Below are 51,980 nucleotides of genomic sequence, written 5' to 3' on the forward strand. Positions count from 1 at the left end.
CGGATCGCCACGGCGAGCCTCTGGCGGTCAGCACGCCGGTTACGACACTGTGGGGTAATCCGCGCGAATTGCAGGCTGCACGAGCACGATGGCCGGAACTGGCCGAAGCGCTCGGTCAGGATGCTGGAGTGCTGCAGCAGCGCTTGAACGACCAGTCTGAGCGCGAGTTCATCTATCTGGTTCGCGGTTTAACTCCTGAGCAAGGCCAGCGGGTGCTGGATCTGAGCATCCCTGGCGTGTACTCGCAGGAAGAGTTTCGTCGTTTCTATCCGGCAGGGGAAGTCGCGGCGCAGATCGTCGGTTTTACTGATATCGACGATCGCGGACGAGAAGGGCTCGAGCTGGCTTATGACGAGTGGCTGGCAGGTGTGCCAGGCAAGCGGCAGGTGCTCAAGGATCGCCGCGGGCGCCTTATCAAAGATGTGCAAGTGACAAAAAACGCCAAAGCCGGCAAGGCGCTAGCGCTATCGATCGACCTGCGCCTGCAATATCTGGCGCATAGCGAACTCCGCAAGGTCGTCCAGGAGTACGGCGCGAAAGCTGCCAGTCTGGTGATGGTGGACGTCAACACCGGCGAAGTTCTCGCCATGGCAAACCAGCCGACCTATAACCCCAACAACCGCCGTAATCTGCAGCCTTCAGCCATGCGCAATCGCGCATTGATCGACGTTTTCGAGCCTGGCTCGACGGTCAAGCCATTCAGCATTGCCGCCGCGCTCGGGACGGGCAAGTACCAGCCCGAATCGGTCATCAACACCTTGCCTGGTTGGATGCGTATAGGTCGCTACACCATTCGCGACGTTTCGCGAGGTGGCATGCTCAACCTGACCGGCATCCTCATGAAGTCGAGCAACGTCGGTATCAGCAAGATTGCGCTCGATATTGGCCCGGAGCCGGTGCATCAGATCATGCATCAAGCGGGATTCGGTCAGCCTACTGGGCTTGGTTTCCCCGGCGAGCGAGTTGGGTCACTGCCTAACCATAGGAAGTGGAGGGACGCCGAAACAGCCTCGCTCGCTTATGGCTACGGTTTGTCAGTTACGGCAGCACAGCTCGCTCATGCATACGCAGTGCTGGGAAACGAGGGCACCAACATTCCAATGTCGTTGCTGCGGCTGGATCGGCCGCAGGAAGGCGTGCAGGTTATGGATAAGGAGATTTCCAAGACCGTCTTGCGAATGTTGCAGTCCGTTGTCGAGGAAGAGGGTGGCGGTGGCGCCCGGGCCAAGGTTCCCGGCTATCACGTTGGCGGTAAGAGCGGAACTGCCAAGAAAACCTCAGGAACCGGCGGCTATACCCAGAGCGCCTACCGCGCGTTTTTTGCTGGGGTTGCGCCCGTTTCCAACCCACGTATCGCGATTGTCGTGGTTGTTGACGAACCCAGCGAGGGCGGTTATTTCGGCGGGCTGGTCGCTGCGCCAGTATTTGGCAAGGTAGCGGCTCGCGCGTTGCGGCTGATGAACGTCGCTCCCGACAATCTGCCACCGCCCGCCGAGGTGCAAACCGCCGAGGCGGTCAAGACCAAGGGAGGGCGTATCTGATGCCGATGCCGTTGAATCAGCTTCTGCCTCAGGCTGGCAGCGATACCTTGATTCGTGAACTGACACTCGACAGCCGCAAGGTTCGTCCTGGTGATCTGTTCCTGGCGGTGCCGGGTTATCAGCAGGATGGACGCGTGCATATTGCTGACGCCATTGCTCACGGCGCCGCAGCTATCGCCTATGAGGCAGAGGGTGCGCCAGAAATGACCGCTGCCAGTGCCGAGCTGGTACCTGTCCGTAATCTGGCCGGTCAGCTGTCCGCGATTGCCGGCCGTTTCTACGGCGAACCTAGCCGCAGCGTTCATCTGGTTGGCGTTACTGGAACCAACGGCAAGACCAGCGTTAGCTATCTGATTGCACAGGCCCTCGACTTGATGGGGGAGCGGTGTGGAATTATCGGTACCCTGGGCACCGGCTTTCATGGAGAGCTGGTACTCGGTCAGCACACCACGCCGGATGCCATTGGCGTGCAAGCCAACCTGGCAAGTCTGCGCAAGCAGGGCGCGCGTGCTGTAGCGATGGAAGTTTCGTCCCATGGCCTGGCACAGGGCCGGGTCGCCGCTTTGGCGTTTGATGTCGCGGTATTTACCAACCTCTCTCGCGACCATCTTGATTACCACGGCTCCATGGAAGCCTACGGTGAAGTGAAGAGCCGGCTGTTCGAGATGCCCGGACTTTGCTGCCGCGTGGTGAATCTGGACGACAGCCTGGGCCGCGTTCTAGCGGTAGAGCGCCCCGAATCTCGCCTGATCGCTTATAGCCAAAGTGACCGATCGGCCTATCTCTACTGCCCTGAAGCGCGGCTTGAAGACGATGGCATCCACGCGCGCCTGATTACCCCGCAGGGCGAAAGGTCCCTGCGCAGCCCGTTGCTCGGCCGCTTCAACGTCAGCAACGTGTTGGCCGCTGTAGGTGCTCTTTTAGGCATGAACTATCCGCTGGACGAAATACTCTCGGTCCTTCCGAAAATAGCGGGGCCTGCTGGGCGAATGCAGCGGCTGGGTGGCGGCGACCGTCCGTTAGTTGTCGTCGACTATGCCCACACGCCGGATGCGCTTGAAAAAGTACTTGCTGCCCTGCGTCCACACACTCGAGGCAAGCTTGTTTGCCTGTTCGGATGTGGAGGTGATCGTGATCGTGGTAAGCGCGCCTTGATGGCACAAGTGGCTGAGCGGTTGGCGGACTATGTTGTAGTTACTGACGACAATCCGCGAAATGAAGATCCCTTGCAGATCCTAAATGAGATCCGAGCGGGTTTCGTCGCGCCGGATCGTGCGGCCTTCATCTCGGGCCGCGCCGTTGCCATCGCGGCCTGCATCGCGAGCAGTGACATTGACGATGTAGTTTTGCTGGCAGGTAAAGGTCACGAGGACTATCAGGAAATCAAAGGTGAACGCCTGCCGTTTTCCGATCTTGAACAGTCATCAATTGCCCTGACAGCCTGGAGGGGTACTGATGCTTGAAACCATGCGCTTAAGCGAACTCGTCGCACCGTTATCCGCTGAGTTGATCAATAACGATGCAACGTTCGATTCCGTCAGCACCGACAGTCGAGCGATCGAGCCAGGACAATTGTTTGTCGCTCTTACGGGGCCTCGTTTCGATGGTCACGCTTACCTGGCCGACGTAGCCTCGAAAGGCGCAGTGGCAGCACTGGTCGAGCGACATGTGCCCGATGTCCAAATGCCGCAATTGGTCGTCGCCGATAGCCGTATCGCCCTTGGTCAGTTGGCCGCATTGAATCGCGCGGCGTTCAACGGCCCGGTTGCAGCGATTACCGGTTCAAGCGGCAAGACCAGCGTCAAAGAGCTGCTCGCCAGCATCTTGCGCGCTGCTTATGGTGACGACGCTGTACTCGCTACTCGCGGTAATCTGAATAACGATCTCGGCGCTCCTTTGACTCTTCTGGAGCTGTCACCTAAGCATCAGGCCGCAGTGATCGAGCTAGGCGCTTCACGTGTCGGCGACATTGCCTACACAGTCAATCTGACCAAACCAGATGTCAGCTTGATTACCAACGCGGGCTCGGCTCATGTCGGTGAGTTCGGCGGACCGGAAAAGATCGTCGAGGCTAAAGGCGAGATCCTCGATGGTTTGGGTGCAAATGGCGTTGCAGTGCTCAATCGGGATGACCGGGCCTATGCGACCTGGGAGCGACGTGCGGCTGACAAGCGCGTCGTGAGTTTTGCGATACAAAGCCCGCTGGCGGACTTTCTGCCTGCCTCGATCGCCTACGATCTGCGCGGTTGCCCCAATTTTGTGCTGACCGATCCGTCCGGATCCGTGCGCGTCCAGCTCAACCTTCTCGGCCGGCACAGCGTTGCCAATGCCTTAGCTGCCGCAGCTGCGGCAAGCGCGTTGGGCGTCGCGCGTGAACATATCGTTGCTGGGCTTGAGAGTCTGCAGCCTGTCAAGGGTCGAGGGGTCGCGCAGATGCTTAGCAATGGCGTTCGCCTGATCGATGACACCTATAACGCCAACCCCGCTTCCATATGCGCTGCCATTGATGTTCTGGCGGGATTCGCCGGTCGCACAGTGTTGGCATTGGGTGATATGGGCGAGCTGGGCGAATGGGCTGAGCAAGGCCATCGAGAAGTAGGTAGTTACGCCAAAGGCAAGGTCGACACGTTGTTTGCCGTCGGGCCGCTGATGAAGCATGCCGTCGACGCCTTTGGCGTGGGCGGGCGCCATTTCGCAGATCAACAGAGCTTAATCGATGCGCTAAGCCTGGAGCAGGGCAACGCGACAACCATTTTGATCAAGGGATCACGGAGCGCAGCGATGGACAAAATCGTCGCAGCGCTTTCCGCATCCGGCATGGAGAAATATTGATGCTGCTGCTGCTCGCCGAGTATCTGCAACAGTTCCACACGGGCTTCGCGGTCTTCCAGTACCTGTCCCTGCGCGGAATTCTCGGCGTCCTCACAGCGCTGGTACTTTCGCTCTGGATGGGCCCCTGGCTGATCCGGACGCTGCAGCTGCGGCAAATAGGCCAATCGGTTCGTACCGATGGTCCGCAGACTCACCTGGCGAAATCAGGCACGCCAACGATGGGCGGCGCCCTTATTCTCAGCGCCATTACCATCAGCACCTTGCTCTGGGCCGACCTGGGCAACCGCTATGTGTGGGTCGTGCTGGCGGTCACCTTGTTGTTTGGTGCGATTGGCTGGGTCGATGACTACCGCAAGGTCATCGAGAAGAACTCCCGCGGCCTGCCTAGTCGCTGGAAGTATTTCTGGCAGTCCGTATTCGGCCTCGGTGCTGCGATCTTCCTTTATATGACTGCGCAAACGCCGGTCGAGACCACCTTGATTCTGCCGCTGCTGAAGAACGTCGAGATTCCATTGGGTATCGGTTTCGTCGTGTTGACTTACTTTGTGATCGTCGGCTCAAGCAACGCGGTAAACCTGACCGACGGCCTGGACGGTCTGGCAATCATGCCAACGGTGATGGTAGGCGGGGCGCTAGGCATCTTCTGCTACTTGTCAGGCAACGTTAATTTCGCTGACTACCTGCTGATCCCTTACATCCCTGGCGCCGGCGAGCTGATCGTGTTCTGTGGCGCTCTGATCGGGGCAGGGCTCGGCTTTCTCTGGTTCAACACTTATCCAGCACAAGTATTCATGGGCGACGTAGGTGCTTTGGCCCTCGGCGCGGCGCTGGGAACAATCGCCGTGATCGTCAGGCAGGAAGTGGTGCTGTTCATCATGGGTGGCGTTTTCGTAATGGAAACCCTGTCGGTGATGATTCAGGTCGCCTCTTTCAAGCTCACTGGCAAGCGCGTTTTCCGCATGGCACCGATCCATCACCATTTTGAGTTAAAGGGCTGGCCCGAACCGCGGGTCATTGTGCGCTTCTGGATCATCACGGTGATCCTGGTGCTGGTAGGTCTCGCAACATTGAAGTTGAGGTAACGAAGAGTGCTCATCGCATCCGATCAGTTCCGCATTGTCGTAGGTCTCGGCAAAAGCGGCATGTCCCTGGTTCGCCACCTGGCGAGTCGTGGATTGCCGTTTGCCGTGGCCGATACGCGTGCGAACCCACCGGAGCTAGCCACTCTGCAAGCGCTTTATCCAGACGTCGAAGTGCGGTGCGGTGAGCTTGACGTCGAGTTTCTCTGCCGCGCCAGCGAGTTGCTGGTCAGCCCTGGATTACCAATTAGCACGCCCGCGCTACAAGTGGCGGCAGCACGGGGCGTGAAGCTGTCGGGCGATATCGAATTGTTCGCCCGTGAAGCCAAGGCTCCGATCATCGCCATCACCGGTTCCAATGCGAAAAGCACGGTCACCAGCCTGGTCGGTGAAATGGCCAAAGCAGCCGGCCGCAAGGTTGCCGTCGGCGGCAACCTTGGGACACCAGCGCTGGACCTCCTTGATGACGGCGCTGAGCTCTACGTAATCGAACTGTCTAGCTTTCAGCTTGAAACGACCGATCGGCTGAATGCTGAGGTCGCCACCTGTCTGAACATCAGCGAAGATCATATGGATCGCTACGACGGGTTGCCGGCTTATCACCAGGCTAAACATCGGATATTCCGCGGCGCCCGCCAGGTTGTAGTGAATCGCGATGACCGTCTGAGTCGTCCTCTGGTAGCGGACGAACTTCCGACCTGGTCGTTCGGCCTGGGCAAGCCTGACTTCAAGGGCTTCGGCCTGTTCGAAGAGAACGGCGAAAAGTATCTCGCATTCCAGTTCGATGCGTTGATGCCAGCAAGCCAGCTGAAAATCCGCGGCGCTCACAACCAGTCCAATGCGCTTGCAGCGCTGGCACTCGGGCACGCGGTAGGGCTGCCGTTCGATTCGATGCTCGACACCCTGCGGCGTTTTACTGGCCTCGATCATCGCTGCCAGTGGGTTGGTGAGCGTAAGGGCGTCAGTTATTACGACGATTCGAAAGCAACCAACGTGGGCGCCGCGCTTGCTGCGATCGATGGATTGGGTAGCGATATAGAAGGTGAGTTGATACTGATCGCCGGTGGCGAAGGTAAGGGCGCAGATTTTTCGGCGCTGCACGGCCCTGTGGCACATCAGTGCCGGGAGGTCATTCTCATCGGGCACGATGCAGAGCTGCTCGCAGCCGCATTGGAGGGTGCAGCGCCCATTCATCGTGCCGAGACCTTACAAGCCGCGGTGCAGCTGGCCGCCACGCTTGCCAAACCTGGTGATGCGGTGTTGCTGTCGCCAGCATGTGCCAGCTTCGATATGTTCGAGAACTTTGAAGATCGCGGCCGACAATTCGCTGCGGCAGTCAGGGGGCTTAGCTGATGCTCGCCTTCCTGCGCAGTGCACCGTCCCCTTTATTCGGCCGTCGGCGCGGACTGGACCTCGACTTTCCGATGCTCGCCGGATGCCTGGGCCTGCTCGGGCTCGGTTTGGTCATGATCACCTCAGCGTCCTCGGAAGTCGCTGCCGTGAACGCCGGTAACGCGATGTACCACATGATCCGTCATCTGGTTTACGTGCTATTGGGGCTTGGCGCAGCGGCGGCGGTGTTACTTGTGCCGTTATCGGCTTGGCAGCGGCTTGACTGGATGCTGCTGCTGGGTGCGTTTGCGCTTTTGATCCTGGTCCTGATCCCTGGTATCGGCCGCGAGGTAAACGGGTCCATGCGCTGGATCGGCTTCGGCGCATTCAATATTCAGCCGTCCGAATTGGCAAAACTGTTCGTTGTCGTTTATCTCGCAGGCTACCTGGTACGCCGTCAGCAGGAAGTGCGCGAAAGCCTGTGGGGCTTTCTCAAGCCGTTTCTCGTGTTGCTGCCCATGGCCATGCTGCTCCTGCTCGAGCCCGACTTCGGCGCGACGGTGGTCATGATGGGCGCGGCAGTGGCGATGCTGTTTCTAGGCGGCGTTGGGTTGATCCGTTTCAGTCTGTTGGTTCTGCTCGCGGTCGGTGCCGTGTTCATTCTGGTTCAGACGCAGGAATACCGACTGCAGCGGTTGATCACATTCACCGACCCGTGGGCTGACCAGTACGGAGCCGGCTACCAGCTGACTCAGGCGTTGATCGCCTTTGGCCGTGGCGAATGGGTGGGTGTCGGGCTTGGAAATAGCGTACAGAAACAGTTCTACCTTCCCGAGGCGCACACAGACTTCGTGTTTTCCGTTCTTGCTGAAGAACTGGGCATGGTCGGTGCGCTGCTGACCATTCTGCTGTTTGCCTTTGTCGGAGTACGCGCGCTGTATATCGGCCTTGCTGCCGAGCGAGCTCGCCAGTTCTTTGCTGCATACATTGCCTGGGGCGTGGCTTTTCTCTGGCTCGGACAGTTCCTGATCAACGTTGGTGTAAATGTCGGGTTGCTACCCACAAAAGGTCTGACCCTGCCGTTCTTGAGCTATGGCGGCAGCTCTCTGGTGGTGACCTGCGCGAGCATGGCGCTATTGCTGCGCATCGAATGGGAAAGCCGGACGGTGCTTGGTAGCGAAGATGCCGAGTTCAGCGAGGATGACTTCGCTGAAGGCGCTGAGGCGAAGCCCAAGGAGGTCATCCATGGGCGCTAATGTTTTGATCATGGCGGGTGGAACCGGCGGGCACGTATTTCCGGCGCTGGCCTGCGCGCATGAATTCCAGAGCCGTGGCTACAGCGTCCACTGGTTGGGGACGCCTCGCGGTATCGAGAATGAAGTGGTACCGGCAGCCGGACTGCCGCTTCATCTCATTCAGGTCTCCGGTCTGCGCGGCAAAGGTGTGATGTCGCTGCTCAAGGCGCCATTTCAGCTGCTGCGCTCGCTCGGTCAGGCGCGTCGCGTCATGCGCGAGGTTCAACCGGTGTGCGTACTTGGGTTGGGGGGCTACGTCACGGGGCCAGGCGGTCTGGCTGCAAAGCTGGCAGGCGTTCCATTGATCATTCATGAGCAAAATGCCGTCGCGGGTACGGCTAACCGTAGTCTGGTTCCCTTTGCCCGGCGGGTTTGCGAAGCATTCCCCAATACATTCCCAAACAGTGACAAGCGCCGCACTACCGGCAATCCAGTGCGCCATGAATTGTTCCTGGAAACCCCGCGCCAGACATTGCAAGGTCGACGGGTCCGTTTGCTTGTGCTGGGTGGCAGCCTGGGTGCTGAGCCGCTGAACAAGCTATTGCCGCAAGCGCTTGGGCAACTTGCCCAGGAATTGCGACCTGAAGTTTTTCACCAGGCGGGCAAGCAGCACGCCGACATCACGCAGGAGCGCTATAGCGCCGCGGGTGTAGAGGCTGAGGTGGCTCCCTTCATCAAGGATATGGCGCGTGCCTATGCCTGGGCTGATCTGGTGATCTGCCGTGCTGGTGCCTTGACCGTGTGTGAGCTGGCGGCCGCTGGGTTGCCTTCGTTTCTGGTTCCGCTGCCGCACGCCATCGATGATCACCAGACACGTAATGCCCAATACCTGGCGAAGGAGGGCGCTGCCGTTCTTCTCCCACAAGCCAACACCGATGCTGCCGAGCTCGCCGCGCAGCTGACCGAGGTAATGATGCAGCCGGAAAAACTCAAGGCCATGGGAGCCACGGCACGCCGTCTGGCTCGGCCGGACGCCACCCGTACCGTAGTCGATATCTGCCTGGAGGTGGCGCATGGCTAAATCACCTGCGGCAGTCAAGGCAGAGGTCCGGCGCATGCGGCGGATCCGGCGCATCCATTTCGTCGGTGTTGGTGGTGTCGGAATGTGTGGTATCGCCGAGGTGCTGCTCAACCTCGGCTATGACGTTTCCGGTTCGGATCTCAAGGCATCGGCAAGCACCGAGCGACTGCAGAACTTCGGCGCGCAGATCTTCATTGGACATCAGGCCGGTAACGTCGCCGGGGCTGACGTGCTGGTGGTTTCCAGTGCCGTGAATGCTTCGAATCCCGAGGTGGCCCTGGCGCTCGAGCAGCGCATCCCCGTAGTTCCTCGTGCAGAAATGCTCGCCGAGCTGATGCGCTACCGCCACGGCATTGCCGTGGCCGGCACCCATGGCAAGACAACCACCACCAGCTTGCTGGCGTCGGTTTTCGCGGCGGGCGGGCTTGATCCGACCTTCGTCATTGGCGGGCGGCTTACCGCTGCAGGCACCAACGCCCAGCTCGGGACCAGCCGCTACCTGATAGCCGAAGCTGACGAAAGCGATGCCAGCTTTCTACACCTGCAACCGATGGTCGCGGTCGTGACCAATATCGACGCCGATCACATGAGCACCTACGGCGGGGACTTCGGCAAGCTCAAGCGTACCTTCGTCGAATTCCTGCATAACCTGCCGTTCTATGGGTTGGCCGTGCTTTGCGTCGATGATCCGGTTGTTCGCGAGATCATTCCGCAGGTGGGGCGTCCGATCACGACGTATGGCACAAGCGAAGATGCCGACGTTCGGGCAATCAACATTCGCCAAGAAGGTATGCGCACCTATTTCACAGTGCTGCGTGATGGCTGCGACGCGCTTGATGTATCCGTCAACATGCCGGGCAACCACAACGTTCTGAATGCGTTGGCCACAATCGCCATCGCGACAGATGAGGGCATAGACGATGATGCCATCCTGCAGGGATTGTCGCAGTTTGGCGGTGTAGGCAGGCGCTTTCAGGTGTATGGCGAGCTGCCCGTTGAGGGCGGTAGCGTGATGCTGGTCGACGATTACGGCCATCATCCTCGAGAAGTCGCTGCAGTGATTCAAGCGGTACGGGGAGGCTGGCCTGATCGCCGTCTGGTCATGGTTTACCAGCCTCATCGATTCAGCCGAACCCGCGACCTGTACGACGATTTCGTCCAGGTGCTGAATGACGCGAACGTACTGCTCCTGATGGAGGTGTATCCGGCAGGCGAAGAGCCTGTGCCTGGTGCGGACAGCCGGCATCTGTGTCACAGCATCCGTCAGCGTGGCCAGCTCGACCCTATATATATCGAGCGCGGTATCGAGCTGGCACCCCTGGTGAAGCCGCTGCTGCGCCCTGGCGACATCCTGCTCTGCCAAGGTGCTGGCGATATTGGTGGCCTGGCCCCCCAACTCCTGAGAAGTCCACTGTTTGCTGGCGATGCAAGCGCCGCGAGGAAGAGCGAATGACTGCCCTGCAATCGACTCGTGATCCCCTGGCGTTCGGCCGGGTAGCCGTGCTGTTTGGTGGGAAGAGCGCTGAGCGCGAAGTGTCGCTGAAGTCCGGCGCGGCTGTGCTGGAGGCGTTGCAGGCGGCGGGCGTCGATGCGTTTGGCATCGATGTCGGCGATGACCTGCTGGCTCGTCTGAGCAGTGAGCCTATCGATCGCGCGTTTATCGTTCTGCATGGTCGTGGCGGTGAGGATGGCAGCATGCAAGGCCTGCTCGAATGCGCCGGGATTCCCTATACCGGTAGCGGGATTCTTGCGTCGGCGTTGGCAATGGACAAGTTGCGCACCAAGCAGGTGTGGCAAAGCCTCGGTCTACCGACGCCGCGGCATGCCGTGCTGGCAAGCGAAGCGGACTGCCATGCCGCTGCAGAGCAGCTTGGTTTTCCATTGATCGTCAAGCCCGCGCATGAGGGGTCCAGCATCGGCATGGCCAAGGTGGCAGGTATCACCGAGTTGATCGCAGCGTGGCGCGCAGCGAGCGCCTACGACTCTCAAGTGCTGGTCGAGCAATGGATTCAGGGCCCGGAGTTCACCGTCGCTACGTTGCGCGGCGCGGTACTACCCCCGATCGGCCTTGGCACTCCTCACTCCTTTTATGACTACGACGCCAAGTACGTGGCCAACGATACCCAGTACCGCATTCCCTGTGGCCTCGAAGCCCCGAAGGAGCAAGAGCTCAAAGACCTTTGCGCACGAGCTTGCGAGGCCGTGGGCATCCAGGGCTGGGCACGGGTCGACGTGATGCAGGACAGCGCTGGCGCGTTCTGGCTGCTAGAGGTGAATACCGTGCCAGGAATGACCGATCACAGTCTGGTGCCGATGGCGGCCCGTGCCGCAGGTCTGGATTTCCAGCAGCTGGTGCTTGCCATTCTCGATGCCAGCCTGGCGACAGGGAACTGAGCCATGATCACTACGCTTCGTCACACTCAGCCCGGTACTGGGCGTACTTCACGCAAGCCGGTGCAGCGGGGCGCAAGCCGTTTGGTCCAGCGCGAGCCGCTTGCTGCTCGTTTGCCGCGACCCAGTCTAAGTTCGCTCAAACGTGCTCTCTGGCCGGTGATGCTGGTGGGGCTGGTAGTTGGGCTTTACGAGCTGGGTAATCACCTGATGCCCTATGCGGACCGGCCAATCTCGAAAGTGAGTGTTCGAGGCGATCTGACCTATGTGAACCAGCAGGCAGTGCAGGCACGGATGGCACCGTTCGTCGAAGCCAGCTTCTTCAAGGTTGATCTCGATGCCCTTCGTCGCGACCTTGAACAGATGCCGTGGATTGCACATGTAGAGGCGCGCCGTATCTGGCCTGACGAGGTCATGGTGCGACTCGATGAACAGCTTCCCATAGCTCGCTGGGGTGATGAATCCCTCCTGAATAACAACGGTCAGGCGTTTGCGCCCGAAGACCTGGCTCGCTATGAACACTTGCCGCAGCTCTATGGTCCGAAACGGGCCCAGCAGCGGGTGATGCAGCAGTATCAGATGCTGAGCCAGATGCTGCGGCCGCTCGGTTTTTCGATTGCTCGCTTGGAATTGCGGGCAAGGGGCAGCTGGTTTGTGACGACCAAGCAGGGCGTCGAGCTGTTACTGGGCAGGGATCAGATAATCGAAAAAATGCGGCGCTTCACTGCCATTTACCAGCAAGAGCTGGCGCAGGAGAGCGAAAGAATTGCGCGGATCGACCTCCGCTACGCCAACGGCTTGTCCGTCGCGTGGCATGAGCCGAGCCCGACCACGACGGACGAACCCGTCGTTGCGAAGAATTGAGGAATGAAACTGATGCCAAGCGTGCAAAGCGGCAAGATGATCGTAGGTCTCGATATCGGAACCTCCAAAGTGGTGGCTCTGGTAGGTGAGGTGACCGCAGACGGCGAACTTGAAATCGTAGGAATTGGTACCCACCCATCTCGCGGGCTGAAGAAAGGGGTAGTGGTCAATATCGAGTCCACCGTCCAGTCGATTCAGCGCGCCGTCGAGGAAGCCCAGCTGATGGCAGGCTGCCGAATCCACTCAGCTTTCGTCGGCCTGGCGGGCAACCACATTCGCAGCCTCAACTCGCACGGAATCGTCGCCATCCGCGACCGAGAAGTCAGCAGTGCAGATCTGGAGCGCGTGCTCGATGCCGCGCAGGCCGTGGCTATCCCTGCAGATCAAAGGGTGTTGCATACTCTTCCGCAGGACTACGTGATCGACAACCAGGAAGGGGTACGCGAGCCTCTGGGCATGTCAGGGGTGCGTCTTGAGGCGAAGGTCCATGTCGTCACTTGCGCGGTCAATGCTGCACAGAATATCGAGAAGTGCGTGCGCCGCTGCGGTCTGGAAGTTGACGACATCATTCTTGAGCAGCTTGCTTCGGCCCACGCAGTGCTGACTGACGACGAGAAAGAGCTTGGCGTCTGTCTGGTGGACATTGGTGGCGGCACTACCGACATCTGTATTTTCACCGAAGGCGCTATTCGGCACACCGCGGTCATTCCCATTGCCGGTGATCAGGTTACTAACGACATTGCCATGGCATTGCGTACACCGACTCAGTACGCCGAAGAAATCAAGATCCGCTACGCCTGCGCACTAGCCAAACTGGCCGGCCCCGGCGAGACCATCAAAGTACCGAGCGTCGGAGATCGTCCGCCGCGGGAACTCTCACGGCAGGCACTGGCCGAAGTCGTGGAGCCCCGATATGACGAGCTCTTTACACTCATCCAGGCCGAGCTGCGTCGCAGCGGCTACGAGGACCTGGTTCCGGCAGGAATCGTCCTTACCGGCGGTACAGCAAAGATGGAAGGCGCCGTTGAGCTGGCCGAGGAAATCTTTCACATGCCGGTGCGCCTTGGCGTACCGCATAGCGTAAACGGACTCGCGGACGTGGTCCGCAATCCTATCTATTCCACGGGTGTGGGCCTGTTGCTGTACGGGATGCGCAAGCAAACCGATGGGACCTCCATGTCCGGCCTCGGCAATTACGCCGAAGAACCCAAGACGTCTGTCGTGGACCGGCTCAAAAGCTGGATCCAGGGCAATTTTTAAGCAGTGCGGCTGTAACTAAAACTAGAAAGCTGGAAGGAGAGAGGGAAATGTTCGAACTCGTAGATCATACCCCGCAAAGTGCAGTGATTAAGGTCATTGGAGTAGGCGGAGGCGGCGGCAATGCCGTCAATCACATGGTGCGCAATAACGTTGAAGGCGTGGAGTTCATCTGCGCCAACACCGATGCTCAGGCGCTGAAGAAGATCGAAGCGCGGACTGTGCTGCAGTTGGGCTCCGCTATTACCAAGGGTCTGGGTGCTGGTACCAATCCCGACATCGGCCGTCAGGCTGCCATGGATGACCGTGAGCGCATCGCCGAAGTGCTTCAAGGCGCCGACATGGTCTTCATCACCACTGGCATGGGCGGCGGTACCGGTACTGGCGCCGCTCCAGTCATCGCCTCGGTGGCAAAGGAAATGGGTATCCTCACTGTTGCTGTCGTGACCCGTCCATTCCCGTTCGAAGGTCGCCGTCGCATGCAGGTTGCGGACGAAGGTATCCGTCAGCTATCTGACTGTGTCGACTCGCTGATCACCATTCCAAACGAAAAGCTGCTGACCATCCTCGGTAAAGATGCGAGTCTGCTGGCTGCATTTGCCAAAGCGGACGACGTGCTGACCGGAGCGGTGCGTGGTATTTCTGACATCATGCAGCGTCCTGGCTTGATGAACGTCGACTTCGCCGACGTTAAGACTGTCATGGGCGAGATGGGCATGGCCATGATGGGTACCGGCTGCGCCACCGGGCCGAACCGGGCGCGTGAGGCCACCGAGGCCGCCATTCGCAATCCGCTGCTCGAAGACGTCAACCTGCAAGGTGCGCGCGGCATTCTGGTCAACATCACCGCCGGTCTGGATCTTTCGCTCGGTGAGTACGCCGCAGTGGGCGAGATCATCGAGGCATTTGCGTCTGATGAAGCAACCGTCAAGGTCGGTGCTGTGATCGATCCGGATATGCTCGATGAATTGCACGTTACTGTCGTCGCTACTGGTCTCGGCCCGCGTAATGAGAAACCGGTCAAGGTTGTCGACAATACCCTGCAGACCGCTGCGGTAGCCACACAAGCTGCGCCGGCGCCTCGTCAGGATCAGGCTGCGGTTAACTACCGCGATCTGGATCGCCCAACAGTCATGCGCAATCAGGCTCATGCAGCTGCCACAGCAGCCAAGATGAATCCTCAGGAGGATCTGGATTACCTCGACATTCCAGCCTTCCTGCGTCGTCAGGCTGATTGATTGAATGTATCAGGACTATTGGGGTGATTGGTGTTCAGCAAAGTGGGGTTCTGCTATGATCGCCACCTTTGTTGGAAACCATTCGCAACAGCGCAATAGCGAAACCAAGCCATGATCAGACAACGCACCTTGAAGAACATCATTCGCGCCACTGGCGTCGGCCTGCACTCTGGGGAAAAGGTATACCTGACCCTCAAGCCGGCACCCGTGGATACAGGAATCGTGTTCTGTCGCACCGATCTCAATCCACCCGTACAGATTGCGGCTCGGGCTGAGAACGTTGGCGAGACAACCATGTCGACTACGCTCATCAGCGGTGACGTCAAAGTCGACACGGTGGAGCATTTGCTTTCAGCGATGGCTGGGCTTGGCATCGACAACGCCTATGTCGAGCTTTCCGCTTCGGAAGTGCCAATCATGGACGGTAGCGCTGGCCCCTTCGTATTCCTGATTCAATCGGCCGGGCTGCAGGAGCAGGATGCTGCAAAGAAGTTCATCCGCATCATCCGCGAGGTTTCGGTGGAGGACGGCGACAAGCGCGCCACATTCCTTCCTTTCGAAGGCTTCAAGGTTAGTTTCGAAATCGACTTCGATCATCCGGTTTTCCGGGGTCGCACTCAGACTGCCAGCGTAGATTTCTCGAGCACGTCTTTCGTAAAGGAAGTCAGCCGTGCGCGCACCTTCGGGTTCATGCGCGACATCGAGTTTCTCCGTTCGCACAATCTCGCCCTTGGCGGTAGTGTCGAAAACGCAATCGTGGTCGATGAGGACCATGTGCTCAACGAGGACGGCCTGCGGTATGAGGACGAGTTCGTAAAGCACAAGATTCTCGATGCGATCGGTGATCTTTACTTGCTGGGTACCAGCTTGATCGGCGAATTCCGCGGCTTTAAATCAGGACATGCATTGAATAATCGCTTGTTGCGCACCTTGATGGATCAAAAGGATGCGTGGGAAGTTGTGACGTTCGATGATTCCCAGACCGCACCGATCTCCTACATGCGTCCGGCAGCAGCCGGCTGAGTAGTGCTCTCTTTCCTATTTAAGGCCACCCTAGGGTGGCCTTTTTTTAGCTGAAGAAAGTGAGGCAGTGAATCCCGCCTTCTGATGAGCCTTAGTTCATGCCATCCAGCAGGCCGGCCATGTCATCAGCATGCTCTTCTTCTTGGGCGAGGATGTCTTCAAAGATTCGCCGGGTAGTTGGGTCCTTGTCTCCGATGTACTGGACGATTTCGCGATAGCTATCGATGGCAATTCGCTCTGCCACCAGGTTCTCGAACACCATGTCGCGCAGCCCATTGCCCTCGGCATATTGCGCATGTGCGCGCTCGGTTAGGCTGTCGGGATTGAAATCCGGCGCGCCACCAAGCTGTACGATACGCTCCGCCAGTCGGTCGGCATGTTCCTGTTCTTCGTTGGCATGCTCAAGAAACTCTTCCGCGGCAACGCTCGACTTCAGGCCGGTTGCCATATAGTAGTGGCGCTTGTAGCGCAGATAGCACACAAGCTCAGTCGCCAATGCTTCGTTGAGCAAGTTGATGACCGTCTCCCGATCCGCTGAATAGCTCTCGGTTACCGCGCCGTTCTCGACATGCTGTCGCGCACGTTCGCGCAGGGTTTTCTTGTCGCTCAATTGTACATAGCTCATCACGGTCTCCTGAATTCTGTATTCGAGATTTTCAGATGCGTAGGAGGTGCCTGCCGACATTCCGCTCCACAGTTATCAGAAAAGCGGCATGAAAGGTTCAAGCCGGCTACTCGTCAACAGGCCGGTTCAGCGTGTTGGGTTCCTCGATGGGAACTTGCTTGCCCGGTTCCTTTCGCTCGGGTTCTGGGATGGGGCTTGGCGTTCCATCATCTCTTGGATCGGGCTCTTCGTGCATGTCATTCTCCAGTCAACTAAGGGCTTTGATTAGTTCGTCCTTGCGCATTGTCGAGCGACCGCGGACGTCACGCTCGCGCGCCCGCTGCATGAGTTCGTCCCGCGTCAGTTCGGTCAGGGAAGTGCTGCCTGAACGAGTAGTGCGTGCCGGTCTCTGATTGGGAGCGTCCCCTGAGCGAGCCTTTGCCGCGCGATACGCTGAATCTTTACGGTCGGCGCGTTTGGCTGTTTCGCTCTTCGCCCGGCCAGAACCACCTTTGCGTTCGCCGCCGCCGGTTTGCTTGTTCACCGTGGCCCAAGCTCGAGCCTCTGCTTCATCTTTGGGTACGCCTTTTTGCTCATAGCTCTGTTCAATATGTTCAGCTTTGTGCTGTTGCTTATCGGTGTACTTGGACTTTTCGCCTCTAGGCATGGCCGTTACTCCCATCGGAAATGTTGATCGAAGCTATGACGTAGGTCTTGCTGCATCCATTTGTAGATTGGTCCACATGGCGTTACGGGAGTTTCACCCTCACAAGGCAGGCGTCTCGCGCCTCATTCAGGCGGACATAATTGCCGCAGGCCAGCCGAAAAGGTTGTAGTGACTTTATAATTTTGTATAAAACGCCAATAATTCTCAGCTCGAGCGAAATTGGCGGAACAAAATACGATTATGCTGGCCTGAACCAGGCACGGAGCGCGCTATATCAGCAATCCGATGCGAGAGGCGTGAATCGAATCTGTTTTCAAATCCATGCTTGCCGGTGGCGGCAAGCCTTGAACGAGGCGTCAACCAGATGCGAATCCTTGTATGCGGAGCCGGTGGCCAGGTCGGTCACGAATTGGTAGACCGTGCTCGACAGCACGGCCTCGAGGCGCTTGGCATGACTCGTGACCAGCTGGACATTACAGACGCGGGTCAGGTTGCAGATCTGATTACCCAGGTGCAGCCCGGCTTGATCATCAATGCCGCGGCCTACACTCATGTCGATAATGCGGAAACGCATAGTGAGCAGGCTTATGCCGTAAACAGGGATGGTGCTGCAAGGCTTGCCGAAGCCGCTCGGCACGCGTCCATCCCGTTACTGCACATCTCCACGGACTATGTTTTTTCCGGTGAAGCTCGCACACCTTATAGCGAAGCGGATGAAGTAGCTCCGACGGGCGCCTATGGTGCAAGCAAATTAGCTGGTGAAAAGGCTATCCAGGACGCAATGGATCAGCATTTGATCCTTCGGACAAGCTGGGTTTACGGCACGCATGGGCACAATTTCGTCAAAACCATGCTGCGGTTAGGGGCTCAGCGCGACGCTTTATCAGTCGTAGCCGACCAGTTTGGATGCCCCACTCAAGCCGGGAGCATCGCCGATGTGTTGTTGCAGCTTGCGCAGCGCTACGACCGGCACGGCACCCTTGCCTGGGGCCTTTACCATTACACCGGACGGTCGCCTTGTACCTGGTTCGATTTCGCCGTGGAGGTTTTCCGTCAGGCCGAAGCCAAAGGCATGCTCGCAAAGCAGCCTCAGGTTTCGCCTATCACCACGGCTCAGTATCCGACGCCTGCCCGCAGGCCTGCATGGTCTGTGCTTGATTGCTCCAAGTTCGAAAATACCTTCGGTATCGCAACTCTTGATTGGCATGATGAGCTTTCGGTCGTGCTTGATGGGCTCGTTGCTTCTGCGACCGCCGCTGGTAGCGAGGCCGCCCATTCCCAGGCCTGAGCAAGCGCAAGCTTCAGGCCTACAACACCTAAAGAGATTGAGCCCCGGCATTCTTGGCGACCCTGATAGCGGGCGACCTGAAGTCACCCTGTTGCTGGAGATCCCGAGTGGTTGTGTTTCAGGCAATTCTGCCGATTTTCGGCCTTATCGTGCTCGGCTACCTGATGGGACGGCGCGGTTGGCTCGCAGGTGAGGCAGCAGCGGGTCTTGCCAATATCACCTTCAAGCTGTTCATGCCGGCGGTGCTGTTTGCGGGAATCGCGCGCGCGCAGCTGAGCGACGGCATGTCGGCCATGCTGTTGCTGGCCTACTTCGGGCCAGTTCTTACCGTTTTCGGTTTGGTAGCACTGATTGCGCACCGCTTGCTTGGGCGCGCATCACCTCTCGGTCTCACTGCGGCTTATTCCAATAACGTGCTCGTGGGTATTCCGCTTGTTACCACGTTGCTTGGGCCCGGCAGTCTTGTGTACGTCTTCGCGATCCTTGTGTTCCATAGCCTTATCCTTTTCTCGCTACAGAGCTTCTATAGCGCGCTTGGCTCCGGACAGAAAGTAAGCGGTGTTGCGCTTCTCAAGAATCTCGCCAACCCTCTCATCGTTGGGCTTGCGCTCGGAGCGTTGTTGAACGTGTCGGGGCTGGACCTGCCGCAACCAATATGGCGTGTCGCTGATTGGCTGGCTGCAGCCGCGTTGCCTTGTGCGTTGATTGTCTTGGGCATCAGTCTGTCGCGGTACCGCCTAAGGCCCAGCGCTTCAGCTCTAGCGCTGACAGTGGTGAAATTGGGCGTATTCCCATTGCTTGTTTGGTACGTCAGTGGTGCGCTGCCGGGGATTGGGCATGAGGCTAGAAGCGTACTGGTCTTGCTGGCCGCTTGCCCAAGCGGGGTAAACGTTCTCGCTTTCGTCATAAACCAGGACGATACCCGGGCAGTCAGCTCCGCTGTTTTCCTCTCGACGCTATTGGCTGTGATCAGCCTGCCTCTGTGGATGCTGCTGATGTCTGCATGACCACTTCAGGACTTCTTGCCTGGCGGATGGTTGGCAATGATGTCCTCCAGGCGCAGCCCCGTGAGGCCGTGTATGGTCCTCCAGAGGTAATAAAAGATCGCCATCATCATAATCATGCTTGGAATCGCGATCATCGGATAGCTGAGCAGAGTCATGCGCCCAAGTTCGGCATTGAATGCCTCGCTGCCTGCTGGACTATTCACTATCCACTTTGCCAGCACATAGTTCATGAATGACGAAAAGAAGAAGGTGCCGCTGAGAAAATAGGTGGCGCGCAGCAGGCGTGTCTCGAAGAGAGCCACCTGACCGTTGCGCTCTAGCTGCTCGTGCACCTTGTCGACATTCAGCACCCTGGGGTTGTAAAGCAGCGTGCGGATCAACGGAAAGCGTGTACGGGTGGAGGCCAGTACAGCAATGCCGATGATTCCCGGAATAGCGGCTTCCTTGATCGCCAGCCACTCCGGGTCAAGTTTCAGCAAGCCAATACCCCCTGTAAGCAGGACGCTGACCAGCCCTAGCAGGGCGATCCAGTTGAATTTGCGGTATACCGCCAGCTCGAACATGCCCCAGCCAAGTGGGAAGGCTAGTGCCAGTAATAGCGCACCATCTGCCCCCAGACGATCTTCGCCGCTGAGTTTCATAAGAATCAGCGATGGAATGACAATGCTGATCGCAAGGTCCATCAAGGGTCGAGGCTGGCGCTCAGCTGGTTTGCGCGGATCGGGCTGGTTGATGCGAGGATCTGTCATGTATTCGGTTTCTTCTCTTGAGAGGACTGATGATCGCGCGAGAGGACTGGCATAGCCATAGTGCAATGGTGTCGTTGCGTGACAAGTTCACTGATCAGCTGCGGCTTTCTTTCTGCGCTGCGACCATTGTCCTGCTTCGAACATCGTCACGACCAGGATTGCGAGCGCGAAGGGCAGAATCAGATAAAAGCCCCTGAACACGATCAACGCTGCCAGGACGTCAGCAGTGGGCAATTCTGGGAGCGCGGCGAGAAAAGTCACTTCAAGCACGCCCAGTCCCCCTGGTGCATGGGAGAGCAGCGCCAAGGAGAACGACGCGAGAAACACACCGAGCACCACGAGGTAACCGGGATTCGACGCTTCGGGTAGCGCGAAGTAGATGATTGCAGCTGCGCAGGCTAGCTCCAGCGGTGCAGCAATCAGCTGCCGGCCCACGATGGGTAGCCGCGGATAGGCAATCCGCCATTTGCCAATCTGCATCGGGGCGAAGTGTCGCCACGCCCCGATGACATATAACCCAATCAAACATAACAGCGAGGTTCCGATCGCTGTGGATAGCCATGGCCCGACGTCAACGAGCCTGTGCAGCAAGTCCGGCCGCAAGATCAGGACCATACCGCCAGCCAGTAGCGTGCCGAGAAAGAAGGTCAGGGAGCAAAATACGATCAACACCCCGATCTCGTGCGGGGTGAGTCCTTTGCTGCGATAGGCGCGATAACGCACAACTGCACCTGAGAATACCGATGCGCCGATGTTATGTGCCAGAGCGTAGGTAGTGAACGAGCAGAGGGTTATGAACCACCACGAGATGTGCTTGCCGAGGTGGGCTAGGGCGATGCGGTCATACCAGGCCAGCGCAACATAGGCGCCCAGCGTCGCTAGCCCTGCCAGGAGCCAGTTGTGGCGCGTGATGGCGTTTAGGCTATCCGTGAGCTCTGCAAGCGAAAGGTTGCGCACCTCCTGATAAAGCAGATAGCCGGAAAGCAGTACCGCTAAGATGCCGACAAGAGTCCATGCGACATCGCTCCTTTTCATCATTGCGTGGGCTCCTCGGCGACGGCATGTGCCTCGAAGCTAAGGTTCGGACAGTTGGGATGCATGCGTCGCAATAATTCGGCCGGTTCCTTTATCGGCAGCGGAGCGGGCATTTTGTTCATTGTCCGCCAAGGTACTTCTGCCCCGGCAGCTGAGCAGTGTCTGTGATTCACACGATGCACCAGTCAAATACAAGTGTCCTATGCCGGTTATCTCTCATGATCCCCGGATAGGGAGCCCGCTTCGGTCACTCGGCGAAGGCGATTCATCATCTTTAGCCGTTCCATAACTTCGGATCCGAAGTTTCTCAAGTCTGTCTCTTGATGCAGAACGCCATTTGCGTGAGTTGAGAGGAGGCGCGAAGCATGCCGAGCGGCTCTCCAGTTGAGAGTACGCTGCGCATGCTCCAGAACACCCAGTCTGGTTAGGGGTGTGCAGGGCCTGGATGGTAAAGCCCTCCAGCACTGGAGGCGTTGGTTCATGCGAGTACTGACAGTGCTCGGCAGCTCCGAACACTCAGGGTTCCATGAAGCCCACTGGCAGGTGCCCTATCGATGCGACCGCACCGCATCGTCTGGTGCCCCTCTCAACCAGAAATCTCGCTGATGATCAGCGGCTTGCGGCCGTTACCTGCTCTGAGCGGCCCGTCAGCCTTAATGGTCGGCAGCTGCTCTGACGCGAGCCCAGTGTTCGACCAACTCCCGCAGCTGAGACATTTCCACGGGCTTGGCCATATGGCCGTCCATCCCTGCCTCCCGAGCGCGCTCGCGGTGCTCGCTGAGGATATGGGCGGTCAGTGCCACCACTGGCGTTCGCCGGCAGTTTTCCGATGCTTCCCAGGCACGCAGCCGAGCTGTCGCCTCGAAGCCATCCATTATCGGCATTTCGCAGTCCATCAATACCAGGTCGTATGGGCATGCCTTGATCAACGCCAGCGCTTCTTCGCCGTTGCTGGCCGTATCGGGCTCGAGATTGAGCTTGCTGAGCATGCCGCGGATGACTTTGGTTGAAATGCTATTGTCTTCCGCGACCAGAATACGGAAGTCGTCCGGCACCGAAAGCGGCGTACTTTCTTGAATCGCCGAAGACTGTTCGATTGCGCTGGACCGGCGAGCAAGTTCGTCAGCCAGAGTGGTTTTCAAGGTATAGCCGGCAACAGGTTTGGCGAGAATGCGTTTGATGCCGGCATTGCGCGCAATAATCTTGCTCGGCGCGCTGCTCATGCCGGTCAGCATGATCAGCAGGATGTCGTGATTCAGGCTGAAGTCTTCCTTGATTCTGCTTGCCAACTGCATACCGGTCATGCCGGGCATGTCCTGATCCAGTAGTACCACGTCGAAGTACTCGCGAAGGTGGGCCTTGGTGCGCAGCAGCGCCAGCGCCTCCTTGCCCGAGGCTACAGCGCTGACTTCCAGCCCCCAGCTGCTGCACTGCTGGCTGATCACCTTACGGCATGTGTCGTTGTCATCCACCACCAGCAGACGTGTGCCTTTGAGCTGGTCGTCAAGGTCGCTGCCAGGTTGCTCGGCCAATTCCGCACTCAGAGGCAAGCTTATCCATAGGGTGTTGCCGGCTATGCCCCCGGTCTGAATGCCGAACTCACCATCCATGAGATGAACGAGCTGTCTGGCGATGATCAGGCCAAGGCGCCCCCCCAGTCGGGTTGCCGCGAGGAAGTCGCGGCTGTCCAAGGCCGCATTTAGCAGCGCATCACGCTCTTGTGTTTCCAGGGGGCGCCCGTTGTCCTGCACTGTGATACGCAGGCGTGGCAGACCGTCACGATCATCGGTCGCTGCAGTCAGGAGCACTTCGCCTTCATCGGTCTGCTTGAAGGCGTTCTCCAGCAGATTCAGCAGCGTCTGGCGCAACCGGGTTGGGTCACCTGCCACGATATGCGGCATCTGGGGCTGTACGAAGCTGATCAGCTCGACCTTCTGCTGTTCCGCCTTTGCGCGGAAGATGCTCAGGCAATCCTCTATCAGAGCATTGAGGTCGAACTGCACGTCGTCCAGCTCGATCTGTCCGGATTCCAGTTTCGAGATATCGAGAATCTCATTGATAAGGTTCAGCAGCTCGTTACCAGAGCTGTGGATTGTCTGAACGTAGTCTCGCTGCTTGGCTGATAGCGATGTGCCTAACAGCAACTCGCTCATGCCGAGGACTCCGTTCATCGGAGTTCGAATTTCATGACTGATCTTTGCCAGAAAGTCAGCCTTGGTTTTGAGTTCGGCACTATTGACCGCTTCAGCGGTGTGCTGGCTTCGGCTGTCTGCCTGGATCTGCCGCTGGCGCTCAAGCAGGGCGAAGCTGAGGATGAGCCCGGAGCAGGTCGCTACGCTGAACGTAATCCCGGTAAGCCAGTCCGGGTTGAACTGGTTGAAGCCCAGTAGAACTGGAAGGACGAAAGCGAAGCCGCCGTCGAACACCAGCATCCCAGCGACCAGTAGTCGTGCGGGCTCGTAACGTTGGCGCCAATGGTGAATAGCCACGGCAGTGACACTGACCGCTGTGACCAACACCAATGTGTAGATGAGCCAGCTGAACCAGAACTGGCCGGTTGCCAATATCGTTGCAGCCAATGTGCTGATCAAGATTGCCTGCAGGGCAAGCAGCCATGTCACCCAGGCTTTTCTGCGGTGATGAAAGAAGCCAAAGGTGAAGGCGAGCAATGAGATACAGGTCAGCAGCGCCGCCATGTCGGCGATCAGCGGCTGGCTGAAGATGAGTTTCGGTGACCACACTGCAAGCAGACCGAGGTTAGCGACTGCGCAGGTCAGCAGGGCGCCATGCAAGACAGCGAGCCAGATGTGGCTGTAGCTGAAGGTGTAAGCAAATCGCAGCAGGTTGTAGATCATCAGCAATGCCAGCGCGCCGAACAGAGCGCCAAACAGGTACGCGGGGCGTGCCAGCTCGACCAACCCAACCTCGCCGACCGTATTGAACCAAGCCATGATCGGATGCGACGACTGCAGCCGGATATAAGCCTCACGGGGCGCGTTGTCGTTGGGCAGCGAGAATAGGTAGGCGCGGGCCGGTAAGGGGCGCGACTCCAGCGGCCTCAGCTCGCCGGTTTCAATGTGGCGCTCCAGTTGCCCATCGCGCAGCAGGTAGAAGTCCAGATACTGAACCCGCGGCGCGAAAATCCACAACCAGTTGGGGTCGACTATCGCCGGAAGGTTTACCTGGAGCCAGACGGCATGTTCGTTCGCTGGTGCGGCGTACGAACGCTCATCGATTCGCTGAAAAAGGTTTCGCTGGCCCACGATTTCGTTGAGGGTCAACAGGCCGGACTGGTCGACCAGCAGACGCCAGTTCGGGCCGGTCTGCTGAGAGGCCTCCGGAGACACGGCAAGCGATGATGATTCTGTGGTCTGAGCGAATGCGGGGAAAGCGTTCAGCGCAGCCAGCAATAGACTGAAGGTAAAAGCAATGGCGACCCGGAGTCGACGCACGATTGAAGTCCCTTCATCTGTGTGACGGTGGATTATAGCCATCGCCGCGTGACCCGGTAGTGCGCGCAACTCGAATCCAGCGTTGCGCGCATTTGCTGAATCTCAGCCTTCGCCGTGTTCGCGTGCAATGGCTCGATAGCCGATGTCATGTCGATAGAAATGCCCGTCCCACTCGACACGGGCCGCCAGCGCGTAGGCATTCTGCTGTGCTGCAAATACTGTCTCGCCCAGGGCCGTGGCACATAACACTCGCCCACCAGAAGTGGTGACTACGTCACCCTTCATGGCGGTACCGGCGTGGAAGATCTTTCCATCCAGAAGAGCCGCAGCCTCCAGACCACGAATTGCCGCGCCCTTGTTGTAATCGCCCGGGTAGCCGCCAGCGGCCAACACTACGCCAAGGCTTGGTCGCGGGTCCCACTGCGCTTCGATTTTGTCCAGCGCCTTGGCTAGAGCGGCCTCGATCAGTAGCACCAGGCTCGATTGCAGACGCAGCATGATCGGCTGGGTTTCGGGGTCGCCGAAGCGGCAGTTGAATTCGATCACCTTGGGTGCACCGCTGCGGTCGATCATCAGGCCTGCGTAGAGAAAGCCAGTATAGACGTTGCCCTCTGCTGCCATCCCTTTGACGGTTGGCCAGATCACCTCGTCCATGACCCGTTGATGAACCTCGGGTGTAACGACGGGGGCGGGGGAATAAGCTCCCATACCGCCAGTATTGGGTCCGGTATCACCGTCACCTACACGTTTGTGGTCCTGGCTGGTGGCCATCGGCAGCACATTGGCACCGTCGACCATGACGATGAAGCTGGCTTCTTCGCCCTCGAGAAATTCTTCGATGACCACCCGCGCCCCGGCGTCGCCAAAAGCATTGCCGGAGAGCATGTCGCGTACGGCATCCTCAGCTTCCTGCAGCGTCATGGCGACGATTACGCCTTTGCCCGCTGCCAGGCCGTCGGCCTTGATAACGATGGGCGCCCCTTTTTCCTGCAGATAGGCCAGCGCTGGCTCGACCTCCGTAAAGTTCTGGTACTCGGCTGTTGGGATCCTGTGGCGCGCTAGAAAATCCTTGGTGAACGCCTTGGAACCCTCTAGCTGCGCGGCGGCTGCCGTTGGTCCAAAACAGTCCAGCCCGCGGGATCGGAACAGGTCGACAACGCCCTTAACCAAAGGGGCTTCTGGGCCAACGATCGTCAGTTGGACGTTCTGTTCGGCGAAATCCGCAAGCTGCTCGATAGCCAGAACGTCGATCTCCACGTTCTCGCATTTCGCTTCGATTGCAGTGCCAGCATTACCGGGTGCGACAAAAACCTTTTCGATGCGTGGGTCCTGCGCGACCTTCCAAGCCAGGGCGTGCTCACGGCCGCCGCTGCCGATGATCAGTACATTCATTGCTGTCTCCTTGAGGAGGCGGGCCAGGGGCCCAATGGTGGATGCGGAAAGGGTCATCCAACCTAAAAAAGAGCGACCTCAGAGTTGAGGTCATGGCCGTGAATACATGCTCGTCGCCGGTCCCGTCACCACGCAGAGTTACCTTCAGGCAGCAGGCATGGGAAGCGGGACCCGCAACGCAGCAGATGCGGGTGCGGCCGACTTAATGTCGGAAGTGGCGCATGCCGGTGAAGACCATGGCTATGCCGGCTTCATCCGCAGCTGCAATCACCTCAGCGTCGCGCATCGAACCACCTGGCTGGATAACGGCAGTGATTCCCGCCTTGGCGGCATTGTCGATGCCGTCGCGGAATGGGAAGAAGGCATCACTCGCCATCACCGCCCCCGGTACAGGCAGGCCGGCGTGCTCAGCCTTGATCGCGGCGATGCGGGCCGAGTTCACTCGGCTCATCTGGCCGGCGCCGACACCCACGGTTTGGCGATTCTTGGCATATACGATGGCATTGGACTTGACGAACTTCGCGACTTTCCAAGCGAAGATCAGGTCGTGAATTTCCTGTTCCGAGGGCGCGCGTTTTGTCACCACTTTGAGGTCCGCTTCGCTGACCATTCCGATATCCCGGCTTTGGACCAGTAGCCCGCCGTTGACGCGCTTGAAGTCCCAGCCAGGGGCGCGGTCAGCGGGCCACTGACCGCACTCCAGCAGGCGAACGTTCGCTTTGCTCGCAACAACCTCGCGCGCTTCGGTGGATACACTTGGGGCAATGATGACTTCGACGAACTGTCGTTCCACGATGGCTCGGGCGGTTTCGACGTCCAGTTCGCGGTTGAACGCGATGATGCCGCCGAACGCCGACTCGCTGTCGGTGGCATAAGCCAGTTCGTAAGCCTGACGAATGCCGCCTTCATCGTCCGGAACCACCGCAACGCCGCAAGGATTGGCGTGCTTGACGATCACGCAGGCTGGCTTGACGAAGCTCTTCACGCATTCCAGTGCGGCGTCGGTATCAGCGACATTGTTGAAGGAAAGCTCCTTGCCTTGCAGTTGGCGGGCCGTGGCGACGCAGGCTTCGTCGGCTGTTTCTACGTAGAAGGCTGCAATCTGGTGCGGATTCTCGCCGTAGCGCATGTCCTGCGCCTTGACGAACTGCGTGGTGAACGTCCGCGGAAGCAAGCTGCGTCCCTCGGTCGAAAGCGTTTCGGCGCTTTGGTCGACCGTTCCCAGATAGTTGGCAATCATCCCGTCATAGGATGCGGTGTGTTCGAAGGCCTTGAGCGCGAGGTCAAAGCGCTGAGCGTAGGTCAGCCCGCCGTTTTTCAGGTTCTCGATGACGTTGGCATAGTCGTCGGCGTTGACCACGATGGCGACATCCTTGTGGTTCTTCGCTGCGCTGCGGACCATGGTCGGGCCGCCGATGTCGATGTTCTCGATGGCATCCGGAAGGGTGCAGCCACTATTGGCGACCGTGGCGGCGAATGGATAGAGATTCACCGCGACCAGATCGATGGGCTTGATCCCGTGTTCAGCCATGACAGCGCCGTCTAGATCACGGCGGCCAAGAATGCCACCGTGAATCTTCGGATGCAGAGTCTTCACCCGGCCGTCCATCATCTCCGGGAAGCCGGTGTAATCAGCGACCTCGACCGCCGCAATATCGTTTTCGCGTAGCAGCTTGAACGTGCCGCCAGTGGACAGGATCTCGACGCCAAGGGCAGCGAGATCGCGGGCAAATTCAACTACTCCTGTCTTGTCGGACACGCTGATCAGCGCGCGGCGGACGGGAAGGCGGGTGCTTTGGTCGGTCATAGACATTTCCTAGGAGCTACAGGCTGCAAGCGGGAGGCTCCAGGTGAAACGGCTTGCTACCGTTCCCTCGGAGCATGCCGTTAGTCAGAGAAGATCGTACTGCTTGAGTTTCTTGCGCAGGGTTCCGCGGTTGAGCCCCAGCAATTCGGAGGCCTTGGTCTGGTTGCCCTTGACGTAATTCATCACGGTTTCCAGAAGCGGCGCCTCGACCTCGGACAAAACCAGGTTGTAGACGTCCGTGACATCTGCACCTTCGAGACGGGCAAAGTAATTGTGCAACGCCTTTTCCACACTGCCTCGCAGGGTCTGGCCTGCCTCGCTCGGCGTATTGAGGTGCTGCTTGAGGTTTACGTTGTCGCTCACGGATGTTGTTCCAGTTAACAGTGTTTCGTTCAACAGCGTCATGCAGCCACCCCTTTTCCATCCCCTGAGTCAGGGCCTGTACGGCGTTCGGCCAGAAATGCCCGAACGCTGGCGCATTGCGCGTCCCTGTCTTCCAAACCATTGAACCGGGCACGATATTCACGCGCTCCGGGTAGTGTCGCGAGATACCAGCTGACGTGCTTCCTGGCGATCCGTACGCCCATCACATCACCGTAGAACGCGTGGAGCGCATGCAGATGCTCCAACAGAATGCGCTCAATCTCTTGCAATTCCGGCGGGGGCAATAACTCGCCCGTCGTGAGGTAGTGATTGATCTCGCGGAATATCCAAGGCCTACCCTGCGCCGCTCGACCTATCAGCAGTCCATCGGCTCCGGTAGCCTTCAAAACCTCACTCGCCTTCAGCGGAGTATCGATATCGCCATTGGCGAACACCGGAATGGACACCGCTTGCTTGATCGATGCGATGGTGTCGTATTCCGCTTCGCCGGTGTAAAGGTCGGCGCGCGTTCGGCCATGTACTGCAAGCGCTGCGATCCCACTTTGCTCGGCGATCTTTGCCACCGTGAGCCCGTTCTTGTTCTGTCTGTCCCAGCCGGTACGGATCTTCAGTGTCACGGGGACTTCGACCGCTCCGACCACGGCCTCAAGTATGTCCGATACCAACTGCTCATCCTTCATCAGCGCTGAGCCAGCGGCCTTGTTACAGACTTTCTTGGCCGGGCAGCCCATGTTGATATCGATGATCTGCGCACCCAGCTCGACATTACGGACCGCAGCTTCAGCCAGCATCCGCGGATCAGCCCCGGCGATCTGTACCGAACGTGGCTCCGGATCACCCTCATGCAGCAAGCGCAGTCGCGACTTACGGCTGCTCCATAGGCGCACGTCACTGGTCACCATCTCCGATACCACCATGCCTGCACCCAGGCGGCGACATAGCTGACGGAACGGCTGATCAGTCACGCCTGCCATGGGCGCAAGGATCAGTCGATTCGATAGGGTGTAGGGGCCGATACGTACCGCTGACATGAAGATTCCCTGCTTGGAGCCTGCTTGTTAGGTCGATCGGGACAGCAAAAAAGGGTGTGCATAATACCCGCTACGGATGACGGGTTAAAGGCTGTTTTGAACAAAATCTGAACAGCCTGAATCTTATAACTCACGGTAGCAGGCTGTTAGAAAGGTCCGACGAGGAGCGCCGCGCAAGGCTCCCAGCCTGACGGCCGGTCAGTCTGGCGAAAGAAAGCTCAGGCTGTAGTTAACCGCCGTTGTGCCTGGGTCGAGGATGTCCAGGGCGATGTGGATTGGTATCTGCGAGGGCATTTCACGTTGTCCTGCAAGCTCTCCGGAGAGATATTCGCCCGGCTTGAAGATACGCTTTGCCAGCGCCTGGCCCCGGATGTCATCGAAGCGGATTTCCAGCAGAGGAAACGGCTGCGCGAAAGGTGCTCGATTGTAGATTATTGCATCGACCACCAACGCGCCTGAGAAATCGGGATGGCTACGTACTACCAGATTGCTGCTCTTGATCTGGCTGATATCGACCCTTGGTGGCAACTCGCATCCGATTACGGGGCACACGCGTTCGAGCCATGGGCGGTACTCATCCTGTCGCGCCAGTTCGCCATAGTTGTAAAACACGTATTGGGTAGCGAGTGCCAGTAAGGCGATCAGGTTTAGAACGCCCCAGCCCAACCAGCGCCCCCAGGGCCGTCTGCGTGGCTCCCACTCGAGCTGCAGAGGTTCATCATCCAGTTCGAGTAGCGGGTCGCCGCCTGTTTTGCGTGTTGAGGTGCTCGCTCCGCCTTCTGCTTCGGTCAGATCCGCATTGTTCACGGTGCTGAGCGGTAGGTCCTCCTCATGCTCGATCGGGCCATCGAGGGCTGGTTCCAGGCGTTGTTTTGTTGCCCTGTTGTTGGTAAGCGTGCTTTCGGGGGGTGAAAGTGGGCTGGGCGGAGCGGGGTGGTCTGAAGTGACGGGGGTGAACTGAAGGTCCGTCGCGTCAAATGAGTGATCTCTATCAGCGGATTCTTCTTGCAACCGCACCTCGGTCGCGCTCATCTCGGCTTTTAACAGCTGCTCGGCCCACAGCTCGTCATCAGTGGCGCGGGTCTTTGCGGACGGGGTCCGGCGCTCGCTCAGATGAGGCTCCAGCTCCACAAGCTCTCGGGCCAGCTCCAGCTCCTGCCGTTCAAGCTTAGCCAGCTCCTCGTCGAGATCCAGGCTGTCCAGATCCAGATCATCATGAATCCACAGCGTCTCGTCCGTATTTGCAGGTTTGGCGTGTGGGGGGGCGAGCGGGTGTGCGGGCTCGCTGACCGGAGTAAGGAGGGTGACGCTCGTGTCATGACCCGTTTCGGTGCTGCCCTGCGACTCCCGCTCGTGCAGGTAACGGGCAGCATTGAAGAGCTCCATGCATGCGCCGCATCGCACTACGCCATGGGCCGCCGCGAGCTGACTGCGGCTGACGCGGAAGCTGGTATGGCAATGCGGGCATTGGGTGACGAAGCTGGTCATGCGATGGTCCGGCGGAAATGCCCATAGTCTAGCGCAAGCGCGGCGATGAGCGGCAGTAGCGAACGTTTCGGTTCGTTAGCGCGGCTTCAGCTGCTTCATCCTCTCCGTACGCCCGTTATTCGAACCCAGCCATCTTTTTCGGCGGTTGTGTCGAGTTCGAATTGGTCCGCGTAGGCAGCACGGACCTCCTCGGCCTGCTCGGCCAGGATGCCTGATAGCGCGAGGCGGCCGCCGGGCTTGACCCGTTCGATGATTTGAGGTGCCAACGCTACTAACGGACCGGCGAGGATATTGGCAACCACGACGTCGGCCTGACCCTCCGGCAGTTGCTCGGGCAGATACAGCGGGAAGCGCGCGGGGTCAATGCCATTACGACCGGCATTGTCCCGCGAGGCTTCGATAGCTTGTACGTCGATGTCCGTGCCGACTGCTTGCTTGGCGCCCAGAAGCAAAGCGGCGATGGCGAGAATGCCGGAGCCGCAGCCGAAATCCAGCACCTGCAAACCATCCAGCGATTGGGCGTCGAGCCATTCCAGGCACAGCGCGGTAGTAGGATGAGTACCGGTGCCAAAAGCCAGACCGGGATCAAGCAGCAAATTCACTGCGTCCGGCTCGGGTGCCGCATGCCAGCTGGGCACGATCCACAGCCGACGGCCGAAGCGCATTGGATGGAAGTTATCCATCCAGCTGCGTTCCCAGTCCTGATCCTCGATGCGCTCGAGGAGATAGTCGGGTAAGTCGCCCTGTATCAGCAATCGCAAGTGGGCAAGCAGGTTGGCCTCGTCAGCGTCGCCTTCGAACAAAGCCAATAGGTGGGTGTGTGACCATAACGGGGTTGTCCCCAGGTCCGGCTCGAATATTGGCTGATCTTCGGCGTCCATGAAGGTCACGGATACCGCGCCGACGCCCAGCAGGGCATCTTCAAAGGCTTCGGCCTGTTCCGGAGCAATAGCGAGACGAAGTTGTAGCCAGGACATGGATGCCTCACAAAGTTGGCGACCGCTCGTGACGATCAAAGGGGCGCAAGCTTACTGCGCCCTGGCGCTGGCTTCCATCATCGGTCGCCTCAGAAACGACAAGGGCCGCCAATGGCAGCCCTTGTCGAATCAGCACTTGATCAGTGCTTGTCCATTCCCAATTTCTTTTCCAGGTAATGGATATTCACGCCGCCCTTGCAGAAGCCGTCATCGCGAACCAGGTCCCGATGTAGCGGGATATTGGTTTTGATGCCATCTACGACAATCTCGTCCAGCGCGTTGCGCATCCGCACCATAGCTTCTTCACGCGTAGCACCGTAGGTAATCAGCTTGCCGATCAGTGAGTCGTAATTCGGTGGAACCGAGTATCCGCTGTATAGATGGGAGTCGACCCGTACGCCATTGCCGCCTGGTGCATGGAAATGTTTCACCTTGCCCGGGCTTGGCAGGAAAGTGGACGGGTCTTCGGCGTTGATCCGGCACTCCAGCGAATGGCCACGGATGACCACGTCTTCCTGCTTTATCGACAGCTTGTTGCCTGCGGCGATGCTCAGCATTTCCTTGACGATATCGACGCCGGTGACCATCTCAGTTACCGGATGCTCAACCTGAACGCGGGTGTTCATCTCGATGAAATAGAAGCGACCATCTTCATAGAGAAACTCGAAAGTACCTGCGCCACGATAGCCGATCTCGACGCAAGCGTCGGTGCAGCGCTTGAGCACTTCAGCGCGAGCTTTCTCATCGATATAAGGCGCTGGCGCTTCTTCCAGAACCTTCTGATGGCGACGCTGCAGCGAGCAGTCCCGATCACCCAGGTGAATCGCGTTACCCTGCCCGTCGGAGAGGACCTGGACTTCCACATGGCGTGGATTACCGAGGAACTTTTCCAAATAGACCATCGGGTTGCCGAATGCCGCACCAGCTTCGGTGCGGGTCAGCTTGGCCGACTTGATCAGATCTTCCTCGTGATGAACTACCCGCATACCGCGACCACCGCCACCGCCCGCGGCTTTGATAATCACCGGATAGCCAACCTCACGGGCGATACGCAGCGCTTCCGCCTCGTCTTCGGGTAGCGGGCCGTCGGAGCCTGGCACCACGGGAACACCCGCTTTGATCATCGCGTCCTTGGCCGACACCTTGTCGCCCATCAAGCGGATGGTGTCCGCTTTGGGCCCTACGAAAGCGAAACCTGACTTTTCTACCTGCTCGGCGAAGTCCGCGTTCTCAGCCAGGAAGCCATAGCCGGGATGAATAGCAGTGGCACCCGTCACCTCCGCCGCGGCGATGATAGACGGGATATGCAGGTAGGAGTTGGTCGCGAGGGCCGGCCCGATGCAGACGGACTCGTCGGCCAGAGCCAGGTGCATCAGCTCACGATCTGCGGTCGAATGAACCGCGACGGTCTTGATCCCCAGCTCTTTGCAGGCTCGCAATATCCGCAGGGCGATTTCACCGCGGTTTGCGATCAGTACTTTTTCCAACATCGCTGGCTCTCCGCGGTTCAAACGATGGTGAACAGCGGCTGGTCGTATTCGACCGGCTGACCATTCTCCACCAGGATCGATTCGATGGTGCCGCTGGTTTCGGCCTCGATGTGGTTCATCATCTTCATCGCCTCGACGATGCACAAAATGTCGCCCTTCTTGACGCTCTGACCCACTTCAACGAAGTTGGCTGCTTCTGGCGAAGAAGCGCGGTAGAAGGTGCCTACCATTGGCGACCGGACCACAGTGCCGTTGAGTTTCGGTTGTGCAGGGACTGCATCTGCGGCTGGTGCTGTGGCCGGGGCAGCAGCAGGAGCAGGCATCGGCGCCTGAGCATAGTAAGGCTGCTGCATCGCGACCTGCTTGCTGTGACGACTGATGCGGACTGACTCTTCACCCTCGTGAATTTCCAGTTCGTCGATGCCGGACTCTTCCAGCAGTTCGATCAGTTTCTTGACTTTGCGAATATCCATGAAGCGATGACTCCCAGGTAAGTTCTAAGGGATTACTGCTCGTTTCGAGGCTGGGCGCGTATCGCGCGGTCCTGTCAGGAAGCAGCGAGTTGTTCCAGGGCGGCCTCCAATGCCAGGCGATAGCCGCTGGCGCCCAGGCCGCAGATCACCCCTACCGCGACATCCGAAAAGTAGGAGTGATGGCGGAAAGGTTCACGCTTGTGCACGTTAGAAAGGTGCACTTCGATGAATGGGATGCTCACAGCCAGCAGCGCGTCACGTAGCGCGACGCTGGTATGCGTGAATGCAGCCGGGTTGATCAGGATGAAGTCCACACCTTCACTGCGAGCGGCATGGATCCGCTCGATCAATTCGTATTCGGCATTGGACTGCAGATGCAACAAGTGATGGCCAGCTTCACGGGCACGCTTTTCCAGGTCCTGATTGATCTGAGCCAGCGTAACCGCGCCGTAGACGCCAGGCTCACGAGTGCCGAGCAAGTTGAGATTCGGGCCGTGAAGGACCAGAAGCGTCGCCATGAGTATTCCTTGTTGTTCTATCCAGACGGCATCGACGGAGCGGCCAGTCGGTGAGGGGAAAAACTATGCACGAAGGTGGGGCTGACTGTCCAGTCATGTGTTAATCGGCGTAAATGTCGACATTATGACTGGAGATTGCGACAGGGATTGAATTAGAGCGATGCTTCGGCACCGTCCAAGCGCTTGGCGAACTGGCTTGCATCGATTTCGCCAACGACGCGGATGTCTGCCAACTCCTGGCCGCTACGGTCGAAAAATAGTACAGCCGGCGGACCAAAGAGCTTGTAGCGGTCGAGCAATGCGCGTTGTTCGGCATTGCTTTCGGTGATGTCGAAGCGAACCAGTCGGTATCCTGAAAGGCGGGAGGCAATTTCCGGTGCTGCAAATACTTCACGTTCGATCACTTTGCAGCTGATACACCAGTCGGCGTACCAGTCGAGCATTAGCGGCTCGCCTGCGGATCGAGCTGCACTCATCTGTCTCTCGAGTTCAGCCGGCGATGAGACCGTATGCCAGTTCTCCTCTTCACTATTGGCCCCATTAGCAGTTTGGCTCAAGCGAGGTAGCGGGCGAAGGGGGTCGGTTCCGCCTTGTAAGGCCCCTACCCATGCCGCGGTTGCGTAAACAAGGAGGGCTAGCCCTGCAAGTTGGGCCAATTTCTGTCGTGCATTTTTCTGGGTAAACTCCAGAGCGCCGAGGAACAATGCCGCGCCAGCTGCCAGTAAGCCCCAGAGTGCCAGCGCCAATGGTCCTGCCAATACCCGCTCGAGCATCCATACTGCAACGGCAAGCAGCATGACGCCGAATACATTGCGCACTACGATCATCCAGGGTCCGCTTTTTGGCAATAACGCACCCCCGCCAACGGCGAACAGAACCAGCGGTGTGCCCATGCCAAGACCGAGTGCAAAAAGTTTCAACCCTCCACCCAAGGCATCGCCGCTCGCGCTTATATAGAGCAGTGCGCCCGCTAGCGGCGCAGAAACGCACGGCGATACAAGCAGGCTGGAGACGGTGCCCAGCAATGCTGCGCCCATGAAGGAGCCGCCCTTTGCTTTGCCGGCGATTCGCTCCAGTCGGTCACCCATGAGTTGAGGTAGCCGCAGCTCGAACATGCCGAACATCGCCATTGCGAATGCGACAAAAAACGCCGCGAAAGGTACCAGTACCCAGGGTGACTGCAGCCGAGCCTGGAGATTCAGCTCCGCTCCGAACACACCCATTAGTGCGCCCAGCAATGCGAAGCCGCCTGCCATCGGCAGTACATAGGCGAGTGACAGTAGGAAGCTTCGCATCCCTCCGATCTGCCCGCGAAGTACCACACCCGACAGAATTGGCAGCATGGGTAATACGCAGGGCGTGAATGTCAGGCCCAGCCCGGCGAGGAAGAATAGAGCCACTGAACGCCAGGACAGTGAAGCTTGCTCTTCGCTTGCGACTCTGGCGGAAGTATCGGAAGCAGGAGCGGCGGCGGGCGTGCCCCCAATATCGAACGACTCCGTCTCCGGGGGGTAGCAGAGGCCTTTGTCAGCGCAGCCCTGATAGCTGACGTTCAGCGTAAAGGGTCGATCATCCGGAGCCTGTACCGGTAGCTCGACATCGAGCACACCGTAGTACACCTCCACTTCACCAAAGTAGTCGTCGGTTTTCTGCTCGCCTGTGGGCAGCTTCGCCTCGCCGATGACCACCTCGCCATCGGTGGAGTTGAACTGGAATCGGTGACGGTAGAGGTAGTACCCCTCTGCAGCCACGAATTTTAGTTTGACCAGCTCGGGTGCCGTACTCACCACGCTCAGGCGGAACGCTTCGCGAACCGGAAGGAACTCAGCAGAATTATTCAGCCCGCCGAGCGTCGAGCTCGGTCGGCTATCGAACAGGCCTGCGACGGCCGGGAGGGCGAAAAGCAAAATCAGCAGACTCAGCAAACGGCGCATGGTCATCTCACAGGTAGCAGTCGCTGCATGATACCCAACGTGGGGATTCGTCGCCCGGGCGCAACGTCGCACTATTCGGGGTTTTGCAACCAGATAATGCCGTCGCGCTCGATGCTTGGTACGGGTCGTAGATAAGCTCCGGCACAAGGGCCGGCCACGCACTCACCACTTTCGATGAGAAAAAGTGCGCCGTGTGTCGCGCATTGAATCAGGCTACCGCTGCTGTCGAGAAACTGGTCGGGAAGCCATTCCAAAGGAATCCCTCGATGCGGGCACCGATTCAGATAGACATGCAGCGTGCCATCTTTACGTACCGCAAGGAGGCTTTGTCCGTCCAACTGAAATCCTTTGCTCGTGCCCTCTGCTACATCGGTTCCATTACACAGTCGTATCATTTTCACGCACTCCGGTATCTTTCCGAATTATCCCTCAATGCTGGTTGGTGTTCTGACACATCTTCAGGTACGGCTGATGTGGAGCGCTGTCGGGCCGAGTGTCACGCCTGACGGCGTGCGCTGGCTAACCACTGAGCTGCCTGAATGGATTGATCCGCTAGTCGGCTGGGCCGATGATCAGCCAATACAGACGGCCGAGGGGCTCAGATGCGAATTTTCCTGCTCACTATTGTGATCCTGCTTGGCGGATGTCAGTCGATGCCTCCGCTCCCTTCATGGCAGAGCCCGGAAGGACTCCAGCACCCTGACCTCGGACTGATCATCGACCTGCAGCAGGGTGAGCCAATGTCCGCCAGGCAACTTGTTGATGAATTGGCCGATGCAGATCAAGTGCTTGTTGGCGAGCGCCATGACAATCCGGACCATCACGCGCTGCAGGTGTGGCTGCTTCAGGCTTTAGCTCAGCGCCGTCATCAAGGAAGTCTGTTGCTTGAGATGCTTAATCCTGACCAAAAGCAACCAGTTGAGCTGGTCAAGACCTCAGTTAGTCGTGGCCACTGGCCCGCCGACTTGCCTGCCGAGCTGCAGTGGCAGGAGGGGTGGCCTTGGGTGCTGTACCAGCCGTTGGTTGAATATGCGCTGGTGCAGCCTTATCCCTTGCTTCCAGCAAACCTTGACCGTGATGAGATCGCCGATATCTATCGGCGCGTTCCCGCATTGAAGGGCAGGGCGGGCGGGACCGAAGTCCAAGACCGGCTGTTAGAGCAGATCCGGGACTCCCACTGTGGCATGTTGCCGGAAGCTCAGTTGCCGGCGATGCTTGCTGTGCAGCAACAGCGTGATCGCCGAATGGCGGAGCAGTTGGAGGTCGCCCCGACTCCGGCGATGTTGCTTGCTGGCGCCTTCCACGTTCGACGTGATCTTGGCGTGCCTCTGCATCTGGCAAATCACGAGCGCGACGCGAAAACCAAGGTATTGATGCTGGCTGAGGTGGGTGAGACGCTGCAGGCCAAGCAGGCTGATTACGTCTTGTTCACCCCTGCTCGACCCCAGCAGGATCATTGCGCCGCGTTCGGCAAGCAACGTAACTGGCGGTGAGTTGAGCTTATGAGAGGTGGCGGGTTTTTGCGGGCAAAAAAAGACCCGGCAAGAGCCGGGTCAAAACCGTGATTAGCCTGATGAGGAGATAACCTGAAAGTCCGACTGCCTGGTCTTCCAGTTTACCCACTGATCTCGCGACCAGTGGTGCTAATAATAACAATTCTCATTCGTTAGTCAATGGCTGATTGAAAATAGATTTCAGCTGACTGTTTGTCGGTAGCGCTCATGCAGAAAGGGGCAAGCGAAGCTGGGTAACTTCCTTGTTCAGCAGATCGATGCGTCGAGCCATGCTCTCGATCAGACTGTGAGCAATCTTCGGGTTACTCTGCATCAGGCCGAGGAATTGATCTTTAGGAATGAGCATGACAGTACAGGGAACCGTAGCGACGACCGTGGCGCTGCGCTTCTCCTGGGTGAACACGGCCATGGCGCCAAATATCTCGTCGCGCTGCACATCCCCGACCTTCTGTCCATCTACGCGCGCCTCAGCATGACCTTCGATGATGATGAATACGTTGTCCGCGTCGTCGCCTTGGCGGATCAGCTCATCGCCGGCTGCGAAATGTTGAAATCCGGTGGTGGGGTGAATTTCGGGCTGTTTGATCCGGGCTAGCGCGTCGGAGAGCAGCGCGGTTTGGCCGATCAGGTATTGGGTGAACAGCTCCTGCTTGCGCGGATCGGCATGGATATGCTGAAACACCATGGTTCTTGAATATGGAATCACGCGGATCGCTTCGTCGCTGCGATAGCGGCAAAGCGGTAGCTCGATTCCCTGGCGCAGTCCTAGCAGGTCGCCTTCCTGCATATAGAAAAGCGGCCTGTCATCGACCAGCGCATGCAACAGTCCACTCTCGATGATGAAAAGATGCTGCTCGGGCAGATCTTCCGCCAGATCGTCGGAGTCCTTGAGTTCAATGGGGGGCGCCGAAGGTGCAAGGCCTTCCAGCAGTTGCGCGGGGATCCCCTGCAGGCGATTGATCAGTTGCTCGGCGTAAGCCGGTTGTTCCCCGAGTAAATACATAACTGCAATCCTTGGACAAGCGGGCTCACAAAGGTGGAGCGATGCGCGTGCTCACATTAAGGCTGCGCTCGACTCGAGTAAATCTCGCAGAGTGGAGGTTGTGAGCTAGCTCTTGTCTCGATAATCGCAGCCAGCCAGATGCTGATTGAGCTCGTTCTTCAGCGCGTCTGGCAGCTCCTTCCAATTGATGTCTCGTAACGCGCCTTCTATTGCGTAGAGGAGCACCCGAGAAGCGCTGAAGCCACGAGACTTGACGGCCTGATAGGCACTCACCGAACCGAGGCGACGCAGATCATCGGCCGTGTGGATCCCTGAAGCATGCAGCCATTGCGCGGATGTCTTGCCGAGATTTCTCAACGTCAGCAGCTCGTCGTGCATGATTGCTCCTAACGACCGGGATAACCGGCGATGAAGTGAAGCGGCCATCGAACTGATCGCTGATGATCAGGATTTCCCCACCGTTTTGAGAGCTCTGATCCGAGCTGATCCAGCGGGTCTTTGCCATGAGTTCGCTGCCAGCGCTTCACCGCTGACCAGGTATGAAGGTAGCCCATCAATTGATGCAAGTTCCATTGGGTTTCAATGACAAACTCTGGGACCCGGATAGTCTGGAATGGGGGGTGAATGTCACGATAGCCGCTGTCGACGCTGGATCGTCCCGAAGGCCAATATCCGCGCAGGATATCGCCGTGCAAGTGATCGATCAGTGCGTCGAACTCGGGTGCTATTCGGAGCAAGCTATAGCACCAGGCGCTGAATAGGCCATTAGGTGCGAGTACTCTTCGCGCTTCGCGAAAGAAGTCCGGAGTGGCGAACCAGTGGAGCGCTTGCGCTACCACTACAAGATCGGCGACGCCGTCGCGCAGCGGCAGCTTTTCGGCGTCTGCGGCGATTCGCTGGACGGCCTTCCAGCTCGCACTGCCACGCAATTGGTCTAGGCTGGCATCGCACGCCACCACCTGCTCGAACCATTTCGATAGTGGGTGACTCGCTTGCCCGGTGCCTGCAGCAATATCGACCGCACATTGCGTAGCGGAGCAATGATCGGCTAACCATTCGAATAGATCGGCCGGATAGACCGGGCGGAACTGCGCGTAATGGTCCGAGCGGATCGAGAAAAGGGCACTGACGCTCATGCTGCGTGCCCTACAAGTTCAAACTGCACAACGATGGTCGGCATGGTCGGTTTCCACTGACAGACCAAGCCAAGTATAGAAGCACCGCCGAGTTCTGCTCTCTGCGGTGCGCTGATCGCACCAGAGTGGCTTCCGGTGCAATGTGACCCAGAATTTAAAGCCCCGGAAGGCGTTGCCGAATTGCACTGACCAAGGCGTCAAGACTGTCTGCGTCAGGTGTGTCGATCTGCCGGTTGAGCAACTGCTCGCTGTCGCTAAGGGGCTCACGCGATTGTTGCTGTGCCCTGACCACATCCATGGTCGCGTCGGACGGATCGCTGCCAGTGGCTTGGCGTTGGGCTAACCACTGCTCGATCACCGCTTCAGGCGCCTCACAGCTGAGAATGATGAAGGGAACGCCGGTCGCTTCAGCGACTTGCCACGCCGCCTGTCGGTAGTGTTGCTTGAGGTAGGTTGCGTCGATCACTACCGAGAAACCAGCACCGAGCGCGGACTCGGCGAGAGCATGCAATCGTTGATAGGTGGCATCGCCCGCTGTAGCGCTGTAGATGCCAGCGCTCACTTCGCTTGTGAGCGCATCGGGTTGCTCGCCATGCAGCCGCTTACGCTCCACGTCCGAGCGAATGCGAATTGCGCCCAGTGCTTCCACAAGACGTACGGCAACCTGGCTCTTGCCGACGGCCGAGACGCCATGAGTGATCGCAAGGAAGCGCGAAGGGATGGCACTGTAGCTTTCGGCCAGGTTTGCATAGCTGCGGTATTGGCGAAGGATGACCCGTCGCTGCACGGCATCTTCTTCCTGATGCAGTCGAAACAGGCTGACCTTGGCGCGGACTATTGCCCGATACGCCTTGTAGAGATTGAGCAGTTGAAGCGAGGAGTAGTCGCCAGTGCGCTCCAACCAGCCATTGATGAAGCGTCGGGCCTGACATTTCAGGCCGCGATCTTCCAGATCCATCACGAGGAATGCAGCATCGGACGCGATATCGATCAGGCGGAAGGGTTCGTTGAATTCGATGCAATCGAACAACACCACCTTGTCTTCAATAATGGTGGCATTACCCAGGTGCAGGTCGCCATGGCATTCGCGGATGAATCCTTGCTGGCTGCGCTGCTCGAGCACCGGCTGCAAACGGGCAATGCTGGTTTCGGTCCATTCGATCAAAGCGTCGAGTTGCTGCAGGTCAGCTTGCTCGGTTAGCAAAGGTTGGATCTGTTCAAAATTCTGCCGCATCGGCGCGACGATCGCCTCCGCGCTATTCAACGCGTGACCAGCGGCGACCTGCGGAATGCTCAGGTGAAATGACGCAATCTGTTCCGCAAGGGCATCAATATGGGCATCTGTCAGTTCGCCGCGCGCCTGTACTTCAGCCATCAGCTGCGTCTGGGGGAACTCGCGCATCTGCAGCAGGAACTCGATCGCCTCGCCCTGACCGCCAATTTGGGGTGCTTCGAGGCTGCCGGTTACCGGTAAGACCCGAAGGTACAAGTCCGGCGCCATACGCTGATTCAGGCGCAGCTCCTCCTCGCAGAAATGCTTCCGAGCGGCCAGGTCAGTGAAGTCGAGAAAGCCAAAGTTGACAGGCTTTTTCATTTTGTACGCGTAGGTTCCGGTGAGTATGACCCAGGAGATATGAGTTTCGATGATCCTGAAACCTTCGACCGGGTGGGGGTAGAGAGCAGGGTTCTGCAACGCAGCGATCAGTTCTTGGCTCACGTTCATTCCTTGTGAATTCAATGGGCGTGGCGTGTGAGCACTTCGGGAAACAGTTCACACAGTCAGAAAACGCACCATTATGTCCATCCGGGGTTGGCCTGCAAACCGCCAAGAGGCCGTCTTCTGCGCAAATCAAAGTGCGTATAATGCGCCGCCATGACTAAATCACGCTCCCCTCGCCCCCGCTCTAAACGCCGTTCCGGAGGCTCTCGTCCCTGGTTGGGCTGGGCTGTCAAACTCTCCATTGTCGCGCTGGTGCTTGTTGCCGGTGTGGCGGTTTATCTCGACGCTCTGGTGCAGGAAAAATTTTCCGGAAAGCGCTGGACCATCCCCGCTACCGTTTATGCGCGCCCGCTTGAGTTATTCACTGGGCAAAAACTCGCGAAGGACGATTTCCTGACTGAGCTCGATGCGCTCGGGTATCGCCGGGAAAAAAGCGTGAGCGGCCCGGGTAGCATGTCCGTTGGCGCTAACGCGGTGGAAATGCACACGCGGGGTTTCCGCTTTTATGAAGGCGCGGAAGAGTCGCAGCGTATCCGAGTGCGATTTTCTGGCGACTTCGTTGCCGGTTTGACCCGGGCAAATGGGGAGGAGCTCCCGGTCGCGCGCCTTGAGCCTGTAACCATCGGTGGACTTTACCCGGCTCACAACGAAGATCGCATTCTGATCAAGTTAGATCAGGCTCCGCCGTATCTGGTCGAAACGCTGGTCGCTGTCGAGGATCGGGAGTTCTTCGACCATTTCGGAGTGTCGCCAAAATCCATTGCGCGTGCTGTCTGGGTCAACCTGACTGCGGGCGAGGTAAGGCAAGGCGGAAGCACCTTGACCCAGCAGCTGGTCAAGAATTTCTACCTGACCAACGAGCGCAGCCTTAACCGCAAGGCTACTGAAGCGATGATGGCGGTCCTGCTGGAGCTGCACTACGACAAGAATGAAATCCTCGAGGCCTATCTCAATGAGGTGTTTCTGGGGCAGGACGGCCGTCGGGCGATTCATGGTTTCGGATTGGCCAGTCAGTATTTCTTTGGCCGTCCGCTCGTGGAGCTTGATGTGCAACACGTTGCGCTGCTGGTGGGCATGGTGAAGGGCCCCACCTACTACAATCCTCGGCGTAATCCTGAACGGGCGTTGGAGCGTCGTAATCTTGTGCTGGATCTCTTGGCCGAGCAGCAGGTCCTGACCGCTGACGAAGCCGATGCGGCTAAAAAGACTCCGCTCGGGGTCACGCCTCGGGGTAGTCTCGCCGACAGCTCGTATCCTGCGTTTCTCGACCTCGTCAAACGGCAGCTTCGCGAAGAATACCGTGACGAAGATCTGACCGAGGAAGGCCTTCGCGTTTTTACCAGTTTCGATCCCATACTGCAGCGCAAAGCCGAGACAGCCATGACCGAGACGTTGAAGCGCCTCGGCAAGGCGGCGGAGGGCGTGGAAGGCGCCATGCTGGTCACAAACCCCGAGACCGGAGAGTTGCAGGCTATGCTCGGTAGTCGTCAGCCAGGGTTTGCGGGGTTCAATCGTGCGTTGGATGCCTCGCGACCTATCGGCTCGCTAATCAAACCAGCTATCTACTTGGCCGCGCTTGAGAAGCCCAGTCAGTACACCCTGACAAGTCTCCTGGAAGACGAGCCATTCTCGGTCAAAGGCGCGGATGGTCAGGTGTGGAGGCCGCATAATTACGGGCGTACAGCTCACGGTACCGTGTACCTCTATCAGGCACTGGCCAACTCCTACAACCTTTCCACGGCGCGCTTGGGCCTCGATCTCGGCGTTCCTCACGTTTTGAAGACACTTGAACGGCTGGGGGCATCGCCACAGTGGCCGGCGTACCCATCGATGCTGCTCGGGGCCGGCGGTTTGCGACCAATCGAGGTGGCAGGGATGTACCAGACCCTGGCCAATGGCGGGTTCAATACGCCGCTACGTGGTATCCGCAGCGTCGTTGCGGCAGATGGTGAGCCGCTCAGTCGTTATCCGTTCAAGATCGAGCAACGTTTCGATGGTGGCGCAATCTACCTGACACAGTACGCTATGCAGCGTGCGATGCTCGAAGGCACCGGGCGCTCGGCCTACAATTACTTGCCGAAATCATTAGCCTTGGCTGGCAAGACCGGAACCACTAATGACTCGCGCGACAGCTGGTTTGCAGGCTTCAGTCAGGACTTGCTCGCGGTGGTCTGGTTGGGGCGTGATGACAACGGAAAGACCTCGCTAACGGGGGCGACCGGTGCTCTGCAAGTTTGGGGCGATTTCATGCGTCGCGCCGATCCGCTACCGCTGCAGTCGACATTGCCAGAGAACGTCGAGATGGCGTGGATCGACTCGCAGACCGGGCAGGGGACGTCTGATAACTGTCCAAACGCAGTGCAGATCCCCTACATTCGCGGCAGTGAACCTGCACTTGGTCCGGGCTGCGGTATTCAGGCCCCGGCGGAGTCAGTGATGGATTGGGTTCGTGGCTGGCTGCCTTGATTGCGCCAGTTGAATGAGATTTCTATGAGGTTCAAGCAGTGAGAAAGCAATGGATGATCGTGCTGGCGACAGCAGTGCTGGTGCAGGGCTGTGCTACGGTCAAGCGCGGCGCGATTCCAGTCGTAGATTCGGGTGCCCCCGTCTCTGAAGAGGTCTCATCGCGGCAACCCTCACGTTCGGCTGGCACGCCAACAGTCCCGGTGCAGCCCTCGTCTGAAGACTCGGGTGTGATGGTGATGGTGCCACAGCAGCGCTCCGAGCCGTTGCAGACGTTTGCTGCGCCTGACGCCGGTTTCAGCGGCTCGCCCATGCCGGCGCCTGAAGCCCGCGAACAATGGAGCGCTCCAACTCCAACTCCAGGTCCAGCTCCAGCTCCTCGCCAGCCGATGCCAAGCGGTATCCCGTCAAACTCAGGAACGTTATCTGCCGACGAGCGGCTTGACGGTCCGGTTCTCGCGTTGTTGACGACAGCTCAACAACAGCAGGGTGGCGGGGACCTCAATGGAGCGGCGTCGAGCCTGGAGCGTGCCCAGCGTATAGCACCCCGCGAGCCTCAGGTGCTGTACCGCCTCGCTCAGGTGCGTCTTGCTCAGGGTGATGCGGTGCAGGCTGAGCAGTTATCCCGGCGAGGGCTGAGCTACGCCGGAGATCGGCCGGCATTGCAGGCGAGCTTGTGGGAGTTGATTGCCCAAGCGCGTGAACGTCAGGGCAACGCAGCAGGAGCGGCGCAAGCACGTGAGCGAGCAAAGGTCGCATTGTGATGGACTATCGGACTTCAGCGCTGGCTGATCAGCTGTTGTTGATAGAGCGCGAGCTTCGGGTCCAGGGCTTTTGGGCCGCATCACCGCCGGAAGCTCGTTTGTTGGCCAGTCAGGAGCCTTTCTGCGTAGACACCTTGGCATTCGAAGAATGGCTTCAGTGGATATTTCTACCCAGGATGAAGCTCATTCTCGAGCGTGATGAGGCGCTACCTACGGTGTCTGGAATATTGGCGATGGCTGAGATGGTCTATCAGGGCAGGCTGGGGCAGATGTCCGGCCTGCTAAAGGCACTCAGGGCCTTTGATGAATTGATCATTGGTAGCAACAGTTGATTGCAGTCGGGCGGTCCTGTAACCAGTTCGCCTCAGTTGCAAGTGTCACCGATCTTCTTCTGGGTATCGCTGATTCGCTCCTGACGTTCTTCTTCATTGAGTCGTCGCATTTCCCCGTCTTCTTCCACGCGCACTCGGGGATTGTTTTGCAGTTGTGCCAGGTTGGTGCGTAGAGTGGTGCAGTAACGCTGGCGCTCAGCTTCCTGCTCCGCCACCTGTTTCTTTACCTTCTGGTCGATTGCGCGCTGTTCGGTATCACCGGTGGTTGCTGGTTCGACCTGTGCTGCCTCTAGTGGCTTAGGTGGCGGGGTCGCTGTGTTGAGCGCTTGGGCAGCTTGGCCCTGCGGGGGCTGCGCGCCGAAGTGCGTTACACCCTGAGCATCCACCCATTTATATACCTGGCCAGCCATGACGGCGCTGCTCAGTGCAAGCAATAAGCTGCCTGCGATAATCGTCAAACGCATGCTAATCCCTTCTATGGGTGCAGAACCAAGTCGGTACTATACGCAAAAGGCAGGGGAGACCATTCTGCGCTAGATCACAGCTCAACGAGGCCGGATGTGTTCGCTGGGCTTGACTTGGTTGTGTCTAATCCGAACAATTCCATGCTTGCTGTTCTGAGAAGCCGCCGCAAGCGCGCTTCTCGATCATTCATGAGGTGCACACCCGCGCCGACTTGCAACACCCGCAACGCGTTACCTCGCGCTGGGAGGGGCGCCCCGCAACACTTTGGGGCTTTCCTAATACTTGCTTTGACAGAGCTGACGTAGTCGGCGACCACCGTCGCTCATGCGCTGCTTGGCAGTAAACCTATTTCTGGCCGGTCCAACGCGGGGCGGCTACTGGCGTTCTAGAGGTGATCAACGTGGAACTTTTATCCGGCGCTGAAATGGTCGTCCGCTTTTTGCGTGACGAGGGCGTTAAGTACATCTACGGCTACCCTGGTGGAGCCCTGCTGCATATCTATGATGCGCTGTTCAAGGAGAAGGAAGTTACGCACATCCTTGTCCGTCATGAGCAGGCTGCGACCCATATGGCTGACGGTTACGCTCGCGCCACCGGCAAGGCTGGTGTGGTGCTGGTGACTTCTGGCCCAGGAGCAACCAACGCGATCACCGGTATTGCAACCGCTTACATGGACTCGATCCCCATGGTGGTGATCTCCGGGCAGGTTGCCAGCAACATGGTCGGTACGGATGCCTTTCAGGAAACCGACATGATCGGTATTTCCCGTCCTATCGTTAAGCACAGCTTCATGATCAAGCATCCTTCGGAAATTCCCGATGTGATGAAGAAAGCGTTCTATCTGGCTCAGTCCGGTCGTCCCGGCCCGGTTGTCGTGGACATACCAAAGGACATGACCAATCCCGCAGAGAAGTTCGAATACGTCTACCCCAAGAAAGCCAAGCTGCGCTCGTACAGTCCAGCTGTTCGCGGCCATTCCGGGCAGATACGCAAGGCAGCCGAACTGTTGCTGGCCGCCAAGCGGCCGATCATCTACGCAGGCGGTGGCGTGATCATGGGCGGAGCATCAGCGCAGCTCACCGAGCTGGCGAAGATGCTCAACCTGCCTGTGACGAATACGCTAATGGGGCTTGGCTGCTATCCCGGAAGTGATCGTCAGTTCGTCGGCATGCTGGGTATGCACGGCAGTTACACGGCCAACTTGGCCATGCACCATTCCGACGTGATCCTGGCTGTGGGGGCGCGCTTCGATGATCGGGTGATCAATGGCGCTACCAAGTTCTGCCCTAACGCCAAGATCATTCATATTGATATCGATCCGGCCTCGATATCCAAGACGATCAAGGCGGACATACCGATCGTTGGTCCGGTCGATAGCGTACTTACCGAGATGGTGGCTATCGTCAAGGAAATTGGCCAAGCACCGAACGCTGAAACGGTCGCCAGCTGGTGGAAGCAGATCGAAGAATGGCGGGGCAGTCGTGGGTTATTCCCATACGACAAGGGCGACGGCACGATCATCAAGCCGCAGGCCGTCATCGAAACACTGTGCGAAGTGACGAGGGGCGATGCGTACGTGGCCTCTGACGTTGGCCAGCATCAGATGTTCGCCTGTCAGTACTACAAATTCGACAAGCCCAACCGTTGGCTCAACTCTGGCGGGCTGGGCACCATGGGTTTCGGCTTCCCCGCTGCCATGGGCGCCAAGCTGAACTTCCCGGACGCTGATGTCGCCTGCGTTACCGGCGAAGGCAGCATCCAGATGAATATTCAGGAGCTATCGACCTGCCTGCAGTACGACCTGCCAGTTAAGATCATCAATCTCAACAACGGCGCACTTGGCATGGTCCGCCAGTGGCAAGACATGCAGTACAGCAGCCGTTATTCGCACTCCTACATGGAGTCGCTGCCGGACTTCGTCAAGTTGGTCGAGGCGTACGGACATGTCGGTATGCGCATCACTGACTTGAAGGACCTGAAGCCAAAAATGGAAGAGGCCTTCGCGCTGAAGGATCGTCTGGTATTCATGGACATTGCTGTCGACACCAGCGAGCACGTCTATCCGATGCAAATCAAAGACGGCGCGATGCGCGACATGTGGCTCAGCAAGACGGAGCGGACCTGATCATGAGACATATCATTTCCCTATTGATGGAAAACGAACCAGGCGCATTGTCTCGTGTGGTCGGGCTGTTCTCGCAGCGCAACTACAACATTGAAAGTCTCACCGTCGCGCCGACCGAGGATCCTACTCTGTCACGGTTGACGCTAACGACCGCTGGACACGAGGAGGTGATCGAGCAGATCACTAAGAACCTCAACAAGCTGGTTGAGGTCGTCAAGCTCGTCGACTTGTCGGAGAGCGCGCACATCGAGCGCGAGCTGATGCTGATCAAGGTTAAGGCCACCGGCGCGCAGCGTGCCGAGGTCAAGCGCACAACCGACATATTCCGCGGGCAGATCGTCGATGTCACGCCCAACGTCTACACCATCCAGCTGGCAGGTACCACTGACAAGCTGGACAGCTTCATCCAGGCAGTCGGTACTACATCAATTCTGGAAGTGGTGCGCAGCGGTGTCACGGGTATCTCCCGCGGCGATAAAGTGCTGAGCATCTAACACGATTTAATGAATGGCCCGAATGGCCAGTAACTGGGGTAATTCCATGAAAGTTTTCTACGATAAAGATTGTGACCTCTCCATCATCCAGGGCAAGAAAGTCGCGATCATCGGTTATGGCTCCCAAGGTCACGCCCATGCGTGCAACCTCAAGGATTCCGGTGTTGATGTCACTGTGGGCCTGCGCGCCGGCTCTCCTTCGGTTGCCAAGGCTGAAGCCCATGGCTTGAGGGTCGACAATGTTGCTGCTGCTGTATCCGCTGCTGATGTCGTGATGATCCTGACTCCGGACGAGTTTCAGGGTCGTCTGTACCGTGACGAGATCGAGCCGAACCTGAAGAAGGGTGCGACCCTGGCGTTTGCGCATGGCTTCTCCATTCATTACAACCAGGTCGTTCCGCGTGCCGATTTGGACGTGATCATGATCGCCCCGAAGGCTCCGGGGCACACCGTTCGCTCCGAGTTCGTCAAAGGTGGCGGTATTCCGGATCTCATTGCGATCTATCAGGATGCATCAGGCAATGCCAAGAACGTTGCGCTGTCGTACGCGTCCGGCGTCGGTGGCGGTCGTACCGGTATCATCGAAACCACATTCAAGGATGAGACCGAGACCGATCTGTTCGGCGAGCAGGCTGTACTTTGTGGCGGCTGCGTTGAGTTGGTAAAGGCAGGTTTCGAGACACTGGTTGAAGCCGGGTATGCGCCAGAAATGGCTTACTTCGAGTGCCTTCATGAGCTGAAGCTGATTGTTGACCTGATGTTCGAAGGCGGCATCGCTAACATGAACTACTCGATCTCCAATAATGCGGAGTACGGTGAGTATGTGACAGGTCCTGAGGTGATCAACGCCGAGTCTCGCGCCGCGATGCGCAATGCACTCAAGCGCATCCAGGATGGCGAGTACGCGAAGATGTTCATCACTGAGGGCGCCGCAAATTATCCGTCGATGACTGCTTATCGCCGCAACAATGCCGCTCACGGCATTGAAGTCGTAGGTGAAAAGCTGCGTTCCATGATGCCGTGGATCGCAGCTAACAAGATCGTCGACAAGAGCAAGAACTGATAGCTGGTTGATGCTGAAAGAACGCGGCTTAGGCCGCGTTCTTTCGTTATGGATCCCGCAGTCTGTTATAAATCGATGCCTGTCGACGGGATGAACGCGCTGCCTCAACCCCTGTCGAAATTATTCAAACCTGCTGTTGGTGAATTGCATGAATGAGAATCCCGAAGAGCCGAACAAGCCCATCGAGCCAGAAAGTATTCTGCCTATCGACGAACACATCGAAGAAAGCCAGGACGCCGAAGGTCGTAAAGTTCGGCATCGGGGCATCTACCTGCTCCCGAACCTATTTACGACTGCCAATCTGTTTGCTGGCTTTTTCTGCATAGTCACAGCCATCAATGGCAATTTCTACGTTGCGGCGGCTACAGTTTTCGTTGCGATGGTGCTCGATAGTCTTGATGGACGTGTGGCGCGGCTCACCAATACGCAAAGTGCGTTCGGTGCCGAGTATGACTCCCTGTCGGACATGGTTGCCTTTGGCTTGGCTCCTGCTGTCTTGGCTTATCAATGGGCGTTGTCCAGTCTAGGGAATGTTGGCTTGACGGTCGCCTTCATTTATGTGGCTTGCGCCGCATTGAGGCTGGCACGGTTCAACACCCAAATCGGTAAGGTCGATAAAAAGTGGTTCATAGGCTTGGCGAGCCCTGCGGCAGCAGGAGTCGTGGCAGGCTCGGTCTGGGCAGTCTGGGCTTTGGATGAGCCGGGTATACATGGCTACGATCTTCCGCTAGCCGTGATCATGCTTTTCGCGCTGCTTGTCGCTGCAGCTGGTCTGCTGATGGTCAGCAATATCAAGTACTACAGCTTCAAGGACCTCGATCTGAAAGGCCGGGTGCCATTTGTGGCGATCCTGGTTGTCGTCCTTGTATTTGCCGTGGTGTTCAGTGACCCACCGCGTATTCTGCTGCTGATCTTTTTAGCGTATGCAGTTTCGGGTCCGGTCCAGTTCCTGATGCGCCGCCGGAAGCGTGTGGAAAGTTGATTTTTGCCTTGAACCGCTGTCTAGTGATTGCTCTCGCCAGCCATGACAGCGGAGCAGCTCATGTTGATCAAAACGCCTCGTCGAAGCGATTGCCTTGAGTTTGAGGTGACGCCAGAACCGGTTTATCTGAATCGCAGACGGTTTATGCAGGGGGCTGCATTCTCCACTGCAGCAATCGGATTACCAGTAATCGCGCAAACTGATGCAGGGATATACCCAGGGGTCACCGCAGCCGATTCGCCTGCGTGGCTAGTTGAGAAGTTGGCCCAGGCTCGGTGGGGAGCTGTCGGTGTCAAGGGCGAAGACATCACGCCTTTCACCGATGCAACTCAATACAACAACTTCTATGAGTTCGGTCCCGACAAAGGGGATCCGGCGCGCAATGCAAATAAGCTCACCACCGAGCCATGGGTTGTTACTGTCGATGGTGAAGTAGGGAGGCCGGGGGATTACTCGCTGGAGGACCTCGTCTCGAAATCTGTTCTTGAAGAGCGAATTTACCGACTGCGATGTGTCGAGGCTTGGTCGATGGTAATTCCTTGGCTAGGTGTACCGCTCGCCGATCTGATTAGCCGGTTTGAACCCACATCTGATGCGAAATTTGTCCGTTTTGAAACGTTGTCCCGCCCCGAAGAAATGGCTGGTATGCGTGGAGGATTCTCGCTGATCGACTGGCCATACGTCGAGGGGTTGAGAATGGATGAAGCGCTGCATCCGCTGACATTGATGGCCGTCGGGATGTACGGTCGCGTATTACCTAATCAGAATGGTGCTCCGTTACGCTTGGTCGTCCCGTGGAAGTACGGTTTCAAAAGTATCAAATCCATCGTTCGCATTAGCTTCGTTCGAGAGCAGCCTGCGACTACCTGGGAGACGATGGCGCCGCAAGAGTACGGCTTCTACGCCAACGTCAATCCGAACGTCTCACACCCTCGTTGGTCGCAAGCGCGTGAACGACGGCTTCCGGGTAGCTTGTTCAGCCCTAATGTGCGTAAGACGCTTATGTTCAATGGCTATGAAGAAGAAGTTGCTGGACTGTATGCAGGAATGGACCTGAGTAAGGACTATTGATGCGTTACCCTAGGTGGCGGTTGCTGCTTTTCATCTGTGCTGCTTGTTTGACCTGTTACTGGCTTTACTTGGGGGTGACTGCGGCACTGGGTCCAGATCCTGGCAAAGTGCTGGTAGATAATCTGGGTCAGGGTGCCTTGATTCTACTTTTATGTTCGCTAGCGATGACGCCGTTGCAGAAGTTGACCGGGTGGGCGGGCTGGATTTCATTCCGCCGCCAGCTGGGATTGTGGGCCTTTGCCTATGGGGTGCTACACCTCGCTTGTTACATGTATTTCTTGCTTGGCTTGGACTTCAGCGGTTTCGCAGCAGAGCTGGCAGACCGCCCTTATATAGCCTTAGGCGCAATTGCCATGACTGGGCTGCTCGCACTGGCGGCAACTTCTACGCGATGGAGCATGCGGAAGCTGGGAAAGCGGTGGAAAAAATTGCACCGCCTCGTTTACCCGACCTTGATAGTCGCGTTGCTTCATATGTTGTGGGTGGTGCGATCCGATGCTGGTCAGTGGGCTCTTTTCGCTTCAATCGCCGCTGGGCTTCTTTTTGCTCGACTCCCCGCCATTCAACATTGCTTGGTCAAATACGGGTCGCAGGTTCGTAATTTCGTTATATCGAAAAAAACGTCAAATAACCGTTGACGTGATAATTGCAGTGCCTATAATGCGCACCTTCTCCGGCG

Annotated in this window: 46 protein-coding genes (1 of these 46 only partly in view); 25 read left to right on the forward strand and 21 right to left on the reverse strand. The window is 58.1% G+C overall.

What is annotated here, in order from left to right:
* From EA797_RS19655 to lpxC, 13 genes are all read left to right on the forward strand, one after another.
* On the forward strand, nucleotides 1–1,541 hold the 3' portion of the coding sequence (locus tag EA797_RS19655) for a peptidoglycan D,D-transpeptidase FtsI family protein (protein WP_122168345.1). Its footprint begins 187 nt before the window's first position; only the last 1,541 of its 1,728 coding nucleotides appear in the window; its start codon lies beyond the left edge, outside the window; it ends in the stop codon at nucleotides 1,539–1,541.
* Nucleotides 1,541–3,004 (forward strand): UDP-N-acetylmuramoyl-L-alanyl-D-glutamate--2,6-diaminopimelate ligase, encoded by a 1,464-nt coding sequence (locus EA797_RS19660; protein WP_122168347.1) that lies wholly within the window; start codon nucleotides 1,541–1,543, stop codon nucleotides 3,002–3,004. Before EA797_RS19655 ends, EA797_RS19660 begins: the two co-directional genes overlap by 1 nt.
* Entirely contained in the window at nucleotides 2,997–4,373 is a 1,377-nt protein-coding gene (locus EA797_RS19665) for a UDP-N-acetylmuramoyl-tripeptide--D-alanyl-D-alanine ligase (RefSeq protein ID WP_122168349.1), read from the forward strand. Before EA797_RS19660 ends, EA797_RS19665 begins: the two co-directional genes overlap by 8 nt.
* Nucleotides 4,373–5,455, forward strand: a complete 1,083-nt coding sequence (gene mraY / locus EA797_RS19670) for a phospho-N-acetylmuramoyl-pentapeptide-transferase (RefSeq protein ID WP_122168351.1) — start codon at nucleotides 4,373–4,375, stop codon at nucleotides 5,453–5,455. The genes EA797_RS19665 and mraY overlap by 1 nt, the downstream gene beginning before the upstream one ends.
* A gap of 6 nt (nucleotides 5,456–5,461) precedes the next feature.
* Complete coding sequence (gene murD, locus EA797_RS19675) at nucleotides 5,462–6,805, forward strand: UDP-N-acetylmuramoyl-L-alanine--D-glutamate ligase (RefSeq protein ID WP_122168353.1); 1,344 nt, start codon at nucleotides 5,462–5,464, stop codon at nucleotides 6,803–6,805.
* Complete coding sequence (gene ftsW, locus EA797_RS19680; RefSeq protein ID WP_122168355.1) at nucleotides 6,805–8,040, forward strand: putative lipid II flippase FtsW; 1,236 nt, start codon at nucleotides 6,805–6,807, stop codon at nucleotides 8,038–8,040. The genes murD and ftsW overlap by 1 nt, the downstream gene beginning before the upstream one ends.
* A complete protein-coding gene (gene murG / locus EA797_RS19685) occupies nucleotides 8,030–9,100 on the forward strand; it encodes an undecaprenyldiphospho-muramoylpentapeptide beta-N-acetylglucosaminyltransferase (RefSeq protein ID WP_122168357.1) in 1,071 nt (356 codons plus the stop codon). The genes ftsW and murG overlap by 11 nt, the downstream gene beginning before the upstream one ends.
* The gene (gene murC / locus EA797_RS19690) at nucleotides 9,093–10,553 is read left to right on the forward strand and encodes a UDP-N-acetylmuramate--L-alanine ligase (protein WP_122168359.1); all 1,461 of its coding nucleotides are present in this window, start codon (nucleotides 9,093–9,095) and stop codon (nucleotides 10,551–10,553) included. The genes murG and murC overlap by 8 nt, the downstream gene beginning before the upstream one ends.
* Nucleotides 10,550–11,494: a D-alanine--D-alanine ligase gene (locus EA797_RS19695; RefSeq protein ID WP_122168361.1), complete on the forward strand. Its 945-nt coding sequence runs from the start codon at nucleotides 10,550–10,552 to the stop codon at nucleotides 11,492–11,494. Before murC ends, EA797_RS19695 begins: the two co-directional genes overlap by 4 nt.
* Nucleotides 11,495–11,497: 3 nt before the next feature.
* Nucleotides 11,498–12,355 (forward strand): cell division protein FtsQ/DivIB, encoded by an 858-nt coding sequence (locus tag EA797_RS19700; protein WP_122168363.1) that lies wholly within the window; start codon nucleotides 11,498–11,500, stop codon nucleotides 12,353–12,355.
* Nucleotides 12,356–12,367: 12 nt separating this feature from the next.
* Nucleotides 12,368–13,615, forward strand: a complete 1,248-nt coding sequence (gene ftsA, locus EA797_RS19705) for a cell division protein FtsA (protein WP_122168430.1) — start codon at nucleotides 12,368–12,370, stop codon at nucleotides 13,613–13,615.
* 47 nt (nucleotides 13,616–13,662) lie between these two features.
* The gene (gene ftsZ, locus EA797_RS19710) at nucleotides 13,663–14,850 is read left to right on the forward strand and encodes a cell division protein FtsZ (RefSeq protein ID WP_122168365.1); all 1,188 of its coding nucleotides are present in this window, start codon (nucleotides 13,663–13,665) and stop codon (nucleotides 14,848–14,850) included.
* A 111-nt stretch (nucleotides 14,851–14,961) separates the two neighbouring features.
* Nucleotides 14,962–15,873 carry a UDP-3-O-acyl-N-acetylglucosamine deacetylase gene (gene lpxC / locus EA797_RS19715; RefSeq protein WP_122168367.1) on the forward strand — a complete coding sequence of 304 codons (912 nt, stop codon included), beginning with the start codon at nucleotides 14,962–14,964 and terminating at the stop codon, nucleotides 15,871–15,873.
* A 91-nt stretch (nucleotides 15,874–15,964) separates the two neighbouring features.
* Here lpxC and EA797_RS19720 read toward each other — a convergent pair whose 3' ends face one another.
* Together EA797_RS19720 and EA797_RS19725 are read right to left on the reverse strand one after the other, a co-directional pair.
* Nucleotides 15,965–16,498: a ferritin-like domain-containing protein gene (locus tag EA797_RS19720; protein ID WP_122168374.1), complete on the reverse strand. Its 534-nt coding sequence runs from the start codon at nucleotides 16,496–16,498 to the stop codon at nucleotides 15,965–15,967.
* A 247-nt stretch (nucleotides 16,499–16,745) separates the two neighbouring features.
* Nucleotides 16,746–17,144, reverse strand: a complete 399-nt coding sequence (locus tag EA797_RS19725) for a Rho termination factor N-terminal domain-containing protein (protein ID WP_122168376.1) — start codon at nucleotides 17,142–17,144, stop codon at nucleotides 16,746–16,748.
* Nucleotides 17,145–17,508: 364 nt separating this feature from the next.
* On the opposite strand from EA797_RS19725, the gene rfbD reads away from it, so the two are divergent.
* Entirely contained in the window at nucleotides 17,509–18,432 is a 924-nt protein-coding gene (gene rfbD, locus EA797_RS19730; RefSeq protein ID WP_122168378.1) for a dTDP-4-dehydrorhamnose reductase, read from the forward strand.
* Nucleotides 18,433–18,539: 107 nt separating this feature from the next.
* A complete protein-coding gene (locus tag EA797_RS19735) occupies nucleotides 18,540–19,439 on the forward strand; it encodes an AEC family transporter (RefSeq protein WP_122168380.1) in 900 nt (299 codons plus the stop codon).
* A 5-nt stretch (nucleotides 19,440–19,444) separates the two neighbouring features.
* On the opposite strand, the gene EA797_RS19740 is transcribed toward EA797_RS19735, so the two are convergent.
* The 14 genes from EA797_RS19740 to EA797_RS19805 all read right to left on the reverse strand — a co-directional run bounded on the left by EA797_RS19740 (nucleotide 19,445) and on the right by EA797_RS19805 (nucleotide 36,564).
* Nucleotides 19,445–20,188, reverse strand: coding sequence for a VC0807 family protein (locus EA797_RS19740; protein WP_122168382.1), 744 nt, complete (start codon nucleotides 20,186–20,188; stop codon nucleotides 19,445–19,447).
* 87 nt (nucleotides 20,189–20,275) lie between these two features.
* Nucleotides 20,276–21,226: a lysylphosphatidylglycerol synthase transmembrane domain-containing protein gene (locus EA797_RS19745; protein WP_122168384.1), complete on the reverse strand. Its 951-nt coding sequence runs from the start codon at nucleotides 21,224–21,226 to the stop codon at nucleotides 20,276–20,278.
* Between the two features lie 650 nt (nucleotides 21,227–21,876).
* On the reverse strand, nucleotides 21,877–24,675 hold the full coding sequence (locus EA797_RS19750) for a hybrid sensor histidine kinase/response regulator (protein ID WP_122168432.1): 2,799 nt from the start codon (nucleotides 24,673–24,675) through the stop codon (nucleotides 21,877–21,879).
* A gap of 102 nt (nucleotides 24,676–24,777) precedes the next feature.
* Nucleotides 24,778–26,067, reverse strand: a complete 1,290-nt coding sequence (purD, locus tag EA797_RS19755; RefSeq protein ID WP_122168386.1) for a phosphoribosylamine--glycine ligase — start codon at nucleotides 26,065–26,067, stop codon at nucleotides 24,778–24,780.
* Nucleotides 26,068–26,269: 202 nt separating this feature from the next.
* Complete coding sequence (gene purH, locus EA797_RS19760) at nucleotides 26,270–27,874, reverse strand: bifunctional phosphoribosylaminoimidazolecarboxamide formyltransferase/IMP cyclohydrolase (RefSeq protein ID WP_122168388.1); 1,605 nt, start codon at nucleotides 27,872–27,874, stop codon at nucleotides 26,270–26,272.
* A gap of 84 nt (nucleotides 27,875–27,958) precedes the next feature.
* Nucleotides 27,959–28,279 (reverse strand): DNA-binding transcriptional regulator Fis, encoded by a 321-nt coding sequence (gene fis, locus EA797_RS19765; protein WP_019342682.1) that lies wholly within the window; start codon nucleotides 28,277–28,279, stop codon nucleotides 27,959–27,961.
* Nucleotides 28,276–29,289 carry a tRNA dihydrouridine synthase DusB gene (dusB, locus tag EA797_RS19770; RefSeq protein ID WP_122168390.1) on the reverse strand — a complete coding sequence of 338 codons (1,014 nt, stop codon included), beginning with the start codon at nucleotides 29,287–29,289 and terminating at the stop codon, nucleotides 28,276–28,278. Before dusB ends, fis begins: the two co-directional genes overlap by 4 nt.
* Before the next feature lie 198 nt (nucleotides 29,290–29,487).
* Nucleotides 29,488–30,777 carry a DUF3426 domain-containing protein gene (locus EA797_RS19775; protein WP_122168392.1) on the reverse strand — a complete coding sequence of 430 codons (1,290 nt, stop codon included), beginning with the start codon at nucleotides 30,775–30,777 and terminating at the stop codon, nucleotides 29,488–29,490.
* 95 nt (nucleotides 30,778–30,872) lie between these two features.
* The gene (prmA, locus tag EA797_RS19780) at nucleotides 30,873–31,754 is read right to left on the reverse strand and encodes a 50S ribosomal protein L11 methyltransferase (protein ID WP_122168393.1); all 882 of its coding nucleotides are present in this window, start codon (nucleotides 31,752–31,754) and stop codon (nucleotides 30,873–30,875) included.
* Between the two features lie 140 nt (nucleotides 31,755–31,894).
* A complete protein-coding gene (gene accC, locus EA797_RS19785; RefSeq protein WP_122168395.1) occupies nucleotides 31,895–33,244 on the reverse strand; it encodes an acetyl-CoA carboxylase biotin carboxylase subunit in 1,350 nt (449 codons plus the stop codon).
* 17 nt (nucleotides 33,245–33,261) lie between these two features.
* Nucleotides 33,262–33,717 (reverse strand): acetyl-CoA carboxylase biotin carboxyl carrier protein, encoded by a 456-nt coding sequence (accB, locus tag EA797_RS19790; RefSeq protein ID WP_122168397.1) that lies wholly within the window; start codon nucleotides 33,715–33,717, stop codon nucleotides 33,262–33,264.
* Between the two features lie 74 nt (nucleotides 33,718–33,791).
* The gene (aroQ, locus tag EA797_RS19795) at nucleotides 33,792–34,235 is read right to left on the reverse strand and encodes a type II 3-dehydroquinate dehydratase (protein ID WP_122168399.1); all 444 of its coding nucleotides are present in this window, start codon (nucleotides 34,233–34,235) and stop codon (nucleotides 33,792–33,794) included.
* Nucleotides 34,236–34,387: 152 nt separating this feature from the next.
* Nucleotides 34,388–36,169, reverse strand: coding sequence for a protein-disulfide reductase DsbD (locus EA797_RS19800; protein ID WP_122168433.1), 1,782 nt, complete (start codon nucleotides 36,167–36,169; stop codon nucleotides 34,388–34,390).
* A gap of 71 nt (nucleotides 36,170–36,240) precedes the next feature.
* Nucleotides 36,241–36,564, reverse strand: a complete 324-nt coding sequence (locus tag EA797_RS19805) for a Rieske (2Fe-2S) protein (RefSeq protein WP_122168401.1) — start codon at nucleotides 36,562–36,564, stop codon at nucleotides 36,241–36,243.
* Between the two features lie 207 nt (nucleotides 36,565–36,771).
* On the opposite strand from EA797_RS19805, the gene EA797_RS19810 reads away from it, so the two are divergent.
* A complete protein-coding gene (locus EA797_RS19810; protein WP_122168402.1) occupies nucleotides 36,772–37,662 on the forward strand; it encodes a ChaN family lipoprotein in 891 nt (296 codons plus the stop codon).
* 226 nt (nucleotides 37,663–37,888) lie between these two features.
* On the opposite strand, the gene EA797_RS19815 is transcribed toward EA797_RS19810, so the two are convergent.
* The 4 genes from EA797_RS19815 to EA797_RS19830 all read right to left on the reverse strand — a co-directional run bounded on the left by EA797_RS19815 (nucleotide 37,889) and on the right by EA797_RS19830 (nucleotide 41,539).
* Complete coding sequence (locus EA797_RS19815) at nucleotides 37,889–38,686, reverse strand: cyclic nucleotide-binding domain-containing protein (RefSeq protein WP_122168404.1); 798 nt, start codon at nucleotides 38,684–38,686, stop codon at nucleotides 37,889–37,891.
* A gap of 105 nt (nucleotides 38,687–38,791) precedes the next feature.
* Nucleotides 38,792–39,064: a TfoX/Sxy family protein gene (locus EA797_RS19820; protein WP_122168406.1), complete on the reverse strand. Its 273-nt coding sequence runs from the start codon at nucleotides 39,062–39,064 to the stop codon at nucleotides 38,792–38,794.
* An 8-nt stretch (nucleotides 39,065–39,072) separates the two neighbouring features.
* On the reverse strand, nucleotides 39,073–39,822 hold the full coding sequence (locus EA797_RS19825; protein WP_122168408.1) for a class I SAM-dependent methyltransferase: 750 nt from the start codon (nucleotides 39,820–39,822) through the stop codon (nucleotides 39,073–39,075).
* Between the two features lie 154 nt (nucleotides 39,823–39,976).
* Entirely contained in the window at nucleotides 39,977–41,539 is a 1,563-nt protein-coding gene (locus tag EA797_RS19830; protein ID WP_122168435.1) for a bifunctional aminoglycoside phosphotransferase/ATP-binding protein, read from the reverse strand.
* Nucleotides 41,540–41,695: 156 nt separating this feature from the next.
* Here EA797_RS19830 and mrcB point away from each other — a divergent pair, with 156 nt between their 5' ends.
* From mrcB to EA797_RS19845, 3 genes are read left to right on the forward strand one after another with little or no spacing between them, the layout of a single operon-like run.
* A complete protein-coding gene (gene mrcB / locus EA797_RS19835; protein ID WP_122168410.1) occupies nucleotides 41,696–44,008 on the forward strand; it encodes a penicillin-binding protein 1B in 2,313 nt (770 codons plus the stop codon).
* 53 nt (nucleotides 44,009–44,061) lie between these two features.
* Complete coding sequence (locus tag EA797_RS19840; protein WP_122168412.1) at nucleotides 44,062–44,769, forward strand: tetratricopeptide repeat protein; 708 nt, start codon at nucleotides 44,062–44,064, stop codon at nucleotides 44,767–44,769.
* A complete protein-coding gene (locus EA797_RS19845; protein WP_122168437.1) occupies nucleotides 44,769–45,101 on the forward strand; it encodes a YqcC family protein in 333 nt (110 codons plus the stop codon). Before EA797_RS19840 ends, EA797_RS19845 begins: the two co-directional genes overlap by 1 nt.
* A 32-nt stretch (nucleotides 45,102–45,133) precedes the next feature.
* On the opposite strand, the gene EA797_RS19850 is transcribed toward EA797_RS19845, so the two are convergent.
* Nucleotides 45,134–45,565, reverse strand: a complete 432-nt coding sequence (locus EA797_RS19850) for a DUF4124 domain-containing protein (protein ID WP_122168413.1) — start codon at nucleotides 45,563–45,565, stop codon at nucleotides 45,134–45,136.
* A 401-nt stretch (nucleotides 45,566–45,966) separates the two neighbouring features.
* Here EA797_RS19850 and EA797_RS19855 point away from each other — a divergent pair, with 401 nt between their 5' ends.
* The 6 genes from EA797_RS19855 to msrQ all read left to right on the forward strand — a co-directional run bounded on the left by EA797_RS19855 (nucleotide 45,967) and on the right by msrQ (nucleotide 51,939).
* Nucleotides 45,967–47,691 (forward strand): acetolactate synthase 3 large subunit, encoded by a 1,725-nt coding sequence (locus EA797_RS19855; RefSeq protein WP_122168439.1) that lies wholly within the window; start codon nucleotides 45,967–45,969, stop codon nucleotides 47,689–47,691.
* A gap of 2 nt (nucleotides 47,692–47,693) precedes the next feature.
* Complete coding sequence (gene ilvN / locus EA797_RS19860; RefSeq protein WP_122168415.1) at nucleotides 47,694–48,185, forward strand: acetolactate synthase small subunit; 492 nt, start codon at nucleotides 47,694–47,696, stop codon at nucleotides 48,183–48,185.
* Nucleotides 48,186–48,231: 46 nt separating this feature from the next.
* Nucleotides 48,232–49,248 carry a ketol-acid reductoisomerase gene (gene ilvC / locus EA797_RS19865; protein ID WP_122168441.1) on the forward strand — a complete coding sequence of 339 codons (1,017 nt, stop codon included), beginning with the start codon at nucleotides 48,232–48,234 and terminating at the stop codon, nucleotides 49,246–49,248.
* A 148-nt stretch (nucleotides 49,249–49,396) separates the two neighbouring features.
* Nucleotides 49,397–50,230, forward strand: a complete 834-nt coding sequence (gene pssA, locus EA797_RS19870; RefSeq protein ID WP_122168417.1) for a CDP-diacylglycerol--serine O-phosphatidyltransferase — start codon at nucleotides 49,397–49,399, stop codon at nucleotides 50,228–50,230.
* A 60-nt stretch (nucleotides 50,231–50,290) separates the two neighbouring features.
* Nucleotides 50,291–51,301, forward strand: coding sequence for a protein-methionine-sulfoxide reductase catalytic subunit MsrP (gene msrP, locus EA797_RS19875; protein ID WP_122168419.1), 1,011 nt, complete (start codon nucleotides 50,291–50,293; stop codon nucleotides 51,299–51,301).
* On the forward strand, nucleotides 51,301–51,939 hold the full coding sequence (msrQ, locus tag EA797_RS19880) for a protein-methionine-sulfoxide reductase heme-binding subunit MsrQ (RefSeq protein WP_122168421.1): 639 nt from the start codon (nucleotides 51,301–51,303) through the stop codon (nucleotides 51,937–51,939). Before msrP ends, msrQ begins: the two co-directional genes overlap by 1 nt.
* Nucleotides 51,940–51,980 lie beyond the last annotated feature (41 nt).

Origin of the sequence: Stutzerimonas zhaodongensis (assembly GCF_003696365.1) — a bacterium.
GTDB classification, from domain to species: domain Bacteria; phylum Pseudomonadota; class Gammaproteobacteria; order Pseudomonadales; family Pseudomonadaceae; genus Stutzerimonas; species Stutzerimonas zhaodongensis.

Bases quoted from the DNA above. Each gene is read 5' to 3' on its own strand.
- EA797_RS19695 (WP_122168361.1), top strand. From the start codon at position 10,550: ATGACTGCCCTGCAATCGACTCGTGATCCCCTGGCGTTCGGCCGGGTA.
- EA797_RS19775 (WP_122168392.1), bottom strand. From the start codon at position 30,777: ATGACCAGCTTCGTCACCCAATGCCCGCATTGCCATACCAGCTTCCGC.
- purH (WP_122168388.1), bottom strand. From the start codon at position 27,874: ATGACCGACCAAAGCACCCGCCTTCCCGTCCGCCGCGCGCTGATCAGC.
- rfbD (WP_122168378.1), top strand. From the start codon at position 17,509: ATGCGAATCCTTGTATGCGGAGCCGGTGGCCAGGTCGGTCACGAATTG.
- lpxC (WP_122168367.1), top strand. From the start codon at position 14,962: ATGATCAGACAACGCACCTTGAAGAACATCATTCGCGCCACTGGCGTC.
- EA797_RS19720 (WP_122168374.1), bottom strand. From the start codon at position 16,498: ATGAGCTATGTACAATTGAGCGACAAGAAAACCCTGCGCGAACGTGCG.
- accB (WP_122168397.1), bottom strand. From the start codon at position 33,717: ATGGATATTCGCAAAGTCAAGAAACTGATCGAACTGCTGGAAGAGTCC.
- EA797_RS19745 (WP_122168384.1), bottom strand. From the start codon at position 21,226: ATGATGAAAAGGAGCGATGTCGCATGGACTCTTGTCGGCATCTTAGCG.
- EA797_RS19845 (WP_122168437.1), top strand. From the start codon at position 44,769: ATGGACTATCGGACTTCAGCGCTGGCTGATCAGCTGTTGTTGATAGAG.
- EA797_RS19850 (WP_122168413.1), bottom strand. From the start codon at position 45,565: ATGCGTTTGACGATTATCGCAGGCAGCTTATTGCTTGCACTGAGCAGC.
- EA797_RS19660 (WP_122168347.1), top strand. From the start codon at position 1,541: ATGCCGATGCCGTTGAATCAGCTTCTGCCTCAGGCTGGCAGCGATACC.
- dusB (WP_122168390.1), bottom strand. From the start codon at position 29,289: ATGTCAGCGGTACGTATCGGCCCCTACACCCTATCGAATCGACTGATC.
- EA797_RS19740 (WP_122168382.1), bottom strand. From the start codon at position 20,188: ATGACAGATCCTCGCATCAACCAGCCCGATCCGCGCAAACCAGCTGAG.
- murG (WP_122168357.1), top strand. From the start codon at position 8,030: ATGGGCGCTAATGTTTTGATCATGGCGGGTGGAACCGGCGGGCACGTA.
- EA797_RS19810 (WP_122168402.1), top strand. From the start codon at position 36,772: ATGCGAATTTTCCTGCTCACTATTGTGATCCTGCTTGGCGGATGTCAG.
- pssA (WP_122168417.1), top strand. From the start codon at position 49,397: ATGAATGAGAATCCCGAAGAGCCGAACAAGCCCATCGAGCCAGAAAGT.
- EA797_RS19840 (WP_122168412.1), top strand. From the start codon at position 44,062: ATGATCGTGCTGGCGACAGCAGTGCTGGTGCAGGGCTGTGCTACGGTC.
- prmA (WP_122168393.1), bottom strand. From the start codon at position 31,754: ATGTCCTGGCTACAACTTCGTCTCGCTATTGCTCCGGAACAGGCCGAA.
- EA797_RS19820 (WP_122168406.1), bottom strand. From the start codon at position 39,064: ATGCACGACGAGCTGCTGACGTTGAGAAATCTCGGCAAGACATCCGCG.
- EA797_RS19815 (WP_122168404.1), bottom strand. From the start codon at position 38,686: ATGTATTTACTCGGGGAACAACCGGCTTACGCCGAGCAACTGATCAAT.
- mrcB (WP_122168410.1), top strand. From the start codon at position 41,696: ATGACTAAATCACGCTCCCCTCGCCCCCGCTCTAAACGCCGTTCCGGA.
- ilvC (WP_122168441.1), top strand. From the start codon at position 48,232: ATGAAAGTTTTCTACGATAAAGATTGTGACCTCTCCATCATCCAGGGC.
- aroQ (WP_122168399.1), bottom strand. From the start codon at position 34,235: ATGGCGACGCTTCTGGTCCTTCACGGCCCGAATCTCAACTTGCTCGGC.
- purD (WP_122168386.1), bottom strand. From the start codon at position 26,067: ATGAATGTACTGATCATCGGCAGCGGCGGCCGTGAGCACGCCCTGGCT.
- EA797_RS19800 (WP_122168433.1), bottom strand. From the start codon at position 36,169: ATGCGCCGTTTGCTGAGTCTGCTGATTTTGCTTTTCGCCCTCCCGGCC.
- EA797_RS19665 (WP_122168349.1), top strand. From the start codon at position 2,997: ATGCTTGAAACCATGCGCTTAAGCGAACTCGTCGCACCGTTATCCGCT.
- ftsW (WP_122168355.1), top strand. From the start codon at position 6,805: ATGCTCGCCTTCCTGCGCAGTGCACCGTCCCCTTTATTCGGCCGTCGG.
- accC (WP_122168395.1), bottom strand. From the start codon at position 33,244: ATGTTGGAAAAAGTACTGATCGCAAACCGCGGTGAAATCGCCCTGCGG.
- ftsA (WP_122168430.1), top strand. From the start codon at position 12,368: ATGCCAAGCGTGCAAAGCGGCAAGATGATCGTAGGTCTCGATATCGGA.
- ftsZ (WP_122168365.1), top strand. From the start codon at position 13,663: ATGTTCGAACTCGTAGATCATACCCCGCAAAGTGCAGTGATTAAGGTC.
- EA797_RS19825 (WP_122168408.1), bottom strand. From the start codon at position 39,822: ATGAGCGTCAGTGCCCTTTTCTCGATCCGCTCGGACCATTACGCGCAG.
- fis (WP_019342682.1), bottom strand. From the start codon at position 28,279: ATGACGCTGTTGAACGAAACACTGTTAACTGGAACAACATCCGTGAGC.
- mraY (WP_122168351.1), top strand. From the start codon at position 4,373: ATGCTGCTGCTGCTCGCCGAGTATCTGCAACAGTTCCACACGGGCTTC.
- murC (WP_122168359.1), top strand. From the start codon at position 9,093: ATGGCTAAATCACCTGCGGCAGTCAAGGCAGAGGTCCGGCGCATGCGG.
- msrQ (WP_122168421.1), top strand. From the start codon at position 51,301: ATGCGTTACCCTAGGTGGCGGTTGCTGCTTTTCATCTGTGCTGCTTGT.
- EA797_RS19700 (WP_122168363.1), top strand. From the start codon at position 11,498: ATGATCACTACGCTTCGTCACACTCAGCCCGGTACTGGGCGTACTTCA.
- EA797_RS19805 (WP_122168401.1), bottom strand. From the start codon at position 36,564: ATGATACGACTGTGTAATGGAACCGATGTAGCAGAGGGCACGAGCAAA.
- msrP (WP_122168419.1), top strand. From the start codon at position 50,291: ATGTTGATCAAAACGCCTCGTCGAAGCGATTGCCTTGAGTTTGAGGTG.
- EA797_RS19725 (WP_122168376.1), bottom strand. From the start codon at position 17,144: ATGCCTAGAGGCGAAAAGTCCAAGTACACCGATAAGCAACAGCACAAA.
- ilvN (WP_122168415.1), top strand. From the start codon at position 47,694: ATGAGACATATCATTTCCCTATTGATGGAAAACGAACCAGGCGCATTG.